This is a genomic window from Caulobacter sp., assembly GCF_035254145.1.
In the GTDB taxonomy this organism is placed as follows: Bacteria; Pseudomonadota; Alphaproteobacteria; order Caulobacterales; family Caulobacteraceae; genus Caulobacter.
The window spans coordinates 1-43,883 of the sequence record NZ_DATFAV010000185.1 but is presented as its reverse complement, the minus strand read 5'-3'; the positions used below and the strand labels follow the sequence as shown (position 1 = coordinate 43,883).

The window sequence follows — 43,883 nt, the reverse complement described above, 5'->3', positions numbered from 1 at the left end:
CCCACCAGACGACCGCCTCGCTTGCTGAGATCCTGCGCCGCGAGACCCTGGCCGCCCCGCCCGGTGCGACGGAAGTCATAGGCGCTGGTGCGCTTGCCGAAGCCTTCCGACGACACGGTCAGCAGGATTTCCTCGGCCGCGCCCAGTTCGGCGATGCGTTCCGGCGTCAGGGTGGTTTCGTCGCCGTCCTCGTCGCCCTCCTCCACGGCGGCGGGCGCATCCTCGCCCTCTTCGCCAGCGGCGCGCAGCATGGCGCGCTGGTGCTTGAGATAGGCGGCGCGTTCGGCCGGGGTGGCGTCGACGCTGCGGAGCACGGCCATCGAGATCACCTCGTCGCCCTCGCCCAGCCTGACGCCACGCACGCCGGTGGAGTCGCGGCTGGCGAACACACGCACCTCGTCGACCGAGAAGCGGATGCAGCGACCGGCCGCCGTGGTCAGCAGTACGTCCTGATCGGCATTGCAGACCGCCACGCCGACGATGCCGTCGCGTCCCCCCAGTTCATTGGCGTCGAGCTTCATGGCGATCTTGCCGTTGCGGCGGACGTCCACGAAGTCAGAAAGCTTGTTGCGACGCACGCTGCCCGAGCGGGTGGCGAACATCACGTCCAGGCCGCCCCAGGTCGCCTCGTCCTCCGGCAGGGCCAGGATCGAGGTGATGGTCTCGCCCGGCTCGATCGGCAACAGATTGACGAACGCCTTGCCGCGCGAGTTGGCGACGCCAAGCGGCAGGCGCCACACCTTCATCTTGTAGACCTTGCCGCCCGAGGTGAAGAACAGCAGCGGGGCGTGGGTCGAGGCCGAGAACACGCGGGTGACGGCGTCCTCGGTCTTGGTCGCCATGCCCGACTTGCCCTTACCGCCGCGATGCTGGGTGCGGTAGTTGGCCAGCGGCGTGCGCTTGACGTAGCCGCCCATGGTGACGGTGATGACCATGTCCTCGCGGACGATCAGATCCTCGTCTTCCATGTCGGCGTCGCCGTCGACGATCTGGCAGCGGCGTGGAATGGCGAATTTCTCGCGAACCTCGACCAACTCCTCGCGGACCACGGCCATGATGTTGGCGCGGTCGGACAGCAGCTCCAGATAGCCGCGGATGGCGTCGGCCAGGGCGGCGGCTTCGTTGCCGATTTCATCACGGCCCAGGCCCGTCAGGCGCGACAGGGTCAGGGCCAGGATGGCACGGGCCTGCTCGTCGGTCAGGCGGATCAGGCCGCCGTCTTCCTGGATGGTGCGCGGGTCGGCTATCAGCTCGACCAGCGGCAGCATGTCGCCAGCCGGCCAGGACTTGGCCACCAGACGCTCGCGGGCCTCGGTCGGATCCTTGGACGAGCGGATGATGTGGATGAACTCGTCGATATTGGCGACGGCGATGGTCAGGCCGACCAGCACGTGGCCGCGATCGCGCGCCTTGCCCAGTTCGAACTTGGTCCGGCGGACGACGACTTCCTCGCGGAACTCGACGAATAGCTGGATCAGCTGATGCAGGCCCATCTGCTCAGGGCGACCGCGATTCAGGGCCAGCATGTTGACGCCGAACGAGCTCTGCAGCGCCGTGAAGCGGTAGAGCTGGTTCAGGATCACCTCCCCCGAGGCGTCGCGCTTCAGCTCGACCACGATGCGCATGCCGTCGCGGTTGGACTCGTCGCGGATGTCGGCGACGCCTTCGATCCTCTTCTCGCGGACCAGCTCGGCGATGTGCTCGACCAGGTTGGCCTTGTTCACCTGATACGGGATCTCGGTGATGATGATGGCTTCGCGGCCGGCGCGCAGCTCCTCGACGCTGGCCACGCCGCGCATGATCACCGAACCACGGCCCGTCAGCAGCGCCTGGCGCGGACCCGCGCGGCCGATGATCTCGCCACCGGTGGGGAAGTCGGGACCGGGCACTAGGTCCAGCAACTGGTCGGTGGTGACGTCCGGCTGGTCGATCAGCAGCAGACAGGCGTCGATGACCTCGCCCAGGTTGTGGGGCGGGATGTTGGTGGCCATGCCGACGGCGATGCCGCCCGCGCCGTTGACCAGAAGGTTCGGGATCCGCGACGGCAGGACCGTCGGTTCCTGCTCCTTGCCGTCGTAGTTGTCGGCGAAGTCGACCGTGTCCTTGTCGAGGTCGGCCAGCAGCGACATGGCCGGCGGGGCCATGCGGCATTCGGTGTAGCGCATGGCCGCGGGCATATCGCCGTCGACGGAGCCGAAGTTGCCCTGGCCGTCGATCAGCACCAGCCCCATCGAGAACGGCTGGGTCATGCGGACCAGGGTGAAGTAGATCGAGGCGTCGCCGTGCGGGTGATACTTACCCATGACGTCACCGACCACGCGGGCCGACTTCACGTACGGGCGCTCCGGCGTTTGCCCTTGCTCGTGCATCGAGAACAGCACCCGGCGGTGAACGGGCTTGAGACCATCGCGCGCGTCCGGCAGGGCGCGGCTGACGATCACGCTCATCGCGTAGTCGAGATATGAGCGCCGGAGTTCGTCCTCGATGTTGATCGGGGCGATATCCCCGCGAGAACCGTCGGCGGGGATCGTGGTGTGTTCGTCGCTCAAGGGGATTTTTCGCCGTCAGAATCGGACACGGAACAGTCTGAAACTGTTAGCATTGGGAGGCGTAAGGCGCCACCTTTCCGGCCGCTTCATCCCCTTCTGCTTGTTTGAATTCGAAGGAAAAACGCATGATCCGTCTCTCCGCCGCGACCGCGCTGGGCCTCGCCGCCCTGATCATGACCTCACCGGCCCTCGCCCAGACCGCCGCGACCGCCCAGGTCAAGGGCGGCGATGGCAAGGACATGGGCGTCGTCACCGTGACCGAGGCCCCGCATGGCGTGCTGTTGAAGCTGGAGCTGAAAGGCCTGACGCCGGGCTGGCACGCGGTCCACTTCCACGAAAAGGGCGACTGCGGCGCGCCGGACTTCAAGTCGGCCGGGGCCCACGTCCACACCGCCGCCACCACCGTGCACGGCCTGCTGAACCCCGACGCCAACGACAGCGGCGACCTGACGAACGTCTTCGCCGCCGCCGACGGCTCGGTCACGGCCGAGGCCTATTCGCCGCTCGTGTCGCTGAAGGGCGCCGGCGGCCGCCCCGCCCTGCTCGACGCCGACGGCTCGGCGATCGTCGTCCACGCCAGCCCCGACGACCACCGCAGCCAGCCGATCGGCGGCGCCGGCGCGCGCGCGGCTTGCGGCGTGATCAAGTAGCCGCTTAGCTCCCGTCGAGACTCAACAGACCTCGGCGGGAGACTTCATGCGCACCTGGCGACTGCCGGTCCTCGCCCTGCTGTTGGCGGTGGCGGCTTGCGACGGCTCCAAGAGCGACCGGAACGAGCCGACGCCGGCCTCGCCGCCCGCGGCTTCAGCCCCCGCGTCCGGACGACAAGCGTCAGCGGCCACCGAACTGGTTTCGCTAGCCTGGACACCGAGCGGTTCGAACCAGAACCTGCAAGCCTTCGATCTTGAGGTCTCCGGGCTCGACGTGCTGGCGGTGTGCCATGTGCCGCCCGGCTGGACGATCAACGCCACGGGCGCGGGCTCCGGCGTCACCGAATTGAAGGGCCAGGCCACCGTCGGCGCGGCCTTCATCAGCCTGGACGACCTGCAGGAGGTCGCGGGCCTGTTCCTGGTGCGCGCTCGCCCCGGCGAACCGGTCGGCGTCAGCGGGGATCTCACGATGGGAACCTATGGCGGCGACGAAGGCCAGACGGAGATCAAGGCCTCGCCCGCGCTGCTCCGCCGCGAACCCGCCGACCGCTGTCCGCCGCCAAAGGGCTAAGCCGTCTCCGCCAGCGCCTCTTTCGCCTTGGTCCGCTTTTCGGTCAAAGCGACCAGGGCGACGCCGACCATCGTCGCGCCGCCGCCAATCAGCAATTGCGGGGTCAGCCTGTCGCCGAGAAACAGGATTCCAATCGAACAGGACACCAGCGGCGTGAGCAGGAAATAGGGCGTCACGCGGCCGGCCTCGCGACGCTGGACCAGCCAGAACAGCAGCGCGCTCGCCCCGATGGTGGAGACCATGCCCGCAAACAGCACCGCGGCCCAGGCGATCGGTGGCGCGGCCTTGATCTTCTCGACCTGCCCCGTCTCGAAGATCAACGACATGATCAGCAGCACGGGCGTGGCCACCAGCGCCGTCATGCCCTGCATCTTGAGCGGCTTGATGCCTGGCGTCTTGCGCACCAGCACCGTCGCTATCGCCCAGCAAGCGCTGGCGAAGACAATCAGGGCGATGGCGGGCAGATCGCCGGCCGCGTGAGGATCCAGGCTCATCCAGGCCACGCCCACGAAGGCGATCACCAGTCCGAGCACCGCCGGCGAACGCATGGTCTCGCCCAACATTCTCCAGGCGAAGATGGCGGTGAACGGGATCCACAGCTGGCTGGCCACCACCAGTGGGCTCAGGGCGTCGGCCATGCTGAACGCCACATAGATCACGCCAAAATGGATCGGTCCCGTCAGTAGCACGATGGTCAGGAGCTTTTTCGGCTCGGGAAACGGCGGCTTGATGAACGGGAACAGAAACGCCAGCGCCGCCAGGAAACGAAACCCGCCCATCAGCATCGGCGGCAGATAGGCGGTCGCCACCTTCGCCGCGGCGTTGTTGATCCCCCAGGTCAGGATGATCGCCAGGATGGCGAGATATTCCAGGCCGGTCAGCGGGGAGGACTTGGCGGACATGGCCCCGCTTGGACCAGACCCGCCGCCCTGGGTCAATCGCGGTTCAAGCGACGCCGAGCCCCTTGCGGACCGCCGATGTCAGCAGGGCGAGATCCCCGTCCGGCGTCGTGAAGGCAGGGGTCAGGTAGACGACCTTTCCCATCGGCCGGATCCAGGCGCCGAGTTCGGCGAAGCGGGCGCAGAGTTCGCCCACGGCCACCGGCGCATCGAACTCCACGACGCCGATCGCGCCAAGGGTCCGCACATCGACGACGCCTCGACCTACCCGACAAGGCTCAAGACCCTCGCCCAGCGCTTCGCTGACCCGAGTTACGTTCGCGGCCCAGGTCCCGTCCTCGAACAGATCCAGCGAGGCGTTGGCGGCCGCGCAGGCCAAGGGATTGGCCATGTAGGTCGGCCCGTGCATCAGCGCCGCGCCCGGATCATCCGACCAGAAGGCCTCGAACACCCTACGCGAGGCCACGGCCGCCGACAGCGGCAGGGTTCCACCGGTCAAGGCCTTGGACAGGGTGACGATGTCAGGCTCGACGCCGGCCGCCTGCATGGCGAACAGCGTCCCGGCGCGGCCAAAGCCCGTGAAGATCTCGTCGAAGATGAGCAAAACGCCGTGCTTGTCGGCCAGGCGGCGCAAAATCCGCAGCACCTCCGGCGGGTGCGGCAGCATGCCGCCCGCGCCTTGGACCAGGGGCTCGACCAGAATCGCCGCGATCTCGTGCCCCTGCTGGGCCAGCAGCGCGTCCAGCGCCGTTTCGCTCTCGGCGTCGCGCGGCAGGTCGGCGATCACCTGGCTTGGCATGACGCCGGCGAATAGGCTGTGCATCCCCTCCTCCGGGTCGCAGACCGTCATCGTCGCCAGGGTGTCGCCGTGATAGCCGCCCCGGAACGCCAGGAATTTGGTCCGTCCCGCCACACCGCGATTGATGTGGAACTGCAGCGCCATCTTCATGGCGATCTCGACCGAAACCGAACCGCTCTCGGCGAAGAAGACGTGGTTCAGGTCGCCAGGCAACATGTTCGCCAGCCGCGCCGCCAGGCGATAAGCCGGCTCGTGCGCCAAGCCGCCGAACATCACGTGCGGCATGCGGTCGATCTGCTCGCGAAGGGCGGCGGCGATGTGGGGATGGTTGTAGCCGTGACACGCGGTCCACCATGAGGCGAGGCCGTCGACCAGTTCGCGTCCGTCGGCCAGCACCAGCCGCGAGCCGCGCGTCGCGACCACGGGAAGCGGCGGTCGCGCGGTCTTCATCTGGCAGTACGGGCGCCAGATGTGAACCGCGCCTTGGGTCAACCAGGCAGGATCGGACATGGCGGCGCTTTCCGTTTGCGGACTCGGGGCGCCTTGCCTATTCCCGCGCACCAGCCACGGCAAACGGGAAACGACATGCAGAGCCTCGACGCCTTCGCCGGCGAGAAGCTGGCGGCCCTGGAGGCCAAGAGCCTGCGCCGGCGCCTGAAGCCGACCCGCCGGCACGACGGGGCCGTGGTCGAGCGCGACGGACGGCGGCTAATCTCGTTCTCCTGCAACGACTATCTTGGCCTGTCGCAACACCCCGCCGTCCGCGCGGCCGCGGCCGAGGCGGCGCTGAACTACGGCGCGGGCGCGGCGGCGTCGCGCCTGGTGACCGGCGACCATCCGCTGCTCGGCGATCTTGAAAAACGCCTGGCCCGCCTGAAGGGGACCGAGGCGGCGTGCGTGTTCGGCTCGGGATACCTGGCCAACATGGGCGTCATTCCTACCCTGGTGGGTCCGGGCGACGCGATCTTCGTCGACGCCCTGGCTCACGCCTGCATCTGGGCCGGCGCACAGCTGTCGGGCGCTAAGATCGTCCGCTTCGCCCACAACGACGCCGCCGATCTGGCCCGACTGCTGGAGGTCGAACGTCCCCTCGTCCGCCATGCTCTCGTCGCCACGGACGGTGTTTTCTCGATGGACGGCGACATCGCGCCCTTGGATCAGCTCTCCGAGCTCTGCGCCCGCCACGACGCCTGGCTGATGAGCGACGACGCCCATGGTGTCGGCGTCCTGGCCGAAGGGCATGGCTCGGCGGCCCTGTTTCCCGGCGCGGGCATCCCGCTGCAGATGGGCACGCTGTCGAAGGCTCTGGGATCCTACGGCGGTTATCTCTGCGGCTCCCAGGCCGTGGTCGACCTGCTCAAGACCCGCGCCCGCACCCTGGTCTACGCGACCGGCCTGCCACCCGCCTCGGCCGCCGCCGCGCTCGCGTCGCTGGACATCATCGAGGCCCAGCCGGAGCTGACCGCCCTGCCCCTGGCCAAGGCGCGACTGTTCACTCGGCGGCTTGGCCTGCCCAAAGCTCAAAGCCCGATCGTGCCCGTCGTCATCGGGAGCGCCGACGCCGCGCTCGAGGCCTCCGCGGCCCTGGAGGCGCGGGGCTTCCTGGTCGTGGCCATTCGGCCGCCAACGGTGCCCGAGGGCACGGCGCGGCTGCGCGTGGCCTTCAACGCCGCCCACGACGACGCCGACGTGATCCGCCTGGCCGACGCGATCGCCGACCTGCGGAAGGCGACCGCATGAAGGCCCTGTTCGTCGCGGGGACCGGCACCGACCTCGGCAAGACCCACGTCGCCTGCGCGCTGCTGAAGGCCGCCCGTTCGCGCGGCCTCCGCGTCGACGCCTTCAAGCCGGTGGTCAGCGGCTTCGATCCTGACGCACCGGAGACCAGCGATCCCGCCCGGCTGGCCGCCGCGATCGGCCGTCCCAATGGCTGGGGCGAGGTCTCGCCGCGCCGCTACCGCGCGCCCCTGGCTCCTAATCTTGCCGCGCGGTTGGAAGGCGACATGCTAACGATGTCCGATCTGATCGCCGACTGCCGCACGTGGCTCCAAGGGCGTGACGCCGACTTCGCCCTCGTAGAAGGGGCTGGCGGGGTCATGTCGCCGATGACGGACGACGCCACCAATCTCGACCTGATGACCGCACTGGATTTACCCGTCCTGCTGGTCGCCGGCAGCTACCTGGGCACCGCGAGCCATGTCCTGACGGCGGTGGAGGTTCTGCAAGCGCGCGGCCTGACCGTGGCGGCGATCGTCGTCAGCGAGAGCCTCGACGCGCCCGAGCTGGACCAGACAGTCGACATGCTGCGGGCGTTCGAGCGGCGCACGCCGATCGTCGTCGCGCCGCGCGATTCAGACTGGAACGCGGCTCCCCTCGCCGATCTGCTCATGGCCTAGCGGCTACTTCTCCAGCCGCGCCACCAGGCTGGACGTATCCCAGCGGGCGCCGCCCATGGCCTGCACCTCGGCGTAGAACTGGTCGATCAACGCCGTGCCCGGCAGGGTCGCGCCGTTCGCGCGCGCCTCGTCCAGGGCGATGCCCAGGTCCTTGCGCATCCAATCCACCGCGAAACCGAACTCGAACTCGCCCCGCGCCATGGTCGGCCAGCGGTTTTCCATCTGCCACGACTGGGCCGAACCCTTGGAGATCGCGGCCAGCACGTCGTCCGTCGGAAGGCCGGCGCGCTTGGCGAAGTGCAGCGCCTCGGCCACGCCCTGGACCACGCCGGCGATGGCGATCTGGTTGCACATCTTGGTCAACTGCCCCGCGCCGACGCCGCCCATGCGGCGAACAGCCTTGGCGTAGACCTCGATGATGGGAAGCACGCGATCGTAGGAAGCCTGGTCGCCACCGGCCATGATGGTAAGCTGGCCGTTCTCCGCGCCAGCCTGCCCGCCCGAGACAGGGGCGTCGACGAAGGCGCGACCGCTGGCCACGGCCAGCGCGGCCATTTCGCGGGCGACCTTGGCCGAGGTGGTGGTGTGGTCGACGATCACGCCGCCCTCGCCCATCGCCGGCAGGACCTGCGCCACGACGTCGCGGACGTCGTCGTCGTTGCCGACGCAGAGCAGCACGACCTCGGCGCCGGCCACCGCTTCGGCGATCGTTCCGAACGCGGGACCGCCATGTTTTTCGGCCCAGCGACGGGCCTTTTCCGGACTGCGGTTGTAGACGGCGACCTCGTGGCCGGCGGCCTTCAAGTGGCCCGCCATCGGAAAGCCCATCACGCCCAGGCCGATAAACGCCGTCTTCATCGCCAACTCCCTAGAAGAAGGCTCGGCATTACGCGCCGGACGCCGGCTTCGGCAACCCCATCTTAACGACCTTTCGTCAGGTTGCGGTTCATAGGTTAAACAGGCTTAAGCACGATGGCGGTTAGCAGCGAGCAACCGATCCTCATCAAGAAGGTGAAGAAGGTCTCGGGCGGCGGCCACCATGGCGGCGCCTGGAAGGTCGCCTACGCCGACTTCGTGACGGCCATGATGGCCTTCTTCCTGCTGATGTGGCTGCTGAACACGACCAGCCCCGAGCAAAAGCAGGGCATCGCCGACTACTTCGCGCCCGCCTCGATCTCATCGACCACCAGCGGCTCCGGCGGCATTCTGGGTGGCACGTCGCTGGGCGACGACGGCGCCAAGTCGGACGGCAAGATGTCGGCCATCCAGCAGATGGCGCCCGAGGTTCCCGACAGCGTCGAGAAGGACGGCCAATCGACCGAGACGGCCAGCCTGGCCTCGGCCAGCGAGCAAGCGCTGCGTGACGCCCTGGCCAAAAAGGAGCAGGACAGCTTCGCCTCGGCCGCACAGTCGCTGCGCCAGTCGCTGCAGGACATGCCCGAGCTGGCCGAACTGTCGAAGCAGATCCTGATCGACCAGACCCCCGAGGGCCTGCGCATCCAATTGGTCGACCAGGAAGGCCGTTCGATGTTCCAGGAAAACTCCAAGGCGCCGAATGACCGCGCCCGGATCCTGTTGCGCGCCGTCGCCAAGGTGATCACCCAACTGCCCAACCGCGTGACCATCTCCGGCCACACCAGCGCCAGCGCCTACGGCAAGAAGCAGGACGGCGATTGGGCCTTGTCGGCGGCCCGGGCCGACGCCTCGCGCCAAATCCTGCGCGCGGCCGGCGTCGACGACGACCGCATCTACCAAGTCTCCGGCAAGGCCAATTCCGAGCCGCTCTACACCGACGACCCCACCCTGGCCGGCAACCGGCGGATTTCCATCGTCCTGCTGCGTGAAAAGCCGGTGCTGCCCGACGGACTGTGACCGTTCGCCGCGCAAGCTCTCCGTGAAGCTTGCGCAACCGGACGCTATGCCCCCTAATCTAGCTCAGGGCGCATTCGGTTAGAGGGGACAAGGCTTCCGTGACGCAGCATTTTCCGACGCGACAGCTTCGGTTCTTTCTGACGGCGCCCACGCCTTGCCCGTACCTGCCCGGGCGCGAAGAGCGGAAGGTGTTCGCGCACCTGCCGCTGTCCGATGGCCCCACCGTCAATGACAGCCTGACCCAGGTCGGCTTCCGTCGCTCCCAGAACATCGCCTATCGCCCGGCCTGCGAGACCTGCCGCGCCTGCCAATCGGCCCGTGCGCCAGCCGCCGACTATGTGTTGTCGCGTTCGGAGCGCAAGGTTCTCAATCGCAATGACGACCTCGAGCGTCATCTGGTCGAGGCCGAAGCGACGCTGGAGCAGTTCGAGCTGCTGCGCCGTTACCTGCTGGCTCGCCACGCCGAGGGCGGCATGGCCGAGATGACCTGGCCCGACTATGTCGCCATGGTCGAGGACACCGCGGTCCGCACCCACCTGATCGAATATCGCCGCAAGTCGCAGGATCGCGGCCCGGGCGACCTGATCGCCTGCGTGCTGGTCGATGTCCTCGCCGATGGCCTGTCGCTGGTCTACAGCTTCTACGACCCCGACCAGACCCGCCGCAGCCTGGGCTCGTTCATCATCCTGGACCACATTGTCCAGGCCCAGGAAAGCGGCCTGCCCTACGTCTATCTGGGCTATTGGGTGCCGGGCAGCGAGAAGATGGCCTACAAGGCGCGCTTTTCGCCGCTCGAGATCCTCAAGCCCGGCGGCTGGTCGCTGATGTCGGCCCGCGAACGCGGGGCCCGCCCGCCGACCCTGCGTGGCGGCGCCAAGGACGCCTGCGACCTGCCCATGAGCGACGCCGAACCGGCGGAGATCGAGGACCTCGGGTAGAGGCCCCCTCACCGGTTGCCAACTACCGCGCGAAGCTGACGCCGCCGTCCACCGTCACGGCGCCGCCCATCACATAGTCCCCGGCCCGCGAGGCTAGGTAGATCGCCGCGCCGGCCATGTCTTCTTCGGAACCGATACGGCCGGCCGGGATCGCCTTGGCCACCGCGTCGGCGTGATCGCGGGCGACCTTGTTCATGTCCGAGGCGAAGGCGCCGGGCGCGATGCAGCTGACGGCGATGTTGTCGGCGGCCAGACGCAGGGCCATGCGCTTGGTCATGTGCAGCAGCCCGGCCTTGGAGGCGCCATAGGGGTAGGTCTCTTCCTTGGTCACCGACTGCCCGTCGATCGAGGCGATGTTGATCACCTTGGCCACCCGATCCTTGGCCGCCGCGCGCAGCGGGCCGATCAGGGCCTGCGTCAGGAAGAACGGCGTCTTCATGTTGAGGTCGACGGTCTTGTCCCAACCGGCTTCCGGGAACTCGTCGAACGCCGCGCCCCAAGCCGCGCCGGCGTTGTTGACCAGGATGTCGAGCTTATCTTCCCGCTCCTTAAGCCGGTCCGCCAGGCCCTGAATTCCTTCCATCGTGGAGATGTCACCCGGCAGGGAGACACACTCGCCGAACTCCGACAGCGCCTCGGCCGCCGCATCGCAGGCCGCGGCCTTGCGGGCGGTGATGTAGACGCGCTTGGCGCCGTAGGTCAGAAAGCCCTTGACGATCATCGCGCCGATGCCGCGGGAGCCGCCGGTCACGACCGCCACGCGGCCTTCGAGCGAAAACAGGTTCTGCATGGTCTTGTCTCCTAGAAGCCGCGCGTGGCGGCCAGGGCGCCCAGGCGCCCGCAGATGTCGTGGAACTGGGCGACGGTCTCGTCGATGATTTGCTGGACGGGCTTCACCTCGTCGATCAGGCCGACAGTCTGGCCGGCCAGCGCGGGCGCGGCCTCCATGTCGCCGCCGAAATAGACGTCCAGGATGTTCTTCAGCACATCGGACGGCATGACGCCGGCCTCGTGGATTTCCTTGGTCAGCTCCGACTTGATGGCGCGGATGCAGGGGCTGGCCTTCTTGTTCAGCACCCAGGTGCCGGTCTCCTTGGCGCCGGTGATCGCCGCCTTGTAGTTGGCGTGCACCGGGCTCTCGGCCGAACTGACGAAGCGGGTGCCCATCTGGATGGCCTCGGCGCCCAGGGCGAAAGCCGCCGCCATGCCGCGCCCGTCGCAGATGCCGCCAGCCGCGACCAGCGGCACGTCGACCTTGGCCCGGATCGCCTGCAGCAGGACCAGGGTCGAGACCTCTTCGGGGTTCTTGAAGCCGCCGCCCTCGGCGCCTTCGACGACCAGGCCGTCTACGCCCGCCTCGGCGCACTTCACCGCCGCGTCCACCGTCGGCACGGCGTGGTAGACGACGATGCCGGCGTCCTTCAGTGGACCGATGAACTTGGCCGGGCTCCCCGCCGAGGTGGTCACGAACTTAACCCCGCTCTCGCAGACGAAGCGCAGCATGGCGTCGTCGCGCAGGAACAGGATCGGCAGGTTCACCCCGAACGGCAGGCCGCTGGCCGCCATCTTGGTGATCTCGGCCTTGCAGTTCTCGGTCTCGCCCGACGAGGTCTCGATGATCCCGAGACCTCCGGCGCGTGAAACGGCGCTGGCGAGCGGGTAGCGGGCGATCCAGCCCATCGGGGCCTGGATGATCGGATACTTGGCGCCCGTGTGGGCGAGGACGCGGTTGGTCATGTGGGCCATCAGGGGATCAGCAACACCCGGCCGACGGCCTGGCGGCTTTCGATATAGGCGTGGGCGGCGGCGGCTTCCGACAGCGGAAAGGTCCGGTCGATCACCACTTCCAGCTCACCGCGGGCGGCCTGCTCGATCAGGTCCTGGATCATGTCGTGCACCCGATCGGTCATGATCTCCGCCCCGAGGAACACGCCCGTCAGCGAGCGATTGCCGGCCATCAACGACGAGACATCGACCTTCATCGGCTCGCGACCGGCGTTGCCGACCAGCGAAATCCGCCCGCGATAGCCCAGCGCGGCGAGACTGCTCGCCAGGGTCGCGCCGCCGACGGGATCGACGACCAGGTCCACGCCCTTGCCGCCCGTCAGCTTCATCACCTGCTCGACGAGATCGTCGCGGCCGTAGTTGATCCCGTGATCCATGCCGAAAGGCTTGAGGCGCTCCAACCGCGCGTCGCCGGAGGCCGAGGCCAAAACCGTTGCGCCGGCCTTCTTGGCCAACTGAATGGCGGCCAGCCCCACCGCCCCCGCCCCGGCCTGCACCAGGACGGTTTCGCCAGCCTTCAAGCGTCCCGCGCCGAACAGGCATTCGTGGGCGGTGCCAAACGGTACGGGGATGGCTGAGGCCTTGCGAATGTCGAACCCTTCCGGGATCGGCCAGGCGTTGCGGGCGGGCACAGCGCGCAAAGCGGCGTGCGAGCCGAAGGCGTTCACGGTGACGACCTTCTGGCCAACCTTCAGATGGGTGACCTCCGCCCCAACCTCGACGATTTCGCCAGCGGCCTGATAGCCGACGATGTGCGGACTGCCCGCCATCTGGCCGCCGCCTCGATTGAGCGTGTCGCCGCCCTCGATGCTGACCGCCTCGACGCGGATGACCACGCCCTGGGGATGGCAGACGGGATCGGGAACGTCCTCGTAGCGAAAGACGTCCGGTGAGCCGGTTTCGTAGTAGACGGCGGCCTTCATGGCGTCCTCCCAGGACGACTGTTGTTATTTCGACGGATCCTTGAGGGCGTCGTAGACAAGCTTGGCGCTGTCGTCGTCGATGTCCTTGATCGCCGGATCACCGTCCTTGTTGAGGATGTGGATCATACCCAGGAAGAAGAGGTCGTTCTTGGGGTCGATCCAGAACCAGGTTCCGGCCGCGCCGCCCCAACTGAAGGTTCCCTCCCCCTGTGGCCCCGCCTTGGCGCTGTCCAGCACCACGGCGAAGTCCAGGCCAAAGCCCCTGCCCCGCGCCGTGTTGAACGGCGGGACGTCGGAATTCATGATCGCGTCGCTGAGCGCGTTCGTTCGCATCAGCTTGACCGTCTCGGGCTTCAGGATCCGCTTGCCGTCCAGCGCACCGCCGTTCAGCAGCATCTGGGCGAAGCGCGCGTAGTCGGCGTTGGTCGAGACCAGACCGCCGCCGCCCGAGGCCATGGCCGGCGGCTTGCTGATGTCCAAGACCATGAAGCCTTCGGCGGGGACCAGCTTCTGAACCCGCGGCCCCCAGACATAGAGGGAAGCCAGGCGGTCGGCCTTCTCAGGCGGCAGCCAGAAGCCCGTGTCGACCATCTTCAGCGGCGTGAAGATGCGCTTTTGCATGAAGTCGCCCAGCGACATGCCCGAGAGCTTCTCGACGATCAGGCCCTGGATATCGACGGAGACACTGTACTTCCATCGGGTCCCAGGCTGCGCCACCAGAGGCAGTTCAGCGATCTTGCCGACGAAGTCATCCCGCGATTTCGCGCCCAGAACGTCCTGGGCGTAGGCTTTGTCGATCGGGTTGTCGGGCATAAGACCGTAGGCGAAGCCGCCCGAGTGGCTCATCAGCTCGCGCATGGTCGGGGGGCGATCGGCGGGAACCGTGTCGAACGAGCCGTCGGGGTTCACGCCCTTGAAGACGCGCAGGCTGGCGAACTCGGGAATGTACTTGCTGACCGGGTCGTCCAGCTTCCACTTGCCCTCCTCGTAGAGGATCATCATGGCGACGCCCGTGACCGGCTTGGTCTGCGAGTAGATGCGGAACACCGTGTCCTTGGTCATTGGCGGGCCGTCGAAGCCCTTCTTGCCGTGGACCGCGAAATTCACGACCTTGCCATGGCGCACCAACATGGTCGTCACGCCAGGCAGGTGGCCCGTGTCGACCAGGCCTTGCATGTGGGCGTCGAGCTTTGCGAGACCTTCGGCCGAGAAGCCGGCGCGCTCTGGCGCGATAACGGCGAGCGACGGCGTCTTCGGGCTAGCCGCTATCGCGGGAGCGCCCGCCAGCAGCGTCGCGGCCAGCGCGGCCGCGATCAATTTGCGAAACGCCAAATCACCCTCCCGAACACTCGTTTGAGACGACCTTAGATCGCAGGCCTTTGCGTTGAAACCCGCTTTTTGAACGACCAGCGCGGACGCCTCCGTCGCGGTCTACGGTTAAGATAATTTCATGCGATCACGGGTTGATCGAACGGCGTTCATGTATATTTTTTACTGCACGAGGGATTACGAAATAGATAGGTTACGCCGCCAATGGCCACGCTCGACAATCTGATCACCATCTACCGCAACGTTCACCGTGTCCCGGCCGGCGCGGCGCTACCGACCGACGCCTCAACGCAGCTGACCTTGATGGCTCAAGGGATCGACGCGGCCCGCAACGGCCAGATGGGCGATGGCTGGACCTATGCGAGCGCGGTGCGCTGGATCCAGGACGGCGCCAAGGCGACCACCGAAGTGGCCGTGATGGCCTATGGCTTCATCACCGACATCAGCCTAAGCACCCAGGGGCTGGACTATCTGGTCTCGCCGGCGGGCGGCAATCCCAACAACCTGAACAGCGCCTACTACGCCCAGTTCAATCTCGAGAACCGCTACATCAACTTCGCGGTCAATCTGGCCAAGGTTGGCGAAGGGCGGGAAAACTTCATCAAGACCTATGGCGAGAACGGCACCATGTTCTCGACCTTCCAGAAGGCCTATCTGAAGCTGTTCGGGGTCGAGCGCACCTATGATGAAATCCTGACCTATCTCGACGCCCAAGTGTCGAACGGGCGCGGCGGAACGTACACGCGGGGCGAATACTTTGCCGAACTAGGCGGCGATGGCGGCAATGGCATCGGAACGCGCGCGGCCATGGTCGGCGCGCTGATGGCCGAGGCCATGAAAAGCAACCAAGGCCCCTACGCGGACGCCGTCCGCTCCTTTCTCGCCGATGTCGCAATAGACGGCAAGGTAAGCGCTCTGTCGGTGTTCTTTTCGGTCTACGGCAAGGGTGGCGAGTACGCCGCCGGCGGCCCGTCGGACCCGGGCCTGCCCGGCGAAAGCGCCCGTTTCGCTCACGACTGGAATGTCGACGCCTACAATCGCGAGCCCGACGACAATACTCACGTCCTGGCCAGCGACGGCAACGACGTGATCAAGCCGATCATCTCCGAAGGCCCCGGCGGGCTGGACGCGGGCAAGCACATCCGCACGGCCGGCGGCAACGACATCATCTTCGTCGACAATGGGGTCGTGCGCGGCCTGATCGACGCAGGGGCCGGCAACGACTCGATCTTCCTGGAGAAGTTCGACGGCCGCCTCATCACCGGCGAAGGCTATGACAACATCGACATAGGCTCGTTCGCCGGCCTGCACCTGACGAACGGCAAGGCCGCCGACATCGCGGTGATCGAGGACTTCCAGAAGGGCTTCGACATGTTGACCTTCGCCGGCGCCGCGGGGCCTGGCGAGAAGAAGCAACTCTACTTCGTCGCCACCGCCACGTTCGACGACGCGCTGACGGCCTACGCCGGCGCGACGGCGGCCAACAGCAACACCGTCTTCGAATGGAATGGCGACACGTATGTGTTCCACCAGAACGCTACGCCCGGGCTCGACGCTGGAGACGGCCTGATCAAGCTGGCCGGCGTTACGGGCCTCAAGGTCACCAAGGTCATGGACGGGGGCGACCTCCTGTTCGCGGCCTAGGACCTTCGGCCCTCCTGGGCTTCGACAGGGCTCCCCTCGCGCGGCGGGGGGAGCCTTTTCGTTTGGCGGTGGCCGCCGGCGCTCGGCGCTATCGCGCCACGGTCGCCTTGCTCGAGGTCTTGCCGGGATGCTGCCCCGGTTGCGGGCCGAGGGCGACTTCCGTCGGGCGCTCGATCGCCTGATACACCAGGGCGCGCGACTGGGCGTCCAGACCTGGTCCAACCCCGCCCAGACGCTGGATCATGCCAACGAAGAACAGGTCATTGGCGGGGTCGATCCAGAACCAGGTGCCGGCGCTGCCGCCCCAGCTGATCGTACCGGGCCCCACGGGCGCGCCGGACGCGGCCGGATCCACCGCGACGGCCACGTCCAGCCCGTAACCGACGCCCGCGGCGAACGGGAGCGGACGCGGCCCGGGCTTCAAGACGCCGGTGGTACCGTTCGTGGTGACAACAAAGCCGGGCGGCAGGTGGTTCTGCGCCATCAGAACCACGGATTCGGGCTTGAGGATCCGCACGCCGTCCAACTCGCCCTTGTTGAGGATCATTTGGGCGAAGCGCGCGAAATCGCTGGCGGTCGACAACAACCCGCCACCACCGAGCGGCGCCGCCGGCGGTCGACTGACATCGCGCCAGGCGCCCTCGACGGCGGGGATCAGCTTTCCGGTCGCGGGGTCGGCGTCGTAGAGCGCCGCGAGGCGCCCGGCCTTCTGGTCGGGCACGTAGAAGGCCGTGTCCTTCATCCCCAGCGGGGCGAAGATGTGCTCCTCCATGAAGACGGGCAGGCTTTCGCCCGACAGCTTCTCGACGATGTAGCCCTGGATGTCGGCAGCCACGCTGTAGCGCCACAGTTGGCCCGGTTCGGAGAACATCGGCAGGCCCGAAACCTTGCGCACAAGGTCGCTCAGCGACGCCGATTGCAGAACGCCCGCCTGGTAATAGGCCTGGTCCGCCGGACTGTTGGGGTCGTCGGCGATACCGTAGGCGAACCCGGCCGTGTGGGTCATGAGCTCGCGCATCGTGGGTGGCCGGGAGATCGGCGCCAGGATCGGCTGGCCGGCGGCGTCCACGCCCGTGGCGATCCGGAGGTTCGCGAACTCGGGCACGTACTTGCTGATCGGGTCGTCCAGCTTCCACAGACCCCGCTCGTACAGGATCATCATCGCCACGCCGGTGACGGGCTTGGTCTCCGAGCGAATTCGGAAGATGGCGTCCATCGGCATCGGTTCGCCGCCCAAGGCGCGCACGCCGAAGGCCTTGGCGTGGACGACGCGGCCGTGCCGGGCCAGCAGGGTCACCCCGCCGGCGATCTGGCCGTTCGTCACCATCGCCTGCATGTGCTCGTCGAGACGTTTCAGACGCTCGGCGTTGAACCCCGTCTCCTCCGGCTTGGCCCTGGGCAAGGCCAGGACCGGAGTCGCGGCGAAGGCCGCGCAGCCGAAGACGCCGGCCAGGAAGCTCAGCGCAAGGCGACGCAGCCCTATCGACTTCATTTCGGCTTGAACCGCTTGTTGGTGGCGAAGCCTCGGGGCGCCAGCTTGCCGGCGCCCGCCCGTCGACCGGCCCATTCCCTCCACTCGGCCCAATCACGACGGCGACCGGCGGTGTCGATCCAGTAGGCCCCAGTCTCGGCGTTGAACGACAGGCCGTCGCGCAGGCCGCCCTCGCGGTAGGCTTGCAGCTTGACGCCCTTGCCGCGCGGCATCTCCGGCAGTTCTTCCAGAGGGAAGATCAGGATCTTGCCGTTGTCGCCGATGACGGCGAGCTGGTCGCCGACAGCCTCCATGCAGAAGGCCGCGCCGGCGGCGTCGACGGTCAGGACCTGCTTGCCGGCCTTGCGATTGGCCAGGGCTTCTTCCTCGGGCATCAGGAAACCGTAACCCAGCTTCGAGGCCAGAATGCGCTTGCGACCCGCCTTGAACGGGAAGACGTCGATGATCTTCACCTTGTCGTCCAGTTCGATCATCATCCGGACCGGCTCGCCATGCCCTCTCGCGCTGGGAAGCTTGTCGCACCCCAAGGTGAAGAAACGACCATCGCTGGAGAAGATCAGCAGCTTGTCGGTGGTCTCGGCCGGGACCAGGAAGCCCAGCTTGTCGCCGTCCTTGAACTTCAGCTCCGAAGGATCGTCGATCTTGCCCTTGGCGGCGCGGATCCAGCCGCGTTCCGACAGGATGATCGTGATCGGCTCGCGCACGATCATCGCCTCGATGGCCGCGTCGGCGTCGACCACCGGGGCGTCGGCGAAGATCGAGCGGCCGGTGACGCCCGTCGGGCGAGCCTTGTCCAGCGGATGCTTGATCTTCAGCAGCGCCGCGCGGACCTCGCCCAGGCCAACACCGACCAGCTTCCACTGCTTGGCGTCGCTGGCCAGCATGGCCAAGATGCCGTCGCGTTCCTCGACCAGTTCGGCGTGCTCGCGGCGGATCTCCATCTCCTCCAACTTGGCCAATTGGCGCAGGCGGGTGTTGAGGATGGCGTCGGCCTGGATGTCCGAGAGCGCGAAGGTCTCGATCAGCTTTTCCTTCGGCTTGTCCTCGTAGCGGACGATCCGAATGACCTCGTCGAGGTTCAGATAGGCGATCAACAGGCCGTCCAGGATGTGCAGACGGGCTTCGATCTTGGCCAGGCGGTGGCGGGCCCGGCGGGTCAGCACCTCGCGCCGGTGCGCCAGGAAGGCCATCAGGGCCTGCTTGATACCCATCACGCCCGGCGTGCCGCGCGCGTCCAGCACGTTGATGTTGACCGGGAAGCGGCTCTCCAGCGCCGAGAGCTTGAACAGGCTCTCCATCAGCACCTCGGGCTCGACGTTCTTCGACTTCGGCTCGAGCACGAGACGAATGTCCTCGGCGCTCTCGTCGCGGACGTCGCCCAGCAGGGCGGCCTTCTTGCTATCGATCAGGTCGGCCAGTTGCTCGACTAGGTCCGACTTCTTCACCTGGTATGGGATTTCAGTGACGACGATCTGGTACGTGCCGCGACCGGTGTCTTCCTTCTCCCACTTGGCGCGGATGCGCACGCCGCCGCGACCGGTCTCGTAGGTCTCGAGCAGACTGGCGCGCGGTTCGACGATGACGCCGCCGGTCGGGAAGTCGGGACCCGGGACCTTCTCCAGCAGTTCTTCGGTCGTGACGTTGGGGTTGGCCAGCAGCAGTTGGCAGGCGTCGATCAGTTCGGCGGCGTTGTGCGGCGGGATCGAGGTGGCCATGCCGACGGCGATGCCCGACGAGCCGTTGGCCAGCAGGTTCGGGAAGCCCGATGGCAGGACCACCGGCTCCTCGTCCTGACCGTCATAGGTGGGCCGGAAGTCGACCGCGTCCTCGTCGATGCCGTCCAGCAGAAGCGTCGCCGCCTCCGTCATCTTGCACTCGGTGTAGCGCATGGCCGCGGCGTTATCGCCGTCGATATTGCCGAAGTTGCCCTGCCCCTCGACCAGTGGGATGCGTTGAGCGAAGTCCTGAGCCAGGCGCACCAGGGCGTCGTAGATCGACTGGTCGCCGTGCGGGTGGAAGTTACCCATCACCTCGCCGACCACCTTCGCGCACTTGCGCGCGGCGGACTCGGGGTTCAGGCGCATGTTGCTCATCGCGTAGAGCACGCGACGGTGCACCGGCTTCAAGCCATCGCGCACATCGGGCAACGCCCGCGAACCGATGGTCGAGAGCGCATAGGCCAGATAGCGCCGCGACAGGGCTTCGGTCAGCGGCTCGTCAAGGATGCGATCGCCGTCGTCGGGACCGCCGGGAGGAAGGACAGGCTTGTTCATCGAGGGGATTCGTTACTCCGGGCGCCGATCCTAGCAGACATCCCCCCGATGATTCGACCGGATAGAGCCCTCGCGAGGGCTCTATCCCCCATGTTTTGGCGCGCGACGGACGCCGAAACCGCTCACACTTTCGGCTGTCGCGCGGTTAGGCCTGGACGATCCCCGGTTTTCCGGCCTCCAGCGCCCATTTCGCCCGCGTCGAGAGCTTCCCGTCGCGCCGGGTGACCGCGTCCAGCACCTTGAACTCGGTGACGAAGGCCTTGGGCGTCACGTCGCAGATCGCGTAACCACGCTGGTTGTTGTTGAATTTCAGGATCGGGTTAGCGGCCTGGATCTTGGCGAAGTCGTCGCGTTGATCGTTCCCGTCGCCGCCCGAGCTGATCGAGGTGATCACGAATTCCGAGGCGATCGGCGCGCCCTCGTGCTTGGCCCCGTCGACATAGAGGTCACCCGCGAAGTTCTGGTGCTCGTCGCCGGTGAGAACGACGACATTGCCGACCTTGGCGTCGCGGATCTTGCCCAGCAGTCGGCCGCGCGGAATGCGATAGCCGGCCCAGCTGTCCGGATTGACCACCACGCCCGCCCCCGGATCGCGATCCAGGTCCATCATCATGATCTGCTGGGCCAGCACGTTCCAGGTCGCCTTCGAGTTCGTCAGGCCGTCCATCAGCCACTTCTCCTGCGCCGGGCCGACGACCTCGGCCTTGGGCGCGGTGACCCCGTCGCACCAGCTCTGCTTGTCGTTGCAGGGCTGGTCCGTGCGGAACTGGCGAGTATCGAGCAGATTGAGGTTCAGAAGCTGGCCGTAGGCCGCGCGGCGATAGATCTGCAGGCTGGTCCCGACCGGGAAGCTCGACGCCCGCAGCGGCATGTTCTCGTAATAGGCTTGCACGGCGGCCTGGCGGCGCAGGTTGAACAGCTTGGGGTCCGTGCCGTCCTGGTCCAGTTCGCCAACCCAGTTGTTGTCGGTCTCGTGGTCGTCCCAGACGACAAACCATGGCGCGGCGGCGTGGGCGGCCTGCAGGTCGGTGTCCATCTTGTACTGGGCGTAGCGGCGACGGTAGTCGTCGAGGGCGTAGATCTCGGACCCGAAGTGCTGGCGCACGTTCTCGGTCGGGCCGTTGGCGCCGTTCGCGGTGCGATTGCCGCGTCCTTCGTAGATGTAGTCGCCATAGCAGAAGACGAAGTCGGGATTGTCCTCGGCCAGGCGACGATAGGCCGTGTAGTAGCCGGCCTCGTAGTGCTGGCAGCCGGCGACGGCGAAGCGCACGCGGTCCAGGGCCGCGCCCAGGGCCGGCGTCGTGCGGGCGCGGCCGACGATGCTGCGCTCCTTGCCGACGGTAAAGCGGTACCAGTAGTCGCGGCTCGGCTGCAGGCCGCCGACCTCGACGTGGACGGCATGGCCGAGCTCCGGCGGGGCGATCGTCACACCCTTGGCGACGATGTTCTTCATGCCCGGCTGGTCGGAGACTTCCCAATCGACCGCCACCGGCTGCATCGGCATGCCGTAGCCGATCTCGAACGGCTCGGGCGCGATCCGCGTCCAGATCACGAAGCCATCCGGGGCCGGATCGCCAGAGGCCACGCCCAGCTGGAATGGATAGGTGCGGAACACCGCCTGGGCCAGGGCCTTGCCGCTATCTAGCGGGATCGACAGCGCGGTGACGGCCGCGCCCCCGAAGGCGGTCAGCAGATGACGTCGGCTGAGGGCGTAGCGGTCGAGAACGGACATGGCGGAACTCCGAAACTGGAGTTTCGCGATAGCTCCGCTTTGTGACGGTTCTTAAAGCCTACCGGCCTCGGTCAGACGATCCAGCAGCCAAACCCGCGCGGGCGGCAGCGGCTTGTTGAGCGGGCCGAACACGAACTGCTCGAGAAAATGGCCGGTGATGTCGAGACCCGCCTTCACGTCGCCCTCGGCCAAGCCGCCTTGCGACGACAGCATGAAGGGCGGCAGGGGCAGCAGCTTGTCGTGATAGGGCCGGCCGGCGTCGCGGCTGACCGCCCGTCCGGTGCGGGGACTGACATAGACCAGATCGTCGAAGGTTCCAGTCGCGGCGCACTTGGAGAGATCCAGGCCAAAGCCCAGCTCCTGCAACAGACCCGCTTCGTAGCGAACATAGACGGCCGGCCAGATTTCCGGGATTTCCAGAACCCGGATCAGCGCTTCCAGGGCATGGAAGGCGCCCGGGTGCGCCTCGCGTTCCGGTAGGGCGGCGGCGGCCACGGCGGCGGCGGCCGACAGGCCCGCCAGCGCGAGGCGATCATCGAATAGCGACGAGGGTCCCTCGCCCATCGGCTCCAGACTAGCCGATCCCAGTTGCTCCGAGACCCGCGCCCGATAGCGGACGATGACCCGCGCGCCTGGCTGCAGGAACGGCTTCATCCGCCGCGAAGCCGCGCCGGCGACATGAGCTGCGAACTTGCCGCGCTCCTGGGTCAACAACTCGACGATGGCCCCCGTCTCGCCGTGCGAGCGGGCCGAGAGGACGTAGGCTTCGTCCTCCCATTCCATGGTCAAGCGGGCGTTCCCCAGGCCACGACCTTCTCCAGCATCGGCTTCCAGTCGGTCTCGACCGGCAGGCCGATCACGTCGCGCAGGGTCGCCTCCAGCTCGTCGACCGAGAGGTCGCGTTGCTCGACCACGGCGCCGGTGACGTCGCGATGGGTAAAGCGGTTGTTCTTGAGGGCGTAGCGCGCGGTCGGCGTCGTGCGGCCCACCGTCATGCTCCAGGTGAAGTGCGAACTGGGGTGGGTGTAGGTGAAGAAGTTGGCCTGCTCGTAGTCGATGTCGGCCCAGCCGCCCTTGGACACCTGGTACAGCGGCGCCCAGCGTCCCGACAGGTCCGCCTGGACCTGACGCTCGGCCACGCCGCCCGTCTGCGCGTCGACGATGCGGAACTTGCCGTGCGGGCTGTCCTGAACCTCGTCCGAGAACAGGCGCAGCGGCGCGGTCAGCACGCAGCCGCCAAAGCCGGCGTCGGCCAGCCAGGTCTCGTCGTCGCCATTCTCTCCGGGCAGGGTGACGCCCAGCACCATGTGAGAGCGCGGGCGCGGCGGCGCGCCCTCCGGCGCCATCCACAGCACGCGCGCCATCAGGCCCTCGACCTGGAAGCCAAGGGTTTCCAGCACGCGCTTCAAGAGGCCGTTCTGCTCGTAGCAGTAGCCGCCGCGTCCGGCGCCAATCAGCTTGGCGTCGATCTCGGCCGGAACGATGCTGATCCCGCGCCCCAGCAGGACATCGAGGTTCTCGAACGGAATGGCGTCCGGATGCCGGTGGGCGATGGCCCGCAGCGCTTCCAGGGTCGGCTCGCGCGGACCATCGTAGCCGATGCGCTTGAAGTAGGCGTCGAGGTCCACCGAAGCGGCCACGGCAGGCGCGTCAAACATCGAAATCCAGTCCAATATCGCTGAACAGACCGCGCTCCTCGGCCCAGTTCTCCTTGACCTTCACGTGAAGGAACAGGTGAACCTTGCGGTCGAGGATTTCGCACAGCTCCTCACGTGAGGCCTGGCCGATCCATTTCAAGGTCTGGCCGCCCTTGCCGATCACGATGACCCGCTGGCCCTCGCGCTCGACCAGGATGGTCTGTTCGATGCGGACACTGCCGTCCTTGCGCTCCTCGAAGGCCGTCGTCTCGACGGTGGCCGCGTAGGGCAGCTCCTCGTGGACGCGGAGATAGACCTTCTCGCGGGTGATCTCGGCGGCCAGCAGGCGAGCCGGGAGGTCGGCGGTCTGATCTTCGGGATAGAGCCAGGGCCCCTCCGGCATCAGCGAGACCAGCTTGGCGGTCAGATCCTCGACGCCCGCGCCGGTCGAGGCGCTGATCATGAAGACGTCGGAATAGACGCCGGTGTCGAAGAAGTCCTTGGCCACGGCCAGCAGGGTGTCGCGCTTGATCCCGTCGATCTTGTTCAGCGCCAGGATCACCTTGCGATTGGCGGCCTTCAGGCCCTCGATGATGGTCTGGACGTCCTGGGCCGAGCGATATTCGCCAGGCGTAGCCTTGTCCGCGCGGCTGGCCAGCTCGGCCTGCACGTCGACCAGGTGGACAGTGGCCTCGGCGTCTTCCGACCCGGCCCAGGCCGAGCGGACCATGGCGCGGTCCAGGCGACGGCGCGGGCTGAAGATACCGGGCGTGTCGACCAGCACGATCTGGGTGTCGCCCTCGATGGCGACGCCGCGCACGGGGAAACGGGTGGTCTGGACCTTCTGGGTCACGATCGAGACCTTGGCCCCGACCATGCGGTTGACCAGGGTGGATTTGCCGGCGTTCGGCGCGCCGATGATCGCCACGAAACCGGCGCGGGTCTTGGACGAAGTTGGGGAGGTGGTGTCAGTCATTAGGCGTGCGTGTAGCACCGATGGCCGGGAAAATCCCCTACCGCCTCGCCTTGTGATTGCCGCCAAGCTGGGCATTGGTTTTCCTGCAACCGACGCAAGGGATTCGGGAAAGCCGCATGAGTTCGATCGAATCGGCCAAACCGTCGCGTCAGGTCCTGCGTGAGCTGGGTCCTGGACTGATCACCGGTGCGGCTGACGATGACCCCAGCGGCATCGCGACCTATTCCCAGGCCGGCGCGCAGTTCGGGCTGAACATGCTGTGGACGGTGGTGCTGACCTATCCGCTGATGGTCGCCATACAGTCGCTCAGCGCCCGGATCGGCCGCGTCACCGGTCATGGCCTTTCCACCAACCTGGCCAAGGTGTTTCCCCGCTGGAGCGTCATGTTGCTGGTGGCGCTGTTGTTCGTCGCCAACGCCATCAATATCGGCGCGGATCTGGCGGCCATGGGCGCGGCCGCGCGGCTGGTGACGGGCTGGAACCAGCATGTCCTGACGATCGGTTTCGCCGTCCTGACTCTCCTGCTGCTGGTCATGGTGCCTTACCACCGCTACGTGAAGCTGCTGAAGTGGCTGACCATGGCCCTCTTCGCCTATGTCGCCGTCGTTTTCACGGTGAAGATCGACTGGGCGGAGGTCTTCGCCCGAACCCTTTCGCCCCACCTGCCGGAGACGGGCTGGATCGTCGTCGTTGTGGCCGTGTTCGGCACCACAATCAGTCCCTACCTCTTCTTCTGGCAGAGCTCGGAGGAGGTCGAGGACGAGGAAGCCAAGGGCGAGGCGCCGCTGATCGAAGACGCCCACGACGCCCCCGAGGAACTGCGCCGCATCCGCCTGGACACCCTGGTCGGCATGGGATTTTCGAACCTCATCGCCTTCTTCATCATCCTGACGACCGCCGTCACCCTGCACGTCCATGGCGTCACCGACATCCAGACCTCCGAACAGGCGGCCGAGGCCCTGCGTCCGGTAGCGGGCGAGTTGGCCTTCTTCCTGTTCGCCATGGGCGTCGTTGGGACGGGGCTGCTGGCCGTGCCGGTCCTGGCGGGCTCGGTCGGCTACGCCCTGAGCGAACTGCGCGGATGGCGAAGCGGATTGGAACACAAGCCCACGGAAGCCAAGGCGTTCTACGCCGTGATCGCCACGGCGGTGATCGTGGGGTTGATCGTCGACTATTCGGGCCTTGATCCCATCCAGGCCCTGTTCTGGAGCGCGGTGATCAACGGCGTCATCTCGGTGCCGATCATGGCCGCGATGATGGTCGTCGCCACCCGTCGCGATCAGATGGGAGCCTTCATCGCCACCCCGCTGCAACGCGTCCTGGGCTGGGCGGCGACCGCGGTCATGGCGCTGGCCGTCGGGGGAATGTTCCTAGCCTGATCGGCTAAGCGGCCTTCTCGCGCTCGAGCAGGGCCCTGGCGGCGGCCTTCTCGGCCTCCTGCCGCGACCGACCCTTGGCGATGGCCGGATCGACGCCCTGGACAAGGACCTCGACGGTGAAGACCGGCGCGTGATCGGGTCCCGCGCGGTCGAGCACGCGATAGGTCGGCAGCGGCCGCCCCTTGCCTTGCGCCCACTCCTGCAAAGCCGTCTTGGGATCCCGCGGCCGCCCCTCGCCCGCCCGTTCGAACTCGTCGCTCCACAGGGCCAGGAAGACACGCCGGGCGGCGTCCAGACCGCCGTCCTGGTAGAGCGCGGCCATCAAGGCCTCCGTCGCGCCCGCCAGGATCGACTCCGTCTCTCGCCCACCGATCTTGCTGGACGAGGCCGATAGGCGCAAAGCCGGGCCCAGCTCGGCCGCGCGGGCCACGCGGGCGCAGGTCTCGCGGCTGACCAGGGCGTTCAGACGCGGCGCGAGCTCGCCCTCCTTGGCCTTGGGAAACCGCTGCGCCAGCGCCTCGGCCGCCAACAGGCCAAGCACCCGGTCGCCGATGAACTCCAGCACCTCGTTGTCGCGGACCTTCTTGGCCCCGTCGCCGACGCTGGCGTGGGTCAGGGCGCGCTCGAGCAGCTCGCGGTCCTGGAACTGATAGTCGATGCGGCGCTCCAGGTCGCCGACGGCGGCGACCCGTCTATCCATGACCAAGGATAATCCTCGCGATCACTTCAGCACGTGGAAGAAGCGGCTGGGACGCGCGTCCAGGAACCAGGTCCAAGGCTTGAACAGGCTGGCGTCGGCGTTCCACGACAGTAGGATGATCTGGGCGCGCCCGACCAAGTTCTCCTCGGGCACGAAGCCGACGCCGACCTCGTCGCCGATGTACTGGTCGAGTTCGTAGTCCCACTTGCAGGCGCTGGTCTTGAACGGCGAGACGCCCGGATCGAAGCGGCTGTCGGCCGAGTTGTCGCGGTTGTCGCCCATGAAGAAATAGCAGCCGGCCGGCACGGTGTAGATGCCGGTGTTGTCGCCTCGGCTGTCCGGGCCGAAGTCCTGGGTCTTGTACTGGCGGCCCTCGGGGTTGATCTCCTCGAAGCGCTGCACCTGCTGGGTGAAGCCGTATTCGGTGTCGACCAGGGCCGGCGCCAGCGGCTTGCGCGGCAGTTCCTTGCCGTTGATGTAGACCGCCCCACCCCGGACCTGGACCTTGTCGCCTGGCAGGCCGATCAGGCGCTTGATGTAGTCGGTACGGTTGTCGCGCGGCAGCTTGAAGACGATGATATCGCCGCGCTTGGGCGTGTGGCCCAGGATGCGCCCCTTGATGATTGGCGGGCTGAACGGGATCGAATGCCGGCTCCAGCCATAGCTGAACTTCGACACGATGATGTAGTCGCCCCGATACAGGTTCGGCTCCATCGAGGCCGACGGGATCGTAAACGGCTGGAACAGCAGGACGCGCAGCACCAGGGCGATGCCCAGGGCGTAGGCGACGGTCTTGATGATCTCGATGAGCTCGGCGACGGCGCCCTTTTCTTCGGGCGGCTTGGTCTCGGCGTCGGTCATGGGCCCCGGGGCTCTGGGTTGGAAAGTCGAAGACCCGCCTTGCTAGACGGGCGAGCGGCCCGGAGCAAGCGGCAGAGACGGCCTAGCTGGCGCTCATGGCCGGACAATGGCGCCGCTATCGACGACCGGCATGGCCTCGATGATCACGAAAGCCTGGGCGTAAGGGTGGTCGTCGGTCAGCGACAGATGGATCACGGCTTCCATGCCGGGCGGCGTCATTTCCTTCAGGCGCTCGAGCGCGCCACCGGTCAGGGCCATGGTCGGCTTGCCCGAGGGAAGATTGACGACACCCATGCCGGCCAGGTGCACGCCGCGCTTCAACCCAGTCCCCAGCGCCTTGGAACAGGCTTCCTTGGCCGCGAAGCGCTTGGCGTAGCTCGAGGCGCGGTCGGGCTTGCGCTCCGAGCGCTTGCGCTCGATCTCGGTGAAGACCTTGTTCGTGAACCGATCGCCGAAGCGCTCGAGGGATTTCTCGATCCGGCGGATATCGCACAGGTCCGAGCCGATCCCGATGATCACGCGACCGGCTCGAGTTCGAGGCGAGCGGCGTCCATCAGGGCGCGCATCCGGCGTATGGCCTGGGGCAGGCCCACGAAGATCGCCTCGCCAATCAGGAAGTGGCCGATGTTCAGTTCGGCGATCTGCGGGATGGCGGCGATCGGCTTGACCGTCGCATAGTCGATGCCGTGGCCGGCGTGAACCTCGAGTCCGAGATCATGAGCCAGGGCCGCGCCCCTCTTCAGTCGCTCCAGGATCGCCTCGGCGCGATCGGTCTCGCCCGCGCGGGCGGCGTCGCAATAGGCGCCTGTATGGAGTTCGACGACCTGGGCGCCGGCCTGGGCCGAGGCTCGGATCTGGTCGGGATCGGGCTCGATGAATAGCGAGACCCGCGCGCCGACGGTGCGCAGGCGAACGGTCGCGTCAGCGATGCGGTTCTGTCCCTTGACCACGTCCAAGCCGCCCTCGGTGGTGACCTCCTCCCGGCGCTCGGGCACGAGGCAGGCGGCGTGGGGCTTGGCGCCCAAGGCGATGCCGACCATCTCGTCGGTGACCGCCATCTCGAAGTTCAAGGGCTTGCCGCGCTTGTGGCAGAGGTCGGTCAGCACGGCGATATCAGCGTCGCTGATATGCCGGCGATCCTCCCGCAGGTGGGCGGTGATGCCATCGGCGCCGGCCGCCAGCGCCAGTTCGGCCGCCCGCACCGGTTCGGGATAGTAGGAGCCGCGCGCGTTCCGGATCGTCGCCACGTGGTCGATATTGACGCCCAGACGCAGCATGGGGATCAGCCCTTCAACCGGCGGCTGCCGGGATCCTCGATCGGGATCGCGGCCAGTTCGGGCGGCAGGGCGTCGGCGGGATAGGCCGGCACCTCCAGGCTCGCCAGGGCGATCAGCGGAACCCCAACATCGGCCTTGCCGCCCGAGCGGTCGACGATGCAGGCCGCGGCCACGACGTCGCCGCCAGCCGCCTTGATCGCCTCGATGCACTCGCGCGACGACAGGCCGGTGGTGACGATGTCCTCGACCATCACGACCTTCTGCCCGGGCTCCAGGTGGAAACCGCGACGGAACTTGAAGCCGCCGCCCTCGCGCTCGACATAGATGGATGGGACGTTCAGGTGACGGGCGGTCTCGTAGCCTGGGATGATGCCGCCGACGGCCGGCGAAACCGCCACGTCGACCTGGCCGACCTGCGCGATGATCTTCTGGGCCAGCGCCTTGCACAGGCGCTCGCAGCGCTCGGGGCGCATGAACACCAGGTTCTTCTGCAGGAAGACCGGGCTGTGCAAGCCGGAAGACAGCACGAAGTGGCCTTCGCGCAGAGCGCCGGCGGCGCGGAATTCGTCGAGGACGTCGTCGTTGGTCATGAGCGGTGGATATAGAAGCAGGAGCCTGAGTCTTCAAACGCTGGCTTGCCTCGCGGTGGCGTTTCGGGCTCTACGGCGGATTATGAGCGAAGAAGCGCAACGTCCCCGCGTCGGTTGCGGCGCGGCCGTCCTCGACGACCAAGGCCGGCTCTTGCTGGTCAAACGGGTCAAGAACCCCGAGGCCGACCATTGGGGCGTGCCCGGCGGCAAACTGGATTGGGGCGAGGCCGCCAGGACCTGCGCCGAGCGCGAGACCGAAGAAGAGCTTGGCATACGGATCAAGGCCGCCGGCGTCCTGGCGGTTACCGACATGGTGGCCTCGGACTATCACTGGGTGGCGATCACCTATCGCGTGGAGAGCTTCGAGGGCGAGCCGGCGATCCGGGAAGCGCACGCCATGCATGACTGGGGCTGGTTCGCCCTGGACGCCCTGCCCTCGCCGCTGACCGCCTCGACCCGCGACGCCGTGGCCGCGCTGAAGGCCTAGCCCCGCGTCCGGTCGACGGTCTCGACCGACGGGCAGGCCCGCAGGGCCGCCGAGATGTTGGTCAGGTGCTTGGCGTCGCGCACCTCGACATCGATGTCGGTGTCGAAGAAGTCGCTCTGCCGGTGGTGCATGCGCAGGTTGACGATGTTGCCGCCAGCCTCGCCGATGATCGTGCAGACCTGGCCCAGGACCCCGGGCGCATTCTGGATCGTGGCGTGCAGGCGGGTCAGCGAGATCGTCTGGCGCTCGGCCTCGGGCGTCCAGTTCAGGTCGCGCCATAGCTCCTCGCGATCCTCGAACTCGGCCAGGCGCGGGCAGTCGATGGTATGGACGTCCAGCCCCTCTCCGTCGTCACGCAGGATGCCGACGATGCGATCGCCCGGCACGGGGCTGCAGCAATGGGCGAAGTGCAGAGAGACGCCCGGCGTCAGACCGCCCCCGCGGACATACAGCGTCGCCTCCTTGCCGCCCTCGATCTTGCGGCGCGCCGTGGCGGCCTCGCGTTCGGAGTCCTTCATGCCGGGATAGGCGGTCTCCAGGACCTGGCTGGGCGAAACCCGGCCGCGGCCCACCGCGTCGAACAACGCCTCGTCGCCTTCCAGGGCGAAGCGCTCCAGGATCGGACGCAGGGAGACGTCCTTCAGCTTCTTGCCGGCCCGCTCGAACACCTGCTCCAGCAGGGCCCTGCCAAGGCGCAGGAACTCTTCCTTCTCGGTCTGGCGGATGTGGCGGCGGATGGCCGAGCGGGCCCGGCCCGTCACCGTCAGCGAGCGCCAGTCCGGCGGCACCACGGGCTTGGAGCCCCGCACCACCTCGACCACGTCGCCATTGACCAGCGGCGTGCGCAGCGGCTTCAGCTCGCCGTTGATCTTCACCCCGATGCAAGTATCGCCGACGCTGGTGTGGACGGCGTAGGCGAAATCCAGCGGCATCGCGCCTCGCGGCAGGCTGACCAGCTTGCCCTTGGGCGTGAAGACGAACACCTGGTCGAGGAACATCTCGAGCTTGGCGTGCTCGACCAGCTCCTCGCTGTCGCCGCCGTGTTCAAGCACCTGGACCAGTTGGCGCAGGTTGGCCAGCGGATCGCGGCCGCCGGCGGCCTCCATGCCTTCCAAGTCCAGGCCGTACGAGGCGTCCTTGTAGCGGAAGTGGGCGGCGACGCCCTCTTCGTTGACGCGATCCATGGCCTCGGTGCGGATCTGCATCTCGATGCGCATGCCGCGCGGACCCACGACCGTGGTGTGCAGCGAGCGGTAGTTGTTCCGCTTCGGCGTCGAGATGTAGTCCTTGAAGCGATCGGGCACGCTGGACCAGGCCCGGTGCACGACGCCCAGGGCGCGGTAGCAGTCTTCCTCGCTGTCGACGATCACGCGGAACGCATAGATGTCCGACATCTGCGAGAAGCCGATCGACTTGCGCTGCAGCTTTCGCCAGATCGAATAGGGCGATTTCTCGCGGCCGAAGACGCGAGCCGGCAGGTTCGACGACTCCAGGCGCGCGGCGATCTCCTGGCTGACCAGGGCCACCGCCCCGCCCTGCTCTTCGCGCAGCGCGTCCAGGCGGCGCAGAATCGCGTCTCGGGCCACCGGATTGGTGTGCTGGAAGGAAAGCTCCTCCAGCTCGACGCAGATGCGGTGACAGCCGATGTTGCGGGCCAGCGGCGCGTAGATGTCGCGGGTTTCGCGGGCGATCCGCTCGCGCTTGGCCTGGTTCTTGATGAAGTGCAGCGTCCGCATGTTGTGCAGACGGTCGGCCAGCTTGACCAGCAGGACGCGGACGTCCTTGGAGATGGCCAGGATGAATTTGCGCAGGTTCTCGGCCTGGCGCATGTGCTCGGCCTGCAGCTCGAGCTTGGAAAGCTTTGTGACGCCCTCGACCAGTTCGGCGATCTCGTCGCCGAAGAGCTTGGCGATCTCTTCCTTGGTGACCGGAGTGTCCTCGATCACGTCGTGCAGCAGCGCCGTGACGATGGTCGCGGTGTCCAGCCGATACTCGGTGAGAATGCCCGCCACCTCGATCGGGTGGGCGTAGTACGGATCGCCGCTGGCCCGGGTCTGCGAACCATGCATGCGCATGGCGTAGACATAGGCACGGTTCAGCAGCGCCTCGTCGGCCGTCGGGTCGTAGGCGTGGACCCGCTCGATCAATTCGTACTGGCGAAGGAATTTCGGGCGCGGCTTGGCCGGCGCGGGCGTCGGTTCAGCGGAGGGCTGAGACGACGACGCGCCCGACTCTGCCCCCGTGGGAGAAGAATCTGGCGCGCGTTCAGACGGAGCGGTCGGCGTGACCGCCTCGAGGGTCAGAGGGTCTGCGCCTTCGGGGCTCAGTACCGCTCCTCCTGGCCACCGTCGCGGTCGCTCTGCAGGGCGCGAACCAGTTCCAGTTCGCTCATCTGCATGTGGCTGGGATCGGCCAGCAGGGCGAGGGTCTCGGCCTCTTCCTCGGCTTCGGTGTGCTCATCGACGCGCTGCAGCGTGCTGATGAGGTGTTCCTTCAAGGCCTCGTGATCGATCACGTCGTCGGCGATCTCACGCAGGGCGACGACGGGGTTCTTGTCGTTGTCGCGGTCAACCATCAGGGCCGCGCCGGCCGAGATGCCGCGGGCGCGGTGCGCCGACAGCAGAACCAGCGAGAAGCGGTTCGGAACCTTCTCGACGCAATCTTCGACGGTGACGCGGGCCATGAATTCCTCGGGCTGCGGTTAGCTATCGCAAAATAGGCTTCCGTGCGGCGACACGCAACGCCGCGCACGATCATCAGCTTTCGCGAGCGGGCGCTTATGCCCGCTTCGCGCGCCAAAGTCCACCCTTGGTCAAATCCGGCCTTGGTCAACTCTGGCCTTGGTCAACTCCGGGCGGGCTGGCCAGGCCGCGCGTCCAGACCTACCGACGCGGTCGTGGCCAGCCGGAACGCCGGCTCGCCGCTCACCGGATGGATCCAACCGGAGGCGAGCTCCGCGAGCGGTCCCATGACGAACAGCCGCTCGTGGGCGCGCGGATGCGGCACGACCAGATCGCCGTCCTGGACCGTTCGGCCGTGCGCCACCAGGTCCAGGTCCAGGGTGCGCGGGGCGTTGGCCTCTCCCCGCTCCCGCCCGAACCGGGCCTCGATACGGTGCAGAGCTTGAAGGGTCTCGCTCGGCGACAGGCCGGTCCGCACGATCGCCACCCCGTTCAGATACTCCGGCCCCGAGGCGTCGGGCCAGGCCGCCGAGGTCCACCAGGACGACCGGGCGACCAGATCTAGCCCCTCCTCCGGCAGCGCGGCCAGGGCGGCTTCCAACAAGGCCTCGCGACTCGTATAGGCTCCCGGCAGATTGCAGCCGAGCGCCACGATCACGGCCTCGTCCAAGTCATTTCGAACGACCTGATTTTTCAAGGGATTACCGTGACCTTCTATCCAACCGACCGGCTGGCCCTGTTTATCGACGGGGCCAATCTCTATTCCGCCGCCAAGGCGCTCGGCTTCGATATCGACTACCGCAAGCTGCTCGACGAGTTCAAAAAGCGCGGCGTCCTGATCCGGGCCTATTATTACACCGCCATCGCCGAGAACGACGACTATTCGCCGATCCGCCCGCTGGTCGACTGGCTGGACTATAACGGCTTCACCCTGGTGACGAAGCCGGCGCGCGAGTTCACCGACAGCCAGGGCCGCAAGCGCTGGCGCGGCGACATGGACATCGAGATCGCGGTCGACATGCTGCAGATGGCCGAAACCGCCGACCATCTGGTGCTGTTCTCCGGCGACGGCGACTTCCGCGCCCTGGTCGAGGCCGTACAGCGCAAGGGCCGCCGCGTCACCGTGGTCTCCACGATGAAGAGCCAGCCGCCGATGACCAGCGACGACCTGCGCCGGCAGGCCGACAACTTCGTCGACCTCGCCGATCTGGGAAGCATCATCGGCCGTCCGCAACGGGTCCCGTCCCGTTCCGTGTCGGACAGCCGCACCCCGGCCGAACGCGAAGCCGACGACGAGTACTAAAGATGACCCAGGTTTCCAACATCGCCGGCGAGGTCGTTCCCAATCCCGCCGAGCCGCCGCGCGACTGTCCGCTGTGCCCGCGCCTGGTGGCCTATCGCCGCGAGAACCAGGCGCTCTATCCGGACTGGTTCAACGGCCCCGCCCCCTCGTTCGGCGACAAGGACGCCCGCCTGCTGGTCGTGGGCCTGGCCCCCGGCCGGAAGGGCGCCAACCGCACGGGCCGGCCGTTCACCGGCGACTATGCCGGGACGCTGCTCTACGAGACGCTGATCAAGTTCGGCTTCGCCACCGGCAAGTTCGAGGCGCGCCCCGATGACTCCCTGAAGCTGGTCGGCAGCGCTGTGACCAACGCCGTGCGCTGCGCCCCGCCCGGCAACAAGCCGGAAACCTCGGAAGAGAACACCTGCCGCCCGTTCCTGACGGCGCGACTGGAGATGTTCCCCAACCTGAAGGCCATCGTGACCCTGGGCGACGTCTCACGCCGCAACATGCTCAAGGCCCTGGGCCTGAAGGCCTCGGCGGGCGTCCCAGGCCACGGTTCGGAGTTCCAGGCCGGTCCCTATCGGATCTTCAACAGCTATCACTGCTCGCGGTTGAACACGAACACCGGCCGCCTGACCACGCCGATGTTCGAGGACCTGTTCGCCCGGGTGAAGGCCTATCTGGACGAAAACCCCTAGCGGCTTTGAGCCGGCCGCCGCCGGTCGATCGGTTGACCGGCAGGTTCGGCCGCGGCGAGGACGTCGCCTCTACAGCCTGATCGTCCGGCCCTCGCGGGCGGCGCGATAGATGGCCTCGATCAGGCGAAGGTCCTTGAGACCCTCCTCGCCGCCAACGATGGGCTCCTGGTTCGTCAGGATGCATTCGGAGAGATGGTCCAGCTGGGCCGAGAACTGGTTCTTGGGCTGTGGCGCCGGTTCGCGCGGCGCGGGCGGCCCGCCCAGCTGGACCCGCATCGATTGCCCCCTGTAGCTGGTGGCCGGATCGATCTCGACCCAGCCCTTGGGCCCGGTCACCCGATAGCGATTGCAGTTGGCGCTGTAGGCCGAGACGCAGTTGGCCGTCGCCCCCGACGGGAACAGGAGCTGGAAGTTGATGATGTCCTCGACCTCCTTGAAGCGGATGTCGCTTCGGTCGGTGGACTCCATGGCGTTGACGGCCACGGGCTCTTCACCGGTCAGGTAGCGGGCGGCGTTCAGGCTGTAGATGCCGATGTCCATAAGGCTGCCGCCGCCGGACAGCGCCTTGTTCAGCCGCCATTGCTTGGGATCGCCGATCGTGAAGCCGTGGTCGGTCACCACGGTCCGCACTGGTCCCAGCGCGCCCTCGCGGACCAGCTTGATAGCTTCGATATTGTGCGCCTGGAAACGACTGCGATAGCCGATCATCAGCTTGCGGCCGGCCTTCTTGCAGGCCGCGATCATCGCCTGGCAGTCGGCCGCCGAGGTCGCCATCGGCTTTTCGCACATCACGTGCTTGCCCGCCTTGGCCGCGCGCTCGGTGAAGGTCCGGTGCAGACTGTTGGGCGTGATGACATAGACGATGTCGACGTCCGGATTGTCGACGATCCGGTCGAAGGTCTCGTAACTGTAGCGATGGCTTTCCGGGATCCCGTACTGCTCGCCGAACGTCTTCAGCTTCTCGGGCGTGCCGCTGACCAGGGCGACCAGGCGCGAGTGCTCGCACTCGGCGAAGCGCGGCATGATGATCTGGGTCGCGTAGTATCCCAGCCCCAGGATCGCGTAGCCCAGCTTGCGGCCAGGCTCCGCCGCCATCACGCCCAGCGGTAGGGTCGCCGCGCCCGCCGCGAGGCCGGTCGCCAGGAAGGTTCGCTTGCTGATCTCGCTCATGGGAACTCCCGTCAGGCCAGGCCGGACGTCTTGGTGCGCAGGCGCGCCACGACGTGGTTGGAGGTGAGGAATAGGGTCTTGCCGTCCTCGCCGAACACGCAGTTGGCGATCGGACCACCGGTCTCGATGACGCCCAGCAGCTTGGCCCCCGGCGTCAGGATCATGATCCCGCCAGGCCCGCTGGCGAACAGGCGTCCCTGGGCGTCGACCTTCATGCCGTCAGGCAGGCCCGGCCCGCCGGTCTTCAGCAGGTCGGAGGCGTCGAAGAACACCTTGGACGCGGTTGGCAGACCGTCGGCGCCCAGGTCATAGGCCATGATCACGGGCCGCTTCGGGTCCGAGATCGAGACGTAGAGCCGCTTGCCATCGGGTGACAGGCCGACACCATTCGGGAAGCTCAGCTTGTCGTCGATCAGCGCCACCTCGCCGTTCGGGCGCAGCAGGTAGACGCCGTTGAACGCCATCTCCTTGGCCGGCGACGCGTCCAGTCCCTCCAGCCCATAGGGCGGGTCGGTAAAGTAGAGCGAGCCCTTCAGCGGTCCGCCGCGCACCTCGACCAGATCGTTGGGGCTGTTGAACTTCTTGCCCTGGAATGTGCTGGCCAGGACCGTCTTCTTCTTGGTCGTCAGGTCGACCTTGGCCAGACCCCGGTTGCCGCAGTCGCAGACCAGCAGTTCGCCCAAGGCGCTGATGATCGCACCGTTTGTGCCGGCTTCGCGGAAAATCTTGGTCGGCGGGCCGTCATAGCCGGACGGTCGCAGGAACTCGGTCTTGCCATCCTTGGCGCTCCAGCGATGCATGACGTTGCCCGGCACGTCGGAGAACAGCAGATAGCCGCCGCTGCGGACCCAGGCCGGCCCCTCGGCCCAGGAGATCCCGTCAACCAGCTGCTCAATCACGGCGTCCGGCGCGATGATGGCGTCCAGCTCCGGCGAAAGGCGGCGGATGCGGCCGATCTTCGGAAAAGTCTCCGCCGCGAACCCCTGCCCGGCGACGATCAGAGCCGCGCCTGCGCCCAATACGGCGCGTCGGGTGGTCATGGCGGCCTCCGCTTCTCGTTATCGCTCGCGCCTAGAGATCATGACAGCGATGTCGTCACAACCAGAGTTCGACTAAAGTCGCATCCTCTTAAAGTCTCACCCTGGGCACGGCGTCGAGCCAGCGGGCATAGGCCGCCTCACGCTCGTGCGGCTTGATCGACGGCGTCAGGGTCTCGGCCGCCGGACTGACCTTGGCCGCCTCCTCAACGGAGTCGTAGAGTCCCGCCCCCACGCCGGCGAACAGGGCCGCGCCCAGAGCCGTCGTCTCCTGATAGCTGGCGCGGCGCACGGCGATGCCGGTCAGGTCCGCAAGGCGTTGCGAGAACCAGGGGCTCTTGGACATTCCGCCGTCGATCCGCAGTTGCGCGGCGTCGCCGAACGCCGACGCCGCGTCGGCGCGCATGGCCTCGATCAAGTCGCGGCTCTGCAAGGCGCAGGAATCGAATGTCGCCGCCGCGATCTCGGCTAGCCCGACGTCACGGGTCAGGCCGAAGATCCCGCCCCGGGCGTTGGCGTCCCACCAGGGCGCTCCCAGGCCCGTGAAGGCCGGCACCACCACGACGCCGTGATCGGGCTTGGCGGCCTTCGCCAGGGCCTCGGCGGCGCGCGGACCGCCCGTGATCCCCAGCCCCTCGCCAAGCCATTGGATCGCCGCGCCCGCCACGAAGATCGACCCTTCCAGCGCATAGGTCGTCTTGCCGTCCACACGCGCCGCCACCGTGGTCAGCAGCCGGGCCCGCGAGACGCATTTCTCCTCGCCCGTGTTGATCAGCATGAAGCAGCCCGTGCCGTAGGTGGCCTTCATCTGTCCGGGCGCCACGCATCCCTGCCCCATCAGCGCCGCCTGCTGGTCGCCCGCGACGCCCCGGATCGGAACCTCGCGTCCCAGGATCCTGGCCTCCGTCGCGCCATAGTCGTCGACGCAGTCGAGCACCTTTGGCAGCAGGTTCGCCGGCACATCGAACAGTTCGAGCATCTCGGGCGACCAAGTCTGGGCGCCGATGTCGAACAGCAGGGTGCGCGAGGCGTTCGTCGCGTCCGTGGCGTGCGTCGCTCCGCCCGTCAGGCGCCAGATCACCCAGCAGTCCATGGTGCCCGCCAGCAGCTCGCCCGCCTCGGCCCGGGCTCGCGCCCCAGGAACCCTGTCGAGGATCCAGGCGATCTTGGTCGCCGAGAAATAGGGGTCCAGCAACAGCCCCGTCACGTCCGCGACGCGCGGCTCGTGGCCGTCTTCCTTCAGCCTGGCGCAGACGTCGGCGGTGCGACGGTCTTGCCAGACGATCGCCGGATGGATCGGCCGGCCGGTCTTCCGATCCCAGACGACAACGGTTTCGCGCTGGTTGGTGACGCCGATCGCCGCCACCTCGGCCACGCGTCCGGACGCCTCGACCGCCTCGCGCAGGACCGCCACGCAAGCGGCGTAGATCTCCTCGGCGTCGTGCTCGACCCAGCCGTCCGCCGGATAGCTCTGGCGCAGGGGGCGCGAGGCTTCCGCGAGCGCCTGGCCGGCGCGGTCGAACAGGATGGCGCGGGTGCTGGTCGTGCCCTGGTCCAAGGCCAGGATCAGGTCTTGCGCCATTCAGGCGTCCTCCGCTCGCTTTCACGCCGTCCCGGCGGGCTGATCGGCGCCGCCGCGAACGCCTCTTTTAAGCATGTTTTCATTTGCCCCCCGCAAGGTCATCCTGTTCGGGTCTTCAGGATTCGAGGAGGCCGGCCATCCAAGCCGTCGAAATCGCTTCGCTCATGACGCTGGCCCGCAGCCGCGAGCCGGGCGATCGCGAGCGCCTGCTCACCGGCATCATCGATCTCTGCGAGGCCGGTCGGGCCCGCGGCGAGCCGACTCATCCCGACGTCCAGGCCCTGCTCAATTCGATCTTCATGACCCTGGTGGTCGAGGCCGAGCGGGATATCCGTCATCGCCTGTCCGAACGCCTGGCCGACGCCGACTGGGCGCCTTCGGCCCTGATCAACATCATGGCCCTGGACGAGATCGAGATCGCCCGGCCGATCATCGCCCGCAGCCCGGTGCTGAACGATCACGATCTGGTCCGCCTGCTGGTCCAGGCCACCCTGGAACATCAGATCGAGATCGCTCGTCGGCCGCGGCTATCCGCTCCCGTCGTCGAAGCGATCCTGGGCCGCGACGAGCCGGCGGTGTTGACGGCGCTCGCCTCGAACGAAACCGCCGAGATTTCGCCGGACGCCATGCGCCAACTCGTGGAGCGGTCGCGCGATGTCGTCGCCCTGCGCTCGCCTTTGGCCCGCCATCCCAAACTCTCCAGCGAATTGGCCGAACAGCTCTACCTGCTGGTCGGCCTCGCCCTTCGCGAAGCCCTGGCCGCCCGTTTCTCGCTGGACCCCGCCCGCATGCAGAGCGCGGTCGAGGAAGCCCTGCGGGCCGTCCATCGTGGCGAAACCGAGCCCGAGATCGGCCCCGTGGAGCAGGACGAGGACCGAGAGGAGATGGAGCGCTCGCTGATCGAGAAGCTCGACTCCGCCGGCCAGCTTCGACCCGGCTACCTCTTGCGGGTGCTTCGCGAGGGCCGGTTGCAGCTTTTCGTCATGGCCCTGGCGCGCCTGGGCAAGTTCGAGCCCCCTCAGATCCGGCGCGCCATCGACAGCGCCAAGCCCGAACTCCTCGCCCTGGCCTGCTCGGCCGTCGGCATCGACCGCAGCGTGTTTCCGACGATCCTGGAGCACGTCCGCCAATTGAACGGCGGACGACCGGGCGGCGGCGAGGAAGGCGTACGGCGCGCCGCCAGCGCCTTTGGTCCGTTCACGCCCGACATCGCCGGCATGGCCTTCCGCCAAGCCGTCGGGGTGGTTTGACAAGCAAGCGCGCTTCCCGCCTCTTGGCGCCATGTATCAGCCGCAACCGTTCGTGACTCGCCTGGCCTTCAAGTGCAGCGACCGGCCCGAGGCCCAGGAGGCCCGCGAGCGGCTGGCCGCCCGTTATGGAGACGTCGGCGAGAACAACGCCCAGGTCATCGTCGCCTTGGGGGGTGACGGCTTCATGCTGGAGACCCTGCACGAGGCGATCGCCGGCCAGACCCCGATCTACGGCATGAACCGCGGCTCCGTCGGCTTCCTGATGAACGAGTACAGTGAGGACGACCTCTTGGAGCGGATCAACGCCGCCGAGCGCGCCGTCATCCATCCGTTGGCCATGGTGGCGATCGATTCCCGGCGCACCCAGCATCGGGCCCTGGCGATCAACGAGGTCTCGCTGCTGCGCCAGACCCGCCAGACCGCCAAGCTGCGCATCTCGATCGACGGCAAGGTGCGGATGGGCGAGCTGGTCTGCGACGGGGTGCTGCTGGCCACGCCGGCGGGATCGACCGCCTACAATCTTTCCGCCCACGGCCCGATCATCCCGATCGACGGCCATGTCCTGGCCCTGACGCCGATCAGCGCCTTTCGTCCCCGCCGCTGGCGCGGGGCCCTGCTGCCGCAGTCGGCGCGGGTGACCTTTGAGGTGCTCGAGGCCGACAAGCGGCCAGTCAGCGCCGTCGCCGACAATTTCGAGGTGCGCGACGTGATGGAGGTCCACATCTCCGAAGACCGTGGAACCTCGCTTTCCATGCTTTTCGACGCCGGCCGCAGCCTTGAGGAAAGAGTTCTAGCTGAGCAATTCTCGGCCTGAGACGTTGGGTCGCAGACTAGGTGCGGTCTCACTCAATGTTAACGCCTGCTATGCTACCGCCTCTCGACTATCCGCCGATGGGGAGGCGACCGTGACGAACAAGACCACCGCCGAGGTGATCCAGGTGCCGAATATGCTCAAGCTCAAGGTGGGCGGGCGTGGCGGCATCGACATGGCCGCGATCGCCAAGGCCGAGGCCGCGCTGAAGAGCCTGTCGGGCAATTTCGCCCAGTGGCTCGACGACGAGATCGTCAAGCTCGAAGCCGCCCGCCAAGCCGTCCGCACCGAGGGCCTGACCGCCGAGACGGTGGAAACGCTCTACCTCCGCGCCCACGACCTGAAGGGCCTGGGCGCGACCTACGAGTTTCCGCTGATCACGCGCCTGGCCGCCTCGCTGTGCAAATTGATCGACGACCCGGAGACCCGCCTGTCGGCGCCGATGTTCCTGGTCGACGCCCACATCGACGCGATCAAGGCCTGCGTCCGCGACGACATCCGGGTCGACACCCACCCGGTCGGTCGCCCCCTCGTCACCGAGCTGGAAGCCCGCGTCGCCGAGCATCTGGGCCCCGCGGCCTAGCTGAGGCCGAAAAGGCCCTTCAGGTACGGATTGAGCATCCGTCCCTCCGGATCCAGCTCGCGGCGCACCGCCAGGAAGTCGTTCCAGCGCGGATAGATCACCTGCAACTGCTGCCCCCTCAGCGTGTGCAGCTTGCCCCAATGCGGCCGGCCGTCGTAGCGCCGGAAGATCGGCTCGACCAATTCGTACAGAAAGCTGAAGTCGTCGCGGTAGTAGGCGTGCACCGCCACCGAGCCGCGCGGACCGCCCTGGAACGGCGACAGCCAAGCCTCGTCCGGCGCGATACGCCGCGCCTCGATCGGGAAGAAGACGTCGGGACGCTCCTTCTCGATGGTCCTGACCACTTCCGCCAGCGCCTTCAGCTGGTTCTCGACCGGCAGATGGAACTCCATCTCGTTGAAGCGCACCGGCCGCTCGGTCGACAGCAGCTTCCAGCCCTCGTCGACGGCCGTCTCGGGCTTGGCGGTCGACAGCAGCGCCTTGGCGGCGGCCTTTCGCAGCGGCGTGGAAAAACCCAGCAGATTGCGCAGGCCCCGTAGCGCCTCGAGGAGCTCGGTGTCCTGGTCGGGGCCGCGCGGCGCGACCGGCTCGTCGGTCTCGTCATGGCTGATATTGGCCGCGAGGCCCGTGAACGGCACGGCGAAGAATTCGAAGTTGCGATGCTTGGCCCACCGGGCCTCGGCGTTGGCCAAGGCCTCGTCGAACGATTCCAGCCAGACGTGGCGGCGCAGACGGCGGTTGGCGCTCGTCTTGATCCGCACCTGGCTGATCACGCCCAGCGAGCCCAGCGAGACGCGGGCGGCCTGGAAAACCTCGGGATTGTTCTTAGCGTCGGCGTCGATCATCTGGCCCGAGGGCGTGATCAGGCGCAGGCCGGTGACATCGCCATGCAGGGCGCGGATCGTGGCCCCCGTGCCGTGGGTCGCCGTGCCCAGAGCGCCGCCCAGCGACTGCTTGTTGATGTCGGGCAGGTTCGGCAGCGCCCTGCCCTTCTCCGCCAGCATCGGCCCTAGCGCGCCCAGCCGGGTCCCGGTGCGGACGATCGCCTCGTCGCCCTCCCAGCCGACGATCCCGGACATCGCGTCCAGCGAGACCAGCGCGCCCGAGGTCGGCGCCAGGGCGGTGAACGAGTGCCCCGCCCCCACGGGGCGGATCGGCGCGGGAGCGGTCTTCAAAGCGGCGGCCAGTTCGGCCTCGTCCTTGGGGGCCAGTCGCTCGGCGGGATAGGCGTGCTGGACGCCCGACCAGTTGCGCCAGAGCAGCTTGCCGTCGGCGTTCACCGAGGCCGGCGACGGCGGCTCGGGCTTGTCTCCGGTGGCGACCTTGTAGGCGGCCGCGCCGCCCGCCAGCACCGCCACCCCGGTTCCGCCCGCGACCAGGGCTCCACGCCTCGAGATCATGCTTTCCCCCGCTGGTTATTTCGCGGAGTCTTCGCGCCCCGCCATGAAGCGTATCAGGGCCTTGAAATCGTCCGGCGCGCAAGTCGCGCACTGGCCCGTCGCCGGCATGGCGTTGAAGCCCTGGATCGCGTGGTCCAGCAGAACGCCCTCCCCCTGCTTCCAGCGCGGGTCCCAGGCGGCGCGGTCATGGACCAGCGGCGCGCCCGTTCCCGGGATCGCATGGCAGGCATGGCACGAAGTCTCGTACAGCCCCGCCAGCCGCGCATCGGCCGGACGCAGCGCCAGCGCCTGCTCCGGCGTGGGCGGCGGCGGGGGCTTGGCCCCGCAGGCGGAAAGGATGAGGGCGGACGCGATCAGGACGGCCACCCGGCGCATCAGGCGATCCCCGACTGGCGCTTGGCGGCCGTCAGCGTGTTGGCCAGGAGGCAGGCGATGGTCATCGGCCCCACCCCGCCCGGCACCGGCGTGATCGCCCCGGCCACCTCGCGCACCTCGTCAAAGGCGACGTCGCCGACCAGGCGGGTCTTACCGGCGGCGGCGGCGGCCGGATCGCGGGCCGGATAGCGGGTGATGCCGACGTCGATCACCGTCGCCCCCGGCTTGATCCAGTCGGCCTTGACCATCTCGGCCCGTCCGACGGCGGCGACCACGATGTCGGCCTGGCGGACGATGGAGGGCAGGTCCTTGGAGCGCGAGTGGGCGATGGTCACCGTGCAGTCGGCGGCCAGCAGCATCTGGGCCATCGGCTTGCCCATCAGGTTCGAGCGGCCGATGACCACGGCGTTCTTGCCGGAGAGGTCGCCGACCACGTCCTTCAACAGCATCATGCAGCCCAGCGGCGTGCAGGGGGTCAGGGCCGGCAGGCCGCTGGCCAGGCGTCCGGCGTTGGTCACGGTCAGGCCGTCGACGTCCTTGTCGGGCGACAGGGCGGCCACGACGTCCATCTGGCTGATGTGCGGCGGCACCGGGAACTGGACCAGCACGCCGTGGATCTTCGGATCGGCGTTCAGCTTGGCGACCACGGCCAGCAGCTCGTCCTGGCTGACCTCGGCGGGCAGACGGACGGTTTCGGAATGCATGCCCGCCGCCAGGGTCTGTTCGCCCTTGTTACGGACATAGACCTGGCTGGCCGGGTCCTCGCCGACCAGCACGACGGCCAGACCCGGCGTCACGCCGTGCTTGGCCTTCAACTCGGCGACCTCCTCGGCGACCCTGGCCCGCAGATCGGCCGCGAAGGCCTTGCCGTCGATGAGTTTGCCCTGCGCCATGTCGGTTCTCCTGCCTGATGCGTCCCTAACCGCTCGAGGCGCGCCGCGCAACGCCGCTTCCGAGGGGTTGACCAGAGCCCGTCGGGGGCGTTTTCCAGACGCATGACCCAGTCCTTCCCGACTCCCGCCGCCCACGCCCGCGACCTGCTGGACCGGCTCGGCGTTCCGGCCCTGCCCGCCGACGCGGGCCTGCCCGTCCGCAGCCCGATCGACGGCTCGGTCCTGACCCATGTCGCCTTCGACGACGCCCGGGAGATCCAGGCCAAGATCGCCGACGCCTGCCGCGCCTTCGACGCCTGGCGCGTCGTTCCCGCTCCGCGTCGCGGCGAGCTGGTCCGCCTGTTCGGCGAGGAACTGCG

General features: G+C 67.5%; 42 protein-coding genes and 1 pseudogene. 15 read left to right on the top strand and 28 right to left on the bottom strand.

Annotated elements, in window-relative coordinates; genetic code table 11:
- On the bottom strand, nucleotides 1–2,549 hold a 2,549-nt coding region (gyrA, locus tag VJ655_RS11240; RefSeq protein ID WP_324111144.1), incomplete at its 3' end, for a DNA gyrase subunit A.
- A gap of 125 nt (nucleotides 2,550–2,674) precedes the next feature.
- On the opposite strand from gyrA, the gene sodC reads away from it, so the two are divergent.
- The gene (gene sodC / locus VJ655_RS11235) at nucleotides 2,675–3,199 is read left to right on the top strand and encodes a superoxide dismutase[Cu-Zn] (protein ID WP_324111143.1); all 525 of its coding nucleotides are present in this window, start codon (nucleotides 2,675–2,677) and stop codon (nucleotides 3,197–3,199) included.
- Between the two features lie 46 nt (nucleotides 3,200–3,245).
- The gene (locus VJ655_RS11230; RefSeq protein WP_324111142.1) at nucleotides 3,246–3,770 is read left to right on the top strand and encodes a hypothetical protein; all 525 of its coding nucleotides are present in this window, start codon (nucleotides 3,246–3,248) and stop codon (nucleotides 3,768–3,770) included.
- Here the strand turns inward: VJ655_RS11230 and VJ655_RS11225 are convergent.
- Nucleotides 3,767–4,708 carry a DMT family transporter gene (locus tag VJ655_RS11225; protein WP_324111141.1) on the bottom strand — a complete coding sequence of 314 codons (942 nt, stop codon included), beginning with the start codon at nucleotides 4,706–4,708 and terminating at the stop codon, nucleotides 3,767–3,769. The two genes, VJ655_RS11230 and VJ655_RS11225, sit on opposite strands and share 4 nt — an antisense overlap.
- A gap of 7 nt (nucleotides 4,709–4,715) precedes the next feature.
- Nucleotides 4,716–5,978, bottom strand: coding sequence for an adenosylmethionine--8-amino-7-oxononanoate transaminase (locus VJ655_RS11220; protein ID WP_324111140.1), 1,263 nt, complete (start codon nucleotides 5,976–5,978; stop codon nucleotides 4,716–4,718).
- A gap of 75 nt (nucleotides 5,979–6,053) precedes the next feature.
- Here VJ655_RS11220 and bioF point away from each other — a divergent pair, with 75 nt between their 5' ends.
- Both bioF and bioD read left to right on the top strand, forming a co-directional pair.
- The gene (gene bioF / locus VJ655_RS11215) at nucleotides 6,054–7,208 is read left to right on the top strand and encodes an 8-amino-7-oxononanoate synthase (protein WP_324111139.1); all 1,155 of its coding nucleotides are present in this window, start codon (nucleotides 6,054–6,056) and stop codon (nucleotides 7,206–7,208) included.
- Nucleotides 7,205–7,864 carry a dethiobiotin synthase gene (bioD, locus tag VJ655_RS11210; protein WP_324111138.1) on the top strand — a complete coding sequence of 220 codons (660 nt, stop codon included), beginning with the start codon at nucleotides 7,205–7,207 and terminating at the stop codon, nucleotides 7,862–7,864. The genes bioF and bioD overlap by 4 nt, the downstream gene beginning before the upstream one ends.
- Before the next feature lie 3 nt (nucleotides 7,865–7,867).
- Here the strand turns inward: bioD and VJ655_RS11205 are convergent.
- Nucleotides 7,868–8,740 (bottom strand): annotated as a pseudogene (locus VJ655_RS11205) (NAD(P)-dependent oxidoreductase); the annotation flags it as partial.
- A gap of 96 nt (nucleotides 8,741–8,836) precedes the next feature.
- Here VJ655_RS11205 and VJ655_RS11200 point away from each other — a divergent pair.
- Both VJ655_RS11200 and VJ655_RS11195 read left to right on the top strand, forming a co-directional pair.
- On the top strand, nucleotides 8,837–9,736 hold the full coding sequence (locus tag VJ655_RS11200; RefSeq protein WP_324111137.1) for a flagellar motor protein MotB: 900 nt from the start codon (nucleotides 8,837–8,839) through the stop codon (nucleotides 9,734–9,736).
- A gap of 98 nt (nucleotides 9,737–9,834) precedes the next feature.
- Nucleotides 9,835–10,674, top strand: a complete 840-nt coding sequence (locus VJ655_RS11195; RefSeq protein ID WP_324111136.1) for an arginyltransferase — start codon at nucleotides 9,835–9,837, stop codon at nucleotides 10,672–10,674.
- A gap of 22 nt (nucleotides 10,675–10,696) precedes the next feature.
- Here VJ655_RS11195 and VJ655_RS11190 read toward each other — a convergent pair whose 3' ends face one another.
- Genes VJ655_RS11190 through VJ655_RS11175 form a run of 4 tightly spaced genes read right to left on the bottom strand, consistent with a single transcriptional unit; the run spans nucleotide 10,697 to nucleotide 14,714 of the window.
- Nucleotides 10,697–11,464, bottom strand: coding sequence for an SDR family oxidoreductase (locus VJ655_RS11190; protein WP_324111135.1), 768 nt, complete (start codon nucleotides 11,462–11,464; stop codon nucleotides 10,697–10,699).
- An 11-nt stretch (nucleotides 11,465–11,475) separates the two neighbouring features.
- Entirely contained in the window at nucleotides 11,476–12,411 is a 936-nt protein-coding gene (locus tag VJ655_RS11185; protein ID WP_324111134.1) for a nitronate monooxygenase family protein, read from the bottom strand.
- 8 nt (nucleotides 12,412–12,419) lie between these two features.
- Entirely contained in the window at nucleotides 12,420–13,382 is a 963-nt protein-coding gene (locus VJ655_RS11180) for a zinc-binding alcohol dehydrogenase family protein (protein WP_324111133.1), read from the bottom strand.
- A 24-nt stretch (nucleotides 13,383–13,406) separates the two neighbouring features.
- A complete protein-coding gene (locus VJ655_RS11175; protein WP_324111132.1) occupies nucleotides 13,407–14,714 on the bottom strand; it encodes a serine hydrolase domain-containing protein in 1,308 nt (435 codons plus the stop codon).
- A gap of 201 nt (nucleotides 14,715–14,915) precedes the next feature.
- On the opposite strand from VJ655_RS11175, the gene VJ655_RS11170 reads away from it, so the two are divergent.
- On the top strand, nucleotides 14,916–16,355 hold the full coding sequence (locus VJ655_RS11170) for a hypothetical protein (RefSeq protein WP_324111131.1): 1,440 nt from the start codon (nucleotides 14,916–14,918) through the stop codon (nucleotides 16,353–16,355).
- Between the two features lie 88 nt (nucleotides 16,356–16,443).
- Here VJ655_RS11170 and VJ655_RS11165 read toward each other — a convergent pair whose 3' ends face one another.
- From VJ655_RS11165 to era, 6 genes are all read right to left on the bottom strand, one after another.
- A complete protein-coding gene (locus tag VJ655_RS11165) occupies nucleotides 16,444–17,847 on the bottom strand; it encodes a serine hydrolase domain-containing protein (RefSeq protein WP_324111130.1) in 1,404 nt (467 codons plus the stop codon).
- Nucleotides 17,844–20,120: a DNA topoisomerase IV subunit A gene (gene parC, locus VJ655_RS11160; protein ID WP_324111129.1), complete on the bottom strand. Its 2,277-nt coding sequence runs from the start codon at nucleotides 20,118–20,120 to the stop codon at nucleotides 17,844–17,846. Before parC ends, VJ655_RS11165 begins: the two co-directional genes overlap by 4 nt.
- Before the next feature lie 145 nt (nucleotides 20,121–20,265).
- Nucleotides 20,266–21,852, bottom strand: a complete 1,587-nt coding sequence (locus tag VJ655_RS11155) for an alkaline phosphatase (protein WP_324111128.1) — start codon at nucleotides 21,850–21,852, stop codon at nucleotides 20,266–20,268.
- Between the two features lie 51 nt (nucleotides 21,853–21,903).
- Nucleotides 21,904–22,635, bottom strand: a complete 732-nt coding sequence (gene recO, locus VJ655_RS11150; protein WP_324111147.1) for a DNA repair protein RecO — start codon at nucleotides 22,633–22,635, stop codon at nucleotides 21,904–21,906.
- 2 nt (nucleotides 22,636–22,637) lie between these two features.
- Complete coding sequence (locus tag VJ655_RS11145; protein ID WP_324111127.1) at nucleotides 22,638–23,510, bottom strand: arylamine N-acetyltransferase; 873 nt, start codon at nucleotides 23,508–23,510, stop codon at nucleotides 22,638–22,640.
- Nucleotides 23,503–24,465 carry a GTPase Era gene (gene era, locus VJ655_RS11140; protein ID WP_324111126.1) on the bottom strand — a complete coding sequence of 321 codons (963 nt, stop codon included), beginning with the start codon at nucleotides 24,463–24,465 and terminating at the stop codon, nucleotides 23,503–23,505. The genes VJ655_RS11145 and era overlap by 8 nt, the downstream gene beginning before the upstream one ends.
- Before the next feature lie 116 nt (nucleotides 24,466–24,581).
- On the opposite strand from era, the gene VJ655_RS11135 reads away from it, so the two are divergent.
- On the top strand, nucleotides 24,582–25,844 hold the full coding sequence (locus VJ655_RS11135; protein ID WP_324111125.1) for an Nramp family divalent metal transporter: 1,263 nt from the start codon (nucleotides 24,582–24,584) through the stop codon (nucleotides 25,842–25,844).
- A 4-nt stretch (nucleotides 25,845–25,848) separates the two neighbouring features.
- Here VJ655_RS11135 and rnc read toward each other — a convergent pair whose 3' ends face one another.
- From rnc to pyrE, 5 genes are all read right to left on the bottom strand, one after another.
- Nucleotides 25,849–26,544 (bottom strand): ribonuclease III, encoded by a 696-nt coding sequence (gene rnc, locus VJ655_RS11130; protein WP_324111124.1) that lies wholly within the window; start codon nucleotides 26,542–26,544, stop codon nucleotides 25,849–25,851.
- 21 nt (nucleotides 26,545–26,565) lie between these two features.
- Nucleotides 26,566–27,405 carry a signal peptidase I gene (lepB, locus tag VJ655_RS11125; protein ID WP_324111123.1) on the bottom strand — a complete coding sequence of 280 codons (840 nt, stop codon included), beginning with the start codon at nucleotides 27,403–27,405 and terminating at the stop codon, nucleotides 26,566–26,568.
- A gap of 93 nt (nucleotides 27,406–27,498) precedes the next feature.
- Entirely contained in the window at nucleotides 27,499–27,924 is a 426-nt protein-coding gene (gene acpS / locus VJ655_RS11120) for a holo-ACP synthase (RefSeq protein ID WP_324111122.1), read from the bottom strand.
- Entirely contained in the window at nucleotides 27,921–28,682 is a 762-nt protein-coding gene (locus tag VJ655_RS11115) for a pyridoxine 5'-phosphate synthase (RefSeq protein ID WP_324111121.1), read from the bottom strand. Before VJ655_RS11115 ends, acpS begins: the two co-directional genes overlap by 4 nt.
- Nucleotides 28,683–28,687: 5 nt before the next feature.
- Nucleotides 28,688–29,272: an orotate phosphoribosyltransferase gene (pyrE, locus tag VJ655_RS11110; RefSeq protein ID WP_324111120.1), complete on the bottom strand. Its 585-nt coding sequence runs from the start codon at nucleotides 29,270–29,272 to the stop codon at nucleotides 28,688–28,690.
- 82 nt (nucleotides 29,273–29,354) lie between these two features.
- Between pyrE and VJ655_RS11105 the strand changes: the two genes are divergently transcribed.
- On the top strand, nucleotides 29,355–29,759 hold the full coding sequence (locus VJ655_RS11105) for an NUDIX domain-containing protein (protein ID WP_324111119.1): 405 nt from the start codon (nucleotides 29,355–29,357) through the stop codon (nucleotides 29,757–29,759).
- Here VJ655_RS11105 and VJ655_RS11100 read toward each other — a convergent pair.
- The 3 genes from VJ655_RS11100 to folK form a co-directional block, all read right to left on the bottom strand.
- The gene (locus VJ655_RS11100; protein WP_414646973.1) at nucleotides 29,756–31,834 is read right to left on the bottom strand and encodes a RelA/SpoT family protein; all 2,079 of its coding nucleotides are present in this window, start codon (nucleotides 31,832–31,834) and stop codon (nucleotides 29,756–29,758) included. The two genes, VJ655_RS11105 and VJ655_RS11100, sit on opposite strands and share 4 nt — an antisense overlap.
- 248 nt (nucleotides 31,835–32,082) lie before the next feature.
- Nucleotides 32,083–32,442 carry a DNA-directed RNA polymerase subunit omega gene (gene rpoZ / locus VJ655_RS11095; protein ID WP_047413437.1) on the bottom strand — a complete coding sequence of 120 codons (360 nt, stop codon included), beginning with the start codon at nucleotides 32,440–32,442 and terminating at the stop codon, nucleotides 32,083–32,085.
- Nucleotides 32,443–32,603: 161 nt separating this feature from the next.
- On the bottom strand, nucleotides 32,604–33,098 hold the full coding sequence (gene folK, locus VJ655_RS11090) for a 2-amino-4-hydroxy-6-hydroxymethyldihydropteridine diphosphokinase (protein ID WP_324111146.1): 495 nt from the start codon (nucleotides 33,096–33,098) through the stop codon (nucleotides 32,604–32,606).
- A 48-nt stretch (nucleotides 33,099–33,146) separates the two neighbouring features.
- Between folK and VJ655_RS11085 the strand changes: the two genes are divergently transcribed.
- Complete coding sequence (locus VJ655_RS11085) at nucleotides 33,147–33,743, top strand: NYN domain-containing protein (protein ID WP_324111117.1); 597 nt, start codon at nucleotides 33,147–33,149, stop codon at nucleotides 33,741–33,743.
- A 2-nt stretch (nucleotides 33,744–33,745) separates the two neighbouring features.
- Nucleotides 33,746–34,423, top strand: coding sequence for a uracil-DNA glycosylase (locus VJ655_RS11080; protein ID WP_324111116.1), 678 nt, complete (start codon nucleotides 33,746–33,748; stop codon nucleotides 34,421–34,423).
- A gap of 69 nt (nucleotides 34,424–34,492) precedes the next feature.
- Here the strand turns inward: VJ655_RS11080 and VJ655_RS11075 are convergent, their stop codons facing one another.
- From VJ655_RS11075 to glpK, 3 genes are all read right to left on the bottom strand, one after another.
- The gene (locus VJ655_RS11075; protein WP_324111145.1) at nucleotides 34,493–35,695 is read right to left on the bottom strand and encodes a Gfo/Idh/MocA family oxidoreductase; all 1,203 of its coding nucleotides are present in this window, start codon (nucleotides 35,693–35,695) and stop codon (nucleotides 34,493–34,495) included.
- Entirely contained in the window at nucleotides 35,605–36,633 is a 1,029-nt protein-coding gene (locus VJ655_RS11070; protein ID WP_324111115.1) for an SMP-30/gluconolactonase/LRE family protein, read from the bottom strand. The genes VJ655_RS11075 and VJ655_RS11070 overlap by 91 nt, the downstream gene beginning before the upstream one ends.
- 88 nt (nucleotides 36,634–36,721) lie before the next feature.
- On the bottom strand, nucleotides 36,722–38,212 hold the full coding sequence (gene glpK / locus VJ655_RS11065) for a glycerol kinase GlpK (RefSeq protein ID WP_324111114.1): 1,491 nt from the start codon (nucleotides 38,210–38,212) through the stop codon (nucleotides 36,722–36,724).
- Nucleotides 38,213–38,376: 164 nt separating this feature from the next.
- Here glpK and VJ655_RS11060 point away from each other — a divergent pair, with 164 nt between their 5' ends.
- From VJ655_RS11060 to VJ655_RS11050, 3 genes are all read left to right on the top strand, one after another.
- Complete coding sequence (locus tag VJ655_RS11060; RefSeq protein WP_324111113.1) at nucleotides 38,377–39,462, top strand: DUF2336 domain-containing protein; 1,086 nt, start codon at nucleotides 38,377–38,379, stop codon at nucleotides 39,460–39,462.
- Between the two features lie 31 nt (nucleotides 39,463–39,493).
- Complete coding sequence (locus tag VJ655_RS11055) at nucleotides 39,494–40,276, top strand: NAD kinase (RefSeq protein ID WP_324111112.1); 783 nt, start codon at nucleotides 39,494–39,496, stop codon at nucleotides 40,274–40,276.
- A 91-nt stretch (nucleotides 40,277–40,367) separates the two neighbouring features.
- A complete protein-coding gene (locus VJ655_RS11050; RefSeq protein ID WP_324111111.1) occupies nucleotides 40,368–40,856 on the top strand; it encodes an Hpt domain-containing protein in 489 nt (162 codons plus the stop codon).
- Here the strand turns inward: VJ655_RS11050 and VJ655_RS11045 are convergent.
- The 3 genes from VJ655_RS11045 to folD are packed head-to-tail and all read right to left on the bottom strand — an operon-like array spanning nucleotide 40,853 to nucleotide 43,524.
- Nucleotides 40,853–42,256, bottom strand: a complete 1,404-nt coding sequence (locus VJ655_RS11045; RefSeq protein ID WP_324111110.1) for a D-arabinono-1,4-lactone oxidase — start codon at nucleotides 42,254–42,256, stop codon at nucleotides 40,853–40,855. The two genes, VJ655_RS11050 and VJ655_RS11045, sit on opposite strands and share 4 nt — an antisense overlap.
- Nucleotides 42,257–42,271: 15 nt before the next feature.
- Nucleotides 42,272–42,631, bottom strand: a complete 360-nt coding sequence (locus VJ655_RS11040) for a cytochrome c5 family protein (RefSeq protein WP_324111109.1) — start codon at nucleotides 42,629–42,631, stop codon at nucleotides 42,272–42,274.
- Nucleotides 42,631–43,524: a bifunctional methylenetetrahydrofolate dehydrogenase/methenyltetrahydrofolate cyclohydrolase FolD gene (gene folD, locus VJ655_RS11035; RefSeq protein ID WP_324111108.1), complete on the bottom strand. Its 894-nt coding sequence runs from the start codon at nucleotides 43,522–43,524 to the stop codon at nucleotides 42,631–42,633. The genes VJ655_RS11040 and folD overlap by 1 nt, the downstream gene beginning before the upstream one ends.
- A gap of 102 nt (nucleotides 43,525–43,626) precedes the next feature.
- On the opposite strand from folD, the gene VJ655_RS11030 reads away from it, so the two are divergent.
- Nucleotides 43,627–43,883, top strand: a 257-nt coding sequence (locus VJ655_RS11030; RefSeq protein WP_324111107.1) for an aldehyde dehydrogenase family protein, incomplete at its 3' end; no start/stop codon positions are given.

What these genes read in the sequence shown, in the direction of transcription:
- sodC (WP_324111143.1), top strand. Translation starts at nt 2,675, where the DNA reads ATGATCCGTCTCTCCGCCGCGACCGCGCTGGGCCTCGCCGCCCTGATC.
- VJ655_RS11230 (WP_324111142.1), top strand. Translation starts at nt 3,246, where the DNA reads ATGCGCACCTGGCGACTGCCGGTCCTCGCCCTGCTGTTGGCGGTGGCG.
- VJ655_RS11220 (WP_324111140.1), bottom strand. Translation starts at nt 5,978, where the DNA reads ATGTCCGATCCTGCCTGGTTGACCCAAGGCGCGGTTCACATCTGGCGC.
- bioF (WP_324111139.1), top strand. Translation starts at nt 6,054, where the DNA reads ATGCAGAGCCTCGACGCCTTCGCCGGCGAGAAGCTGGCGGCCCTGGAG.
- bioD (WP_324111138.1), top strand. Translation starts at nt 7,205, where the DNA reads ATGAAGGCCCTGTTCGTCGCGGGGACCGGCACCGACCTCGGCAAGACC.
- VJ655_RS11200 (WP_324111137.1), top strand. Translation starts at nt 8,837, where the DNA reads ATGGCGGTTAGCAGCGAGCAACCGATCCTCATCAAGAAGGTGAAGAAG.
- VJ655_RS11190 (WP_324111135.1), bottom strand. Translation starts at nt 11,464, where the DNA reads ATGCAGAACCTGTTTTCGCTCGAAGGCCGCGTGGCGGTCGTGACCGGC.
- VJ655_RS11185 (WP_324111134.1), bottom strand. Translation starts at nt 12,411, where the DNA reads ATGACCAACCGCGTCCTCGCCCACACGGGCGCCAAGTATCCGATCATC.
- VJ655_RS11180 (WP_324111133.1), bottom strand. Translation starts at nt 13,382, where the DNA reads ATGAAGGCCGCCGTCTACTACGAAACCGGCTCACCGGACGTCTTTCGC.
- VJ655_RS11170 (WP_324111131.1), top strand. Translation starts at nt 14,916, where the DNA reads ATGGCCACGCTCGACAATCTGATCACCATCTACCGCAACGTTCACCGT.
- VJ655_RS11165 (WP_324111130.1), bottom strand. Translation starts at nt 17,847, where the DNA reads ATGAAGTCGATAGGGCTGCGTCGCCTTGCGCTGAGCTTCCTGGCCGGC.
- parC (WP_324111129.1), bottom strand. Translation starts at nt 20,120, where the DNA reads ATGAACAAGCCTGTCCTTCCTCCCGGCGGTCCCGACGACGGCGATCGC.
- VJ655_RS11155 (WP_324111128.1), bottom strand. Translation starts at nt 21,852, where the DNA reads ATGTCCGTTCTCGACCGCTACGCCCTCAGCCGACGTCATCTGCTGACC.
- recO (WP_324111147.1), bottom strand. Translation starts at nt 22,635, where the DNA reads ATGGAATGGGAGGACGAAGCCTACGTCCTCTCGGCCCGCTCGCACGGC.
- VJ655_RS11145 (WP_324111127.1), bottom strand. Translation starts at nt 23,510, where the DNA reads ATGTTTGACGCGCCTGCCGTGGCCGCTTCGGTGGACCTCGACGCCTAC.
- era (WP_324111126.1), bottom strand. Translation starts at nt 24,465, where the DNA reads ATGACTGACACCACCTCCCCAACTTCGTCCAAGACCCGCGCCGGTTTC.
- VJ655_RS11135 (WP_324111125.1), top strand. Translation starts at nt 24,582, where the DNA reads ATGAGTTCGATCGAATCGGCCAAACCGTCGCGTCAGGTCCTGCGTGAG.
- rnc (WP_324111124.1), bottom strand. Translation starts at nt 26,544, where the DNA reads ATGGATAGACGGGTCGCCGCCGTCGGCGACCTGGAGCGCCGCATCGAC.
- lepB (WP_324111123.1), bottom strand. Translation starts at nt 27,405, where the DNA reads ATGACCGACGCCGAGACCAAGCCGCCCGAAGAAAAGGGCGCCGTCGCC.
- VJ655_RS11115 (WP_324111121.1), bottom strand. Translation starts at nt 28,682, where the DNA reads ATGCTGCGTCTGGGCGTCAATATCGACCACGTGGCGACGATCCGGAAC.
- pyrE (WP_324111120.1), bottom strand. Translation starts at nt 29,272, where the DNA reads ATGACCAACGACGACGTCCTCGACGAATTCCGCGCCGCCGGCGCTCTG.
- VJ655_RS11105 (WP_324111119.1), top strand. Translation starts at nt 29,355, where the DNA reads ATGAGCGAAGAAGCGCAACGTCCCCGCGTCGGTTGCGGCGCGGCCGTC.
- VJ655_RS11100 (WP_414646973.1), bottom strand. Translation starts at nt 31,834, where the DNA reads ATGCGCATGCATGGTTCGCAGACCCGGGCCAGCGGCGATCCGTACTAC.
- rpoZ (WP_047413437.1), bottom strand. Translation starts at nt 32,442, where the DNA reads ATGGCCCGCGTCACCGTCGAAGATTGCGTCGAGAAGGTTCCGAACCGC.
- VJ655_RS11080 (WP_324111116.1), top strand. Translation starts at nt 33,746, where the DNA reads ATGACCCAGGTTTCCAACATCGCCGGCGAGGTCGTTCCCAATCCCGCC.
- VJ655_RS11070 (WP_324111115.1), bottom strand. Translation starts at nt 36,633, where the DNA reads ATGACCACCCGACGCGCCGTATTGGGCGCAGGCGCGGCTCTGATCGTC.
- glpK (WP_324111114.1), bottom strand. Translation starts at nt 38,212, where the DNA reads ATGGCGCAAGACCTGATCCTGGCCTTGGACCAGGGCACGACCAGCACC.
- VJ655_RS11060 (WP_324111113.1), top strand. Translation starts at nt 38,377, where the DNA reads ATGACGCTGGCCCGCAGCCGCGAGCCGGGCGATCGCGAGCGCCTGCTC.
- VJ655_RS11055 (WP_324111112.1), top strand. Translation starts at nt 39,494, where the DNA reads ATGTATCAGCCGCAACCGTTCGTGACTCGCCTGGCCTTCAAGTGCAGC.
- VJ655_RS11045 (WP_324111110.1), bottom strand. Translation starts at nt 42,256, where the DNA reads ATGATCTCGAGGCGTGGAGCCCTGGTCGCGGGCGGAACCGGGGTGGCG.
- VJ655_RS11040 (WP_324111109.1), bottom strand. Translation starts at nt 42,631, where the DNA reads ATGCGCCGGGTGGCCGTCCTGATCGCGTCCGCCCTCATCCTTTCCGCC.
- folD (WP_324111108.1), bottom strand. Translation starts at nt 43,524, where the DNA reads ATGGCGCAGGGCAAACTCATCGACGGCAAGGCCTTCGCGGCCGATCTG.